Here is a 57671-nt window from a genome sequence, read left to right as displayed (position 1 = left end):
TCGGCGTCGGGGCTGGTGGCCTCGAAGGATTCACGCACCGGCATGTCGCTGTACATCAGGCTGTGCCACAGGCGGCCAGGGAAAGTACGGATCTCGGTGTTGTACTTCTGCACCGCCAGGATGAAGTCGCGACGGGCCACGGCGATGCGGTTCTCGGTGCCTTCAAGCTGGGATTGCAGGGCCAGGAAGTTCTGGTTGGCCTTGAGGTCCGGGTAGCGCTCGGAGACCACCATCAGGCGGCTCAGGGCACCGCTCAACTGGTCCTGGGCCTGCTGGAACTGCTTGAGTTTTTCCGGGTTGTCCAGGGTGCTGGCGTCCACCTGGATCGAGGTGGCCTTGGCCCGCGCCTCGATCACCGCAGTGAGGGTCTGCTCTTCGTGCTTGGCGTAGCCCTTGACGGTTTCCACCAGGTTGGGGATCAGGTCGGCGCGGCGCTGGTACTGGTTCTGCACCTGGCCCCAGTCGGCCTTGACCTGCTCGTCCAGGGTCGGAATGTTGTTGATGCCGCAGCCGCTGAGCAGGCTGGTAAGCAGCAACAAGGCAGCGATGGGCCAGCTCGAACGCAGGCTTTGAGTGATGTTCATGGGTGAGGCTCCTTGCACAACCTGATTGAAATGAAGCTTTTGCCCGCTTTCACACATCCTGTGGGCAAAATCTGCCTGCGCCACTGGAATGCATCGGGCTGATGGGCTAAAAGATGCCCAGCGCGAAAAAGAGTTCAGAAATAAGGCGGTGTGAAAACGTCGCGAGTGAAGGCAAGACAAGGCAAAAACAGGCGAGGAAGCGGAGTGTAGGAGGCTACATGAGCATTCCGAGCCTGTTTTTAACGCCGTATTGCCGAACGCAGCAGTTTTCACACCGCCTGAAGTGTGCGGGAATTATCTGAACAACAATAGTCGCTCCCTAAATTTTGGCTGTTCGACGCGTCACTCATGCGTCGGTCTTGAGCCCTTGAGAACAATATTCATGAAGAAGCTGTGTTTGCTGGGCCTGCTGGTCAGCCTGGCCAGTCACCCTGTATTGGCCGAAACTGCCCCGGTCCCCCTGGAAAACAAAGAAGCCTTTATCAGCGACCTGCTCAAGCGCATGACCCTGGAAGAGAAGATCGGCCAGCTGCGGCTGATCAGCATCGGCCCGGAAATGCCCCGCGAGCTGATCCGCAAGGAAATTGCCGCGGGCAATATCGGCGGCACCTTCAACTCCATCACCCGCCCGGAAAACCGGCCGATGCAGGACGCGGCCATGCGCAGCCGGCTGAAGATCCCGATGTTCTTCGCCTACGACGTGATCCACGGCCACCGGACCATCTTCCCCATCAGCCTGGCCCTGGCCTCCAGCTGGGACATGGATGCCATCGGCCGCTCCGGGCGCATTGCCGCCAAGGAAGCCAGCGCCGACAGCCTGGACATCACTTTTGCACCGATGGTGGATATCTCCCGCGATCCGCGCTGGGGCCGTACCTCCGAAGGCTTTGGCGAAGACACCTACCTGGTCTCGCGCATCGCCAAGGTCATGGTCAAGGCCTACCAGGGCCAGAGCCCGGCCCTGCCGGACAGCATCATGGCCAGCGTCAAGCACTTCGCCCTGTATGGCGCGGTGGAAGGCGGTCGCGACTACAACATCGTCGACATGAGCCCGGTGAAGATGTACCAGGACTACCTGCCGCCCTACCGCGCGGCGATCGACGCCGGCGCCGGCGGGGTGATGGTGGCCCTGAACTCGATCAACGGCGTGCCCGCCACCTCCAACACCTGGCTGATGAACGACCTGCTGCGCAAGGAATGGGGCTTCAAGGGCCTGGCGGTGAGCGACCACGGGGCGATCATCGAACTGATCCGCCATGGCGTCGCCAAGGACGGACGTGAAGCGGCCAAACTGGCGATCAAGGCCGGCATCGACATGAGCATGAACGATTCGCTGTACGGCAAGGAGCTGCCGGGGCTGCTCAAGTCCGGCGAGATCGAACAGAAGGACATCGACAACGCCGTGCGTGAAGTGCTGGCCGCCAAGTACGACATGGGCCTGTTCAAGGACCCGTACGTGCGCATCGGCAAGGCCGAGGACGACCCCGCCGACACCAACGCCGAAAGCCGCCTGCACCGCAGCGACGCCCGGGATATCGCGCGACGCAGCCTGGTGCTGCTGAAGAACCAGAACGACACCCTGCCACTGCAGAAAACCGCCAAGATCGCCCTGGTGGGCCCGCTGGCCAAGGCGCCGATCGACATGATGGGCAGTTGGGCCGCCGCCGGGGTGCCGGCGCAATCGGTGACCCTGTACGACGGCATGCGCAATGTACTGGGAGACAAGGCCCAACTGGTGTACGCCCGGGGTTCCAACATCACCGCCGACAAGAAGGTGGTGGACTACCTGAACTTCCTCAACTTCGATGCCCCGGAAGTGGTGGACGACCCGCGCACGGCGCAGCAGATGATCGACGAAGCGGTGAAGGCCGCCCGGCAATCGGATGTGATCGTCGCCGCGGTGGGTGAATCCCGGGGCATGTCCCACGAATCCTCGAGCCGCACCGACCTGCACATTCCTGCCAGCCAGCGCGACCTGATCAAGGCCCTCAAGGCCACCGGCAAGCCACTGGTGCTGGTGCTGATGAATGGCCGGCCGCTGTCGCTGCTGGAAGAAAACCAGCAGGCCGATGCGATCCTGGAAACCTGGTTCAGCGGCACCGAAGGTGGCAACGCCATCGCCGACGTGCTGTTCGGCGACTACAACCCGTCGGGCAAGCTGCCGATCACCTTCCCCCGCTCCGTGGGGCAGATCCCCACCTACTACAACCACCTGACCATCGGCCGGCCGTTCACCCCGGGCAAGCCGGGCAACTACACCTCGCAGTACTTCGACGACACCACCGGCCCGCTGTTCCCGTTCGGCTATGGCCTGAGCTACACCAGCTTCAGCCTGTCGGACATGGCCCTGTCCTCCACCACCCTGAACAAGAGCGGCAAGCTAGACGCCAGCGTGACGGTAAAGAACACCGGCAAGCGTGACGGCGAAACCGTGGTGCAGCTGTACATCCAGGACGTGGCCGGCTCGATGATCCGCCCGATCAAGGAATTGAAGAACTTCCAGAAAGTCATGCTCAAGGCCGGTGAAGAGAAAGCCATTCACTTCACCATCACCGAGGACGACCTGAAGTTCTACAACGCGCAGCTCAAGTACGCCGCAGAGCCGGGCGACTTCAATGTGCAGATCGGCCTGGATTCCCAGGACGTCAAGCAACAGAGCTTCGAACTGCTCTGAGCCTGCCAGCGGCCGGCGCATGACCTGCGCCGGCCGACTCCGTCTGTAATCCCCACAATCGCTGCAATATCTGTCGCCGCTGACGAGCCTGCGAGGCTGCGCAAAGGTCCGCAGGACCGTGCTTGTCGATCTCCCGCCAAACCTCCATCGGACTCACGACCGCCGCGACCGCTTCGCGATCGTTCGCAGTCTGCGGCAGCGGCGACAGCCAGCCGTGTCAGCCGCGTGAGTCAGCCGCGCCGATCCAGCAGGTTGACCACCAGACGGTCGACCCAACCCCAGATCCGCTGCTTGATCCGCCGCCACAGCGGTCGCTTGCGCCACACCGCCAGGCTGACTTCCTCGCTCTGGGCAAAGTCGGCGTCAAAACTCGCCACCACTGCCTGGGTCAATGCAGGGTCCAGGGCTTCCAGATTGGCTTCCAGGTTGAAGCGCAGGTTCCAGTGGTCGAAGTTGCACGAGCCTACGCTCACCCAGTCGTCCACCAGTGCCATCTTCAGGTGCAGGAAACGCGGCTGGTACTCGAAAATCCGCACCCCGGCCTTGAGCAGGCGCGGGTAGTAGCGGTGCCCGGCATAGCGCACCGCCGGGTGGTCGGTGCGCGGCCCGGTCAGCAGCAGGCGTACGTCGAGGCCTCGGGCCGCAGCCTTGCGCAACGAACGACGCACCGACCAGGTGGGCAGAAAATACGGGGTCGCCAGCCAGATGCGCCGCTGCCCGCTGCTCAGGGCCCGGATCAGCGAATGCAGGATGTCGCGGTGCTGGCGGGCGTCGGCGTAGGCCACCCGGCCCATGCCCTCGCCGGTATCGGGCAGGCGCGGCAGGCGTGGCAGGCCGAAATCGGCACCGGGCTTCCAGGCCCCGCGATACAGGTTGGCGCTCCATTGCCGGTCGAACAGCTGCTGCCAGTCGCTGACCATGGGGCCGGCAATCTCCACCATCACCTCATGCCAGTCGCAGCTGTTGTCCTCGGGCTTCCAGAACTCATCGGTGACCCCGGTGCCGCCCACCACCGCCAGGGCCTGGTCCACCAGCAGCAGCTTGCGATGATCGCGGTACAGGTTGAGAAAGCCCTGGCGCCATTTCAGCCGGTTGTATAAGCGCAGCTCGACACCGGCCTCGGTCAGGCTGCGGCGCAGGGCCTGGGTAAAGGCCAGGCTGCCGTAGTCGTCGAACAGGCAGCGCACCCGCACCCCGCGCTGCGCTGCCTGCACCAGGGCCTGGACCATGGCCTCGGCGCAGGTCCCGGCTTCCACCAGGTACAGCTCCAGTTCCACCTGGTGCTGGGCGCGGGCAATGGCCACCAGCATCCGCGGGAAGAACTGCGGGCCGTCGATCAGCAACTCGAAGCGGTTGCCTTCGCGCCAGGGGAACACCGCTGCGCGCATGTCAGCGCGCCGTGAAGATCAGCACCGCACCCACCGGCACCGAGAAACTGATGGCCGACAACCCGGCCATCTTGCGCAGGCTGTCGAGGCCGGGGGCCAGGTTGAAGTCCTCGGCGTTAAGCACCAGAGGTTCCAGGGTCACCACCTGGAAGCGCCGGTCATCCAGGCGGGTGGCCAGCAGTTCGGCGTTGTAGGTGTGTTCCTCGCCGTGCAGGGCGACGGTGACCGGCAGCAGCAATTCGATCTGTGCGCCGGGGGCCAGGTCGTTGATCGGTCGCAGGTTGATCTGTGCACTGATCCGCGCCTCGGGAAACTGGGCGATCTGGAACAGTTCCTGGCGCATGCGCTCATCGCGCAAGGGAATCCCGCTGCTCACCGACTCCAGTTCGATCTGCAACTGCGCCTGGCCCTTGCCATCGACCTTGCCATGCAGCACCAGAAAGCGCTGGACCTCGGAAACACTGGCGTTCTTGGTGGTGACGAAGGACACGCGGGAAGATTCGTTGTCCAGGTACCAGTTGGCCTGGGCCGGCAGGGCCAGTACCCCGAGCAGGCTGAAAAGAAGGCGGATCGGCGTACGCATGCAAGCTCCCATGAACAGAAGGCGCCACCTTAACCGCCCGCCAGAAGGCTGGCAAACGTCACGGCAGGCGGCGCAGTAGAGCTAGAAGCGGTAGGTATAGTTCAGGTAGAAGCGTTCGGCGCTATGGCTGATGATGCCTGCCGATCCTCTGGAGAGGCTCTGGCGCTGGATGCCGTCGGGCTCGCCGTGGGTACGAAAGCGCCCGTGCAGCCAGGCGACATCGAGCCCATCGAACCAGCCGTCGAAGGCGTAGCGCAGCACGCTCTGAAATTCCCGGCGGGAAAAACCTGCGTAGCCTTTGGCGTGATTGGAGGCAGCGTAGTGCATATCCAACTTCAGCCGCGGCAAGCCGAAGTCGGCGAAATCCATGCCTCCCAGCAGCTTGAACATCTCCTCGTCCTGCAGGCCGAAGTAGTAGAACAGCTTGCCGCTGCTGTTCCAGGTGCCGTTGTCCTGGGCGAAGAAGGTGCGGTCATAGTCGTCACCCCAGACCTTGTTCCAGGTCAGCCCGGCGTAGTAGCGGCTGAACCGGTACTTGAACAGCAGATCCAGATGCCGAGCATCGTGAGAGCGCTCCGCCTCATACAGCCCGCGCACGCCGGAATACTCGAAGCGCTTGCCGACATCCTGTTGGCGCCCCCAGATGGCATACACATCGATGCCGCGCTCGGGGGCCAGTTCGAAACTGTGGGTCAGTTTCACCGAGGACGCGCGCAGGTAGTCCCGGGCCACGCCGTGTTCAAGCTGCAGGTTGCTGCCACCAGGCAACACATGACCCAGGGCATAGAGCCTCAGGTCATCGATCCGCTGCCCTCGATAGTTGCGCAGGTCCTGGCTCCAGCCCGAGTCGTTGCGCGGGCTGAAACCGTCGATGCGGCTGAAGTTCAGGCTCAGCGCGCCACGCTCGTAGCTCAGGTCCTGGCCCAGGGTGGCCGCCGGCAGGATGCGCGAATAGCGATCGTCGCGGTAAAGCTGGTATTGCCGGCTTTTTTTCCCCACTCCGGCGCTGACGGTTCCGGCTTCATCCACCCAGCGCCCACGCAGGTACAGCTCGAGGGGCTTGGCGATGCCATGGGGCTGCTGCACGCTGCGGTCGGCTCGCAGGTTGCTGATGTTGTTGGCGTCTCGCCCTACGTGCAAGGCATCGGCCAGGCCATAGCTGTAGTCGAGACCCAGCACCTCGCGATACCAGCCGGAACTGAAGCTGAACTGGGTGGCCTGTACCCATTCATCCCGGGTCGGACCGAACCCTCCCCCGTCGTTTTCCTTCCAGTAGGACTGGCTGTAACGCAAGGACCTGAGGCTGTCCTCGAAAAAGCCCTCGGCCAAGGCCCCACCAGCCACCAGACAACACAACAGCCCGCTCAGATAACGTTGCTCAGCCCGCATGAGATCACCTGTTCTTATTATTGGAATTGGCGTCATGGCCGCCGAAGGCGGACCAGGCTTCATTCTCGGAGCAGCGGGGCAAAGGGCAATGGGCACTGGTTCCGCAGAATGGAACCCGGTGTCTGAGGAGAGCGTTGTCCGCACAGCACGATCAGGGCAGCCGGAATGCCCGAGCGAGAGGTTTCAGGCGATGTCTTTCTGCACCTGCTCGACGGTTTCCGCCAGTAGCCACAGGTGGCGGTTGCGCACCTGTTCGACACAGGCCAGGTCCCGCGGCCAGTGCAGGGCGATACTGCCGATCACCCGGCCTTCGGCCTGCAGCGGCAAGGCCACGGCGCGGATCAGGAACGGCAGGCGCACCGGGTATTCCCAGTGCCCTTCGGTGCGCTGGCCGAACCCCAGGTGCTGGGATTCCAGGCACTGTTGCCGGGCTTCGGCCGGCACCTGCTCCTGCTCGGCCAGGCGCTCGACTTCTGCACTGGCCAGGGCCCCCAGGCAGGCCTTGCCCATGGCCGAATGAAACAGGCTGGCATGCTGGCCGACAATCCGGCTGTTACTCGGGTAGCGCTTGCGCAATACCTCGGGCACCGCACTTTCCAGGACCTCCAGGCTCTCGCCGTCGAAGCTCGACAGGTCGGTGACCAATCCGGTACGTGCACTCAATTCCAGCAACCAGGGCGCCGCCTGCTCCACCATCTGGCGCTTGAAGCGCTGCCGGCTGTCACCGAACAGGCTCCGGGCGCTCAGGCGGTAGCGCCGGTCACTCAGGCCTCGATAGATCCAGCCCTGTTCCTGCAGGGTCAGCAGCATGCGCGATACCGTGGCCTTGGCCAGGCCCGTCAGGTAGTGCAGCTCCTCCAGGCCCAGGGCCTGGTGCTGGCCGATCAGCTCGACAATGGCCAGGGCCCGCTCCACTGAGCGCACGCTGCCGGTTTCTACCTTGCTGGCCATAGTCCGAGCTCCCTGACTGAGGAAAAGGTTTTACCCAGCAAGATGCGGGCCTGCGGACCTTGGCGACCACACCCCTTTGATTACCGCAGGTTGCCCGGCGGCCGCTGCCGCACCCACTGCGTCAGCTGCTCATGGGCGTAAGCCAATTGCAGCACGGCGTGGTCGGCCTGGGCCGGACCGATGATCTGCAGCCCCATGGGCAAACCGGCCAGGTTGAAACCCACCGGAATGCTGATACTGGGCAAGCCGGCCAGGGTCGGGCCGATCACCACTTCCATCCAGCGGTGGTAAGTGTCCATTTCCTGCCCATCGATCTGCCGCGGCCAGGCTTGCCGTGCATCGAAAGGGAACACTTGGGCGGTGGGCAGCAGCAGGAAATCGTAACGCTCGAACAGGCGCTGCAACGCGCGATACCAGTCGCTGCGGCTCTGGGAAGCGCGATACACATCCGCCGCGCTCAGCTTCGCCGCGCCCTCCACTTCCCAGCACGCTTCCGGCTTGAGCCAGCGGCGCTTGTCCGGGTCGTCGTACAGCGCCCCCAGGGAGCCCTGGACCAGCCAGTGGCGGTGTACCAGCCAGCAATCCCAGAGCTGGGCCAGGGAAAAGTCCGGCTGGCAGCTTTCCACCTCGCAGCCCAGGCTGGCGAAATCCCCGAGGGCCTTTTCGCACAGGCCCAGTACGCCCTGCTCCATGGCCAGGTAGCCGTTGTAGTCCCCCAGCCAGCCCAGGCGCAGGCCCTTCACATTTCGTTGCAGCGCCGCCTCCGGCAGCGCCGATGGGTCCTTCAGCGACAGAGGCGCCCGGGCGTCAAACCCGGCCTGGGTACCCAACAGCCGCGCCACGTCGGCCACCGTGCGCCCCATGGGACCTTCGGTGGCCAACTGCTGCACGAACAGTTCCGGAGTCGGGCCGAACGGCACCCGGCCCTGGGAGGGGCGCATGCCGAACACGTTGTTGAAGGCTGCGGGGTTGCGCAACGAGCCCATCATGTCGCTGCCGTCGGCCACCGGCAGCATGCGCAGGGCCAGAGCCACCGCGGCGCCGCCGCTGCTGCCGCCGGCACACAGGGTGCTGTCGTAGGCGTTGCCCGTGGTGCCGAACAGCTGGTTGTAGGTATGGGAGCCCAGGCCGAACTCGGGCACGTTGCTCTTGCCGACGATGATCGCGCCACTGGCCCGGACCCGCGCTACGCTGATGGCATCCCCCTGGGGCACATGCTCGGCAAACAGCGGCGAACCCATGCTGGTGGTCATCCCGGCGGTGGCCGCCAGGTCCTTGATCGCCTGGGGCATGCCGTGCATCCAGCCCATGGACTGGCCCTGGGCCAACTGCCGGTCTCGCTCGTCAGCCTGCTCCAGCAGGGCCTCGGGGTCCCCCAGCGAGACCAGGGCATTGACCAGTGGATTGCAGCGCTCGATCTGCGCCAGGTAGGCCTGCATCACTTCGCGGCAGGACAGCTCGCGGGCATGGATGGCCCGGGACAGCACCAGGGCATCCAGGTCGACAATCGACGCATTGATCGATGGTTCTGCGGGGTTGATCAAGACTCACCTCCCAGGCTCACGGCATCGGGTTTTTCGTCTCTGACCGCGTCATACATGCAGTAGGTACCCAGCAGGCTGAGGACCGAGGTCAGCAGGACATAGAAGGCTGGTGCCACCGGCGTGGCCATGACCTTGCTCAGCCAGGTCACGATCAACGGCGCAAAGCCACCGAACAGCATGACCGTGACGTTATACGCCACCGACACTCCGGTGGAACGCACCTCGATGGGAAACTGCTCGGCCAGGGCCGTGGGGCCGGGGCCGAAGAAACCGCCGATGGCCCCGCACAGCAGCATCTGCATCGCCAGCAGGCGCTCGATGGACGGCGCCGCAGCGACCCACACATACAAGGGATAGACCATGACAAAAAACGCCAGGGTGAACGCCATCAGCACTGGACGTCGCCCAATGCGATCCGACAAGGCCCCGGCAAAGGGAATCACCAGGGTCATCAGGGCCACGGCGAACATCTGCACCAACAGCACCTGATCCAGGGGCAGGCCGAGGTTGGTGTGGGCAAAGGTCGGCATGTTCACCAGCACCACATAAAAGGACACGGTGCCCCCGCAGCACATGCACATGGACACCAGGATCGCTCGGCGATAGGCCGATACCACCTGCCACAACCCGGGCCCTTTGCCACGCACCTGCTTGCGTGCCTCGACAAAGGCTTGCGGCTCTTCCATGTACTTGCGGATCCACAGCCCCACCGGACCGATCAACAGGCCGATCACGAATGGCAGGCGCCAGCCCCAGAGTTCCAGGGTCTGGGGCGAAAAGAAATGGGTCACCGCCGCCACCATCGCCGCCCCGCTGAATACCGCCAGGCACTGCCCCACCAACTGCCAGGAGCCGTAAAGGCCCTTGCGGTGGGGCGGCGCACTCTCCACCAGGTAGGCCGTGGCGCTGGCGTACTCGCCACCGGTGGCAAAGCCCTGGAGCATGCGTGCTACCACGATCAGCAGCGGCGCTCCGATACCGATGGCCGCATAGTTGGGGGCGAACACGATCATCGCGATGGCCAGGGTCATCAGTTGGATGATCACCAGCATCGCCGCCTTGCGGCCCCTGCGATCGGAATAGATCCCCAGCAGCACACCGCCCACCGGGCGCATGAAGAAACCCACGCCGAAGGTGGCCAGGGCCATCAGCAGCGAGGTGTATTCGTCTTCCGCGGGAAAGAACTGGCGAGCGATGAAGCTGGCGAGAAAGCCGTAGACGATGAAGTCGTACCATTCCAGGGCGTTGCCGACCACGGCGGCAACCACCTGCCGGGTCCTGGAAACAGAGGGAGTCGAGACGCTCATGGGATGTTCCTTGGAGACTTTTGAGCCTTCTGGCGGGCTCGCTAAAGTGCCGGGCGCCTACAACACGCCCGGGGCAGTCAGGGACACAGGAACAGGAAGGGTCAGGACGGTTTGAGCCAGCTTTCCGCCAGGGCGCCCCAATAGGCCGCGCCGGTGAGGAGGATGTCGTCGTTGAAGTCGTAACCCGGGTTATGCACCATCGGCTGGGCCACGCCGTTACCGATGAACAGGTAGCAGCCCGGGCAGCGCTGCAGCATCCAGCCGAAGTCTTCGCTGCCCATCAGCTTCGGCGTATTGCCGTTGACCGCCTCGGCCCCACCAGCTCGACACCGATCTTGCGGGCGAACTCGGTTTCCTCCGGGCTGTTGACCAGCACCGGATAGGCCGGGCGATGCTCGATACTGACCGAGCAACCGAAACTCTCGGCCTGGGTGCGGATAATGGCCTTGACCCGCTCCAGCATCTGCTCGCGCACCGGTGCGTTGAGGGCCCGCAGGCTCAGGCGCAGCAGGGCCTGCTGGGGAATGACGTTGGCCGCCTCGCCCGCTTGCAGGGCACCGACGGTGACCACCGCGGCTTCCTGGGCATCGATGTTGCGCGCTACCACTGTCTGCAAGGCCATGACCATGCTCGCCGCTGCCACCAGCGGGTCTACCGTCAGGTGCGGCATGGAGCCATGGCCGCCGACGCCTTCGACTATCACGTTGAGCAGGTCCTGGGAGGCCATCATCGGCCCCTCGCGAAAGCCCAGGTGCCCGGCCGGCAGCCCCGGCATGTTGTGCAGGCCAAACAGGGCATCACAGGGGAAACGCTCCAGCAGGCCGTCGGCAAGCATGGCCTCGGCGCCACCCTGGCCCTCCTCCGCCGGCTGGAAGATCAGGTTCAGGGTGCCGTCGAACTGCCGGGTGGCCGCCAGGTAACGGGCCGCCCCGAGAAGTAGGGTGGTGTGGCCGTCATGCCCGCAGGCGTGCATGCAACCGCTGTAGCGGCTGCTGTAGGGCGCCCCGGTGTTCTCGATGATCGGCAGGGCGTCCATGTCGGCCCGCAGGCCCAGGGTGCGGGGGCTGCTGCCGTTGCGCAGCACCCCTACGACGCCGGTCCGGCCCACGCCGGTGTGCACTTCATAACCCCACTCTTCAAGGCTGCGGGCCACCAGCGCCGCGGTGCGGTTTTCCTCGAAACCCAGCTCGGGGTGGGCGTGAATGTCCTGGCGGATGGCCCGCAGGTCGCTGGCGACATCGTTGAGCCAGGCAAGAATGTGCTGGTGTCGGGTCATGGCGTATCTCCTCTGGGCCGGGTGGGTTCCCGTTCTTTTTTTCGGAGCGCTGCACGAGGGCCAGGGCGTGCTCGAAGCTCTGCGTCAGATAACCGCGAGCCGGGGCACAGGACAATCAAATGTGGTTCCACTGGATGGAACACAAAGCTGCCGCCATCGTTTCGACCCCGGTCAGGGGTCCAGGCGGCAACCTTCACGGGCACTGCGCCAGACCGCGCTATGGGTGCGCCCCAGCGCGCTGGCGGTGACACGACGGGGCTGCGGCTCATCGAGAAAAGCGCTGGTGGGCAGGTACTGGCGCACGTAGGCGCGGCAGTAGTCGGCAGGTTGTTGCATGACGTAACGGCAGGAGCAGTACTCCTTGGCGGTGTAGGCCCCGAGGATGTCCGGGAAGGCCTGCAACGCCACCCGCTGCTGCCAGCCCCAGCCCAGCAGCAGGAGCAGCCCGAGCGCCAGCAGGCTGAGCAGCGGACGCCGACGGATCAAGGGCCAGGGCTTCATGGCTGCTCCGGCGTGGCGAAGGCGGCCAGCACCCGCTTGAGCAATTCATTATGCTGGTAGCTGCCGTCACGGTCGTCGCCATAGCGCACGATCACCAGGCGCTGCGCCGGCAGCACATACAGCGCCTGGCCCCAGTGTCCCAGCGCGGCGTAAGTATCGGCGGGGGCATCCGGCCAGGGCCGTGGCGCCCCGTCCACCTCGCGGTTGAGCCACCAGTGCCCGCCCGCCACGGCCACGTCCTGGTTGGCCCGATAGCCACGAAAGGGCGTGCGGCAGAATTCGACCCAGGCCTTGGGCAGCAATTGCCGGTCGCGCCAACGGCCATCGCGCTGCATCAGCAGGCCAATGCGAGCCAGATCGCGGGCCGTCAGGTAGAGGTACGAGGAAGCGACGAAAGTGCCGGCTGCATCACGCTCCCACACCGCCTGGGTGATGCCCAGGGGTTCGAACAGGGCACGCCAGGGATAGTCCGCATACTGCCCCTCCCCCACCATGCCCCGCAGGCTGGCCGCCAGCAGGTTGCTGTCGCCGCTGGAATAGCGAAACACCTGGCCCGGCGGGCCGGAGGCGGCCTGTTGCGCGGTGAAGGCGGCCATGTCCCGGTGCCCGCGGGTGTAGAGCATGGCCACCACCGAAGAGTTGAGAGGGGCGTATTCATAGTCTTCCTGCCAATCCAGGCCCGAGGCCCAGTGCAGCAGGTCCGCCAGGGTGATGTCGGGATGGGCCTCGAGCGGCGGGTAGAACTTCGCCGCCGGGTCCTGCAACTGGAACCGCCCCTCGCCAAAGGCCACCCCCAGCAGCACCGCCAGCAGGCTCTTGCTGGCAGACCAGGCGAGATGGGGCGTCTGTGGCCCGGTTGCCCCGGCGTAGCGCTCGTAGAGCAGTCGACCGTCGCGGATCACCAACAAGGCGTCGGTGCGAATGCCCTGGCGGGACTCATCGTCCCGGGGCACAAAGGCGTAATCCTCCAGGGCCTGCAGCGCCGGGCCGCTGGCTGGCGTGCCCTGGCTCCATTGCAGCGCCGGCCACTCCTCGGCCCGGGCCGGCAGGCTGAGTAATAGAAGCAGGGCCAGCAGCAACCAAGCTTTGGGCATGAAGGACACTCGAGAGCCGTCTGGGGCCGAGCCTATTGCGGGCACATGACCGTTTCGCGACAACCTTCGCCGGCAAGCCGGCTCCTACAGGGTTGGCCGAATATTCGATAGGGCGCGAGAACCGCTTCTTGTAGGAGCTGGCTTGCCAGCGAATGCGGTTTCGGAGACTGCACACTCCTCGCGGCAAGCCGGCTCCTACAGGGAGGCCAGGGCCTTGGCCAGGCGCTGTGCGCGAGCGCTGGCGGCGAGGTCCAGCAGGGCCTGGTCGCGGGTCCATTGCTCGCGCCAGAGCTGTGGCCCCTGGGCGAAGGCAATGCCGATCTCGGGTTTCAGCGCCTCGAACTGCACGAACAGGCCCGCAAGCAGAATGTGCCCGCTGCTCAGCGCCGGGTTCTGCCGGCTGGCTTCGGCACAGCCGGCCAGCAAGCCCAGCAGTTGCAACTGCAAGGGCTGCGGCCAGCCGCTGTCCTGCCCCACGCCATACAGCCAGGCCAGCATGGCGCTCAGGACATAGATGTCTTCCAGGGTGCGGAACGGCTTGACGTAGGCATCCCAGCCGTCGCCGGCCAGCAACTCGCAGGCGGCGTTGTCCAGCTCCAGGCAGCCGTGGCTGATCTCCGGCATCAGGGCAATGGCGGGCAGGGTCTGGACCTTGACCCCGGGCTCGCCGGGATAGACCACCGTCAGGCGCAGGGCTGCGCGCTCCCCCGGGGCTTCGCAGCGAGCCGCCACCAGCAGCCAGTCGGCGGCATCGCCGGCGGTGACGAAATCCTTGCGCCCGTGCAGGCGCAGATCCTCCAGGCGGGTCTGCATGTCCGCCGGGCGCAGGCTGCGGCGTTCGGTCGCGCATAAAGCCCCCAGACTGGACGGCGCGCTGGGCCACAACATGCGCAATGCCGCCTGGTAGCCCACCAGGAAGGCCAGCCCCGGGGTGGCCATCAAGCGCCCGCCGCGCACCGCCAGTTCGAAGGGCGTGACGTTGCCCAGGTGCGCCAGCAAAGCCCCGTAGCCCTCGGCCAGGTCGGGGTTGGCGGGCAATCGTTCACGGCTCTCGAGCAGGGCTTGCCAGGGCATTCGAAGGTCCTCAGGGGCTGTCATATAAGCATCACCAAAGCTTCATGGCGATGACACCGGGGCTACATAGCCTGACTTTGCACAACAAAGTCGATTGGCTGCAACCCAAGGCGGGTCAGTAGCCCGCACGGAGATTCACGATGACTCAGATCGCCCGCATCAGCGACACCGGCACTGAACGCCGCCTGCAAGCCGAACGCCTGATCGGCGCGAAGGCTCTGCAAGAAGCCCAGGCCCTGCGTTTCAACGTCTTCAGTGGCGAGTTCAACGCCAAGCTCAAGGGCGCGGAACTGGGTCTGGACATGGATGACTATGACGTTCATTGCAGCCACATCGGTGTGCGCGACCTGAACACCGGGCGCCTGGTGGCCACCACCCGCCTGCTGGACCACCAGGCCGCCAGCAGCCTGGGGCGTTTCTACAGCGAAGAAGAATTCAGCCTGCACGGCCTGGTGCAGCTTAAGGGGCCGATTCTGGAGATCGGCCGCACCTGCGTCGACCCGGCCTACCGCAACGGCGGCACCATCGCCGTGCTCTGGGGCGAACTGGCGGAAGTGCTCAATCAGGGTGGCTACAGCTACCTCATGGGCTGCGCCAGCATTCCCATGCAGGACGGCGGCGTGCAGGCCCAGGCGATCATGCAGCGCCTGCGCGAGCGCTACCTGTGCACCGAGCACCTGCGGGCCGAGCCGAAGAACCCGCTGCCGAGCCTGGACATTCCGTCCAATGTGATCGCCGAGATGCCGCCCCTGCTCAAGGCCTACATGCGCCTGGGCGCGAAGATCTGCGGCGAGCCGTGCTGGGACGAGGATTTCCAGGTCGCCGATGTGTTCATCCTGCTCAAGCGCGACGAGCTGTGCCCGCGCTACGCCCGGCACTTCAAGGCGGCGGTCTGATGCGCCGGCTGCGGGTCTACGGGCGCATCGCCCGAGTGCTGCTGGTGGTGGCGCTGGGCCTGAGCATGGCCAGTATCTTCGGTTTGCTGGAACGCTTGGGGGTCGCCAACTCCATGGTCCGGCGCCAGCGCTGGTCGCGCTTCTTCATGGCACGCTTGAGCAATGCCCTGCCCTTTCAGGTCTCGGTGCATGGCGAGCTGCCCCGCCAACCGATGCTCTGGATCAGCAACCATGTGTCCTGGACCGATATCCCGCTGCTGGGCATGCTGACGCCGCTGTCCTTCCTGTCCAAGGCAGAAGTGCGCACCTGGCCGGTGGCCGGTTGGCTGGCCGCCAAGGCCGGCAGCCTGTTCATCCGCCGCGGCGCCGGTGACAGCCAGTTGATCCGCAAGCAGATGACCCGGCATTTGCAGGAGCAGCACCCACTGCTGCTGTTCCCCGAAGGCACCACCACCGATGGCCGTGGCCTGCGCACCTTCCACGGGCGCTTGCTGGCCAGCGCCATCGATGCCGACGTCTGCCTGCAACCGGTGGCGATCCGTTACCTGCGCGACGGCCAGATCGATACCCTGGCGCCCTTCATCGGCGACGACGATCTGCTCTCGCACCTGATGCGCCTGTTCGCCAATGACCGGGGCCAGGTGGAGATCCACCTGCTCAAGCCGATTGCCTGCCAGGGCCAGGAACGTGCGGCGCTGGCCTTCCAGGCCCAGCAAGCCGTGCAGAAGGCGCTGTTCGGTGATGTCATGCTGCCCGCCGAACCACGCCGCAACGGCGAACTGGTCGCGGCCTGAAACTCTCTGCAGGAGCCGGCTTGCCGGCGAAAAGGCCCTTGAAACCTGCGTCGGTCATGAGAGCACCTTCGCTGGCAAGCCAGCTCCTACAACAGCCATCGTGAGTCAGGGCAATTGGATGTGCTGCGCGGCGAATGCCTGCAATTGCGGGTAGAAAGCGCGGAAGTCTTCGCTCAACGGTTCATACAGCCGTTCCAGCTCGACCATCGCCGCGGTCAGCTCCTCTGGCCGTGACAGGCGCCGAGCAATCCCCCGCAACACCTGCTCCAGCACCGCGAACTCGCGATAGGAACCCAGCCAGTCATCCGCCGCCATGTAAGGCGCAATCTGCGCCAGCCGCGCCGGCAACTGCGGCTCGGCCGCCAGCACCCGGTACACCTCGGCGGTGAACAGCGGCAGGGGCCGGTCGGCGTAATGCTGCCAGTCCCGGGCCAGACAATGGTCGAAGAACACGTCGATGACGATGCCGGCGTAACGCCTTCGCGTCAGGGAGAAACGCGACAGCGCCGCCACCACCAGCGGGTGACTGTCAGTGTAGGTATCGATGCGCCGATGCAGCTGGATCGCCGCCTCGACCTCGGGCGAAAACTGCCCTTGCAGGCGTCCCTTGACGAAATCGCCATACAGGCTGCCGAGTAATTGACCCGGGCGCTGGCCGCCAAGGTGCAGATGTGCGAGATAATTCATGGACGCAGCTTAGCACTGCGACCAACATATCGTTATAACCCGATATACCGATAAGTAATGATTTAAGACCAAAATCATATTGGTATATCGCGAAATAACGATTTAAATTTCGCTTCATCGCGATACAACGTTTCACAAAAAACGAGCACCGCCATGTCCCTCGACCTCGACGAAATAATAAAAGCCCTGGCACATCCGGTTCGCAGGGAAATCCTGCACTGGCTGAAAGACCCGACTGTCGAATTTCCCGATCAGGCTCACAGCAATGAGCACGGCGTCTGCGCCGGGCAGATCGACCAACGCTGCGGCCTGTCGCAGTCGACCGTGTCCGCCCACCTCGCCACCTTGCAACGCGCAGGCCTGATCAGCAGCCGGAAAGTCGGCCAATGGCATTTTTTCAAACGCAACGAGGAAACCATCCAGCAGTTCCTCACGCAAATGAGCCAACAGCTCTGACCTGACAAGGACCCGACAATGCCCCTTTCGCTTCTCATCCTGGCCTTGAGTGCCTTCGCCATCGGTACCACCGAGTTCGTCATCATGGGCCTGCTGCCCGATGTGGCGGCGGACCTCGGGGTGTCGATTCCCGGCGCCGGCTGGCTGGTCACCGGCTACGCCCTTGGGGTGGCCATCGGCGCGCCCTTCATGGCCCTGGCCACTGCCCGCCTGCCCCGCAAGGCAGCCCTGGTGGCGCTGATGGGAATCTTCATTGTCGGCAACCTGCTGTGTGCACTGGCCAGTGATTACAACGTGCTGATGTTTGCCCGGGTGATCACCGCGCTGTGCCACGGTGCCTTCTTTGGTATCGGTTCAGTGGTGGCCGCCGGCCTGGTGCCCGCCAACAAGCGCGCTTCGGCCGTGGCCCTGATGTTCAGGCCAACGTCCTTGGCGTGCCCCTGGGCACCGCCCTGGGCCAGGCAGCGGGCTGGCGCTCGACCTTCTGGGTGGTGACGGTGATCGGCGTAGTGGCGCTGATCGGCCTGCTGCGCTTCCTGCCGGCCAAGCGCGACGAGGAAAAACTCGACATGCGTGCAGAGCTGGCGGCCCTCAAGGGCGCGGGTATCTGGCTGTCCCTGAGCATGACCGCGCTGTTCGCCGCATCGATGTTCACCCTCTTCACCTACGTTGCACCGCTGCTCGGTGATGTCACCGGTGTCTCGCCCAAGGGCGTGACCTGGACCCTGCTGCTGATCGGCCTGGGACTGACCCTGGGCAACATCATCGGCGGCAAACTGGCGGACAAGCGCCTGGGCGCCACCCTGATCGGCGTGTTCGCGGCCATGGCCGTGGTCTCCACCGTACTGACCTGGACCAGCGTGGCGCTGATCCCCACCGAGATCACCCTGTTCCTCTGGGCCACCGCTTCGTTTGCCGCAGTGCCGGCGTTGCAGGTCAACGTAGTGACCTTCGGCAAGGCCGCACCGAACCTGGTTTCGACCCTGAACATCGGCGCCTTCAACATCGGCAATGCCCTGGGTGCCTGGGTCGGCGGCAGCGTCATCGCCCACGGCTTCGGCCTGACCAGCGTGCCGTTGGCAGCTGCGGCCCTGGCAATCCTGGCCCTGCTGGTGACGCTGATTACCTTTCGCCAGGGCGGCAACGCCGAACTGGCTCCTGCAACCCACTGATCCTCTCCCTATCCCTTAAAGAAGGCTGCACTCCATGACGACTCTCTTTGATCCGATCAAACTCGGCGATCTCGAACTGTCCAACCGCATCATCATGGCACCGCTGACCCGCTGCCGCGCCGATGCCGGCCGCGTACCCAACGCGCTGATGGCCGAGTACTACGTACAACGGGCTTCCGCCGGCCTGATCCTCAGCGAGGCCACCTCGGTGACCCCCATGGGCGTGGGCTACCCGGATACCCCCGGCATCTGGTCCAACGACCAGGTGCGTGGCTGGGCCAATGTGACCAAGGCAGTACACGGCGCCGGCGGCAAGATCTTCCTGCAGCTGTGGCACGTCGGACGCATCTCCCACCCGTCCTATCTGAACGGCGAAACCCCGGTGGCACCCAGCGCCCTCCAGCCCAAGGGGCATGTCAGCCTGGTGCGCCCACTGGCCGACTTCCCAACTCCGCGGGCCCTGGAAACCGCTGAGATCGCCGACATCGTCGACGCCTACCGGGTCGGCGCGGAAAATGCCAAGGCCGCCGGTTTCGACGGCGTGGAAATCCACGGCGCCAACGGCTACCTGCTGGACCAGTTCCTGCAAAGCAGCACCAACCAGCGTACCGACCAGTACGGCGGCTCCCTGGAAAACCGTGCCCGCCTGCTGCTGGAAGTCACCGACGCGGCCATCGAGATCTGGGGTGCCGGCCGGGTAGGCGTGCACCTGGCACCACGTGCCGACTCCCATGACATGGGTGATGCCAACCTGGCGGAGACCTTCACCTACGTCGCTCGGGAGCTGGGCAAACGCGGTATCGCCTTTATCTGCTCCCGCGAGAAAGAAGGCGCCGACAGCCTGGGCCCGCAACTCAAAGAAGCCTTCGGCGGCCCCTACATCGCCAACGAACGCTTCACCAAGGACAGCGCCAACGCCTGGCTGGCCGCTGGCAAGGCTGACGCCGTGGCCTTTGGTGTGCCCTTCATCGCCAACCCGGACCTGCCAGCCCGCCTGAAGGCCGATGCGCCGTTGAACGAAGCGCACCCGGAAACCTTCTACGGCAAGGGCCCGGTCGGCTATATCGACTACCCGACTCTGTAAGCCTGCATCGCTCGATAAAAAGCCCCGACTCTCGCGAGCCGGGGCTTTTTCATGGCCTGCACATTCGTTGTAGCCGCTGCCGCAGGCTCGGGCCGCGTACGCACGGTCGCCCCGAAGGGGCGCGATCATCTCAAGTTCGATGAAGGTCCTGCGGACCTTGTCGCGGACTGCGGCAGGGGCTACAGAAAGCCATTCAGCGTTTGCGCTGGGCCCAGGCCACCGCCAGGCCGCTGAGGCAGATGACCGCGATACCGACCAGGGCGTACTGGTCCGGGGTATGGTCGAAGATCAGGTAGCCAAAGAGCCCGGCGAAAAGAATCTGCCCATAGCTGAAAGGCGCCAGCATCGCCGGCGCGGCATGGCGGAACGCCTGGGTCAGCAACATGTGGCCGAGCATGCCGCAGGTGCCCAGGCCGATCATGAACAGCCCATGAACCAACGTCGGCGTGCTCCAGAAGAACGGCAGCAGCGCGCTCATGATCAGGCTGTTGAGGATCCCGGTGAGAAAGTTGCTAGTGGTCGGGCTGTCGACACCACTGAGCTTGCGGGTCAGCAACTGGTAGAAGCCGAAGCACAGCGCCGACCCCAGCGGCAGCAGGATTGCCGGCGTGAACAACGCGCCACCGGGACGCACCACAATCAGCACCCCGACGAACCCCGCCAGCACTGCCAGCCACTGGGCGCGACTGACCCGCTCCCCCAGAAACGGCACCGACAGGGCAGTCACCAGCAAGGGCGCCAGGAAGTTGACCGCGGTCGCTTCTGCTAGGGGTATATAGCGCAGGCCGGTGGTGAACAGCAGGCTGGTGCCGATCAGGCACAGGGCCCGCAGCAATTGCAGCCCGGGGCGCTTGGTGCGCACCACCGCAGAGAAACCACTGCGCGGCACGAAGACCACCAGCATCAACAGGGTGTGCACCACATAGCGGGCCCAGACCACCATGACGATGGGATAAAAAGCCGACAGGTATTTGGATAACGTGTCGTGGCTGGCAAACAGCAGGACCGCCAGGCAGATCAGGGCGATCCCCTTGATGGGGTGTTCCGCGCCGTTGAACGGTGAAGGGCTCACACTCATTCACACACCCGCAACAAAATCCCTACAAAATACGTAGCTCGCTATCTATCAACCTGCAGCAAGCCCGTATATAAAAGCACCCCATTGTGAAGTGCGACCCCGGGTATGAACGTCCCTCGCCTTAAATGTTGACACAACCGGACTCAATTACGCATTTTGTCTTAATGACGGAGGTTGGGGCTCAAGCGCAGCATATCCAGCCCGATGTCGATCCAGCGCTCTGCTTCGGTGTGCAGGGCGAAGCTGTCAGGGGCCAGCAACCACTGGTAGAGAATGCCATCGATGAACGCATGCAACGTGATAGCTGCCCGCGCCGCATCGAGATTCTCGGGCAATTGCCCACGATTCACTGCATTACGCAACGCCAGCTCGATGTGTACGTTGCAGTCCAGGCTGGCAGCGCGACGCTGGCGGCGCAGGTCGCACATTTCGTCGGTGAACTCGCACTTGTGAAACAGGATTTCATTGATGCGTCGGGTTTTCGGGTCCAGGGCAACTTGATGAAACAAATGAATGAGCAGCTTGCGCATGCAGCCCAACGGGTCCATTTCATCTACATTCTCACTGGCCGCGGCCATTTCATCCAAAGGTTCACGCAGGCTGTCGAGCATGGCCTGCACCAGATCGGCCTTGTTGCTGAAGTGCCAATAGATGGCACCTCGCGTGACTCCCGCCAGCGCCGCGATGTCGGCCAGGGTGGTACGCGCCACGCCACGCTCGTAAAAGGCCTTTTCGGCGGCCTCGAGTATCTGGCTGCGAGTTTCTTGAGCTTCCTCTTTGGTACGACGGACCATGGCAGTAAAACCTCGATCAGGATCTTTCAGCGATGCGTGAAGACCTTCTGAATAAATATGGAACGGCATCTCGAGTGCCGTTTGCCCAGCCTACAATTCAACACCTACAGGGGCTTTTGTAACCGGATGGGTACGCCGCAGGGGTATTTACAAACAACCATGAACGTAAGTATATTCCTTAGCAAGCTACTTATCCACTCAGCCAAGCATTTTTACCCTTCCACTTTTCTTGTGCGCATCTTGCGTGCCTGACCCGAGGATTTTCATGCAACTCAAGCCAGCTGTTACCGCTCTGGTCACTGCCGTCGCCCTGGCATCGCTGCTCAGCGGATGTAAAAAGGAAGAGGCGGCGCCTGCCCCTCAAGCCCCTCAGGTCGGCGTCGTTACCCTGCAACCACAAGCCTTTACCTTGACTTCCGAACTCCCGGGCCGGACCACTGCGTTCCGCATCGCCGAAGTTCGCCCACAGGTAAACGGGATCATTCTCAAGCGTCTGTTCAAAGAAGGTGGAGACGTCAAGGAAGGTCAGCAGCTTTATCAGATCGATCCATCGGTCTATGAGGCAACGCTGAAAAGTGCCGAGGCTAATCTGCAATCGACCAAGTCGATTTCTGATCGCTACAAGCAACTGGTCAACGAGCAGGCCGTAAGCCGCCAGGAATACGACACTGCCGTGGCCAACCGCCTGCAGTCGGAAGCCTCGCTGCAAAGCGCCCAGATCAACCTGCGCTACACCAAAGTGCTGTCGCCACTGACCGGCCGAATCGGCCGTTCCTCGGTGACCGAAGGCGCCCTGGTGAGCAATGGCCAGGCCGATGCCATGGCCGTGATCCAGCAGCTGGACCCAATCTACGTCGACGTTACCCAGTCCTCGGTAGAACTGCTGGAACTGCGTCGCGAACTGGAAAGCGGTCGCCTGCAGAAAGTCGGCGACAATGCCGCCAAGGTCAAACTGACCCTGGAAGACGGCAGCCAGTACAAGCTCGACGGCAAGCTGGAATTCTCCGAAGTCTCGGTGGACGAAACCACCGGCTCGGTGACCCTGCGCGCAGTGTTCCCGAACCCTGAGCACACCCTGCTGCCTGGCATGTTCGTCCACGCCCAGCTGCAAGCCGGGGTGAACAGCGCGGCGATCCTGGCTCCCCAGCAAGGCGTGACGCGCGACCTGAAAGGCACCCCGACCGCCCTGGTGGTTGGCCCGGATAACAAGGTCGAGCTGCGTCAACTCAAGGCCAGCCGCACGGTCGGCAGTCAGTGGTTGGTGGAAGATGGGCTGAAAGCCGGCGATCGCCTGATCACCGAAGGCCTGCAGTTCGTCAAGCCGGGCATTGAAGTCAAGGCCAGCGAAGCAACCAACGTTCCAGCGAAGAACCCGGCCCCTGCACAGGCAACTGACAAAGCTGCAGGCGGCAAAGGGGAGTAAACCATGTCGAAATTTTTTATCGACCGTCCGATCTTCGCCTGGGTAATCGCCCTGGTGATCATGTTGGTCGGGGCTCTATCGATCCTCAAATTGCCGATCAACCAGTACCCGAGCATCGCGCCGCCAGCGATCGCCATCTCCGTGACCTACCCAGGCGCTTCCGCACAGACCGTGCAGGACACCGTGGTTCAGGTGATCGAGCAGCAGCTCAACGGTATCGACAACCTGCGTTATGTGTCCTCGGAAAGTAACTCCGACGGCAGCATGACCATCACTGCGACCTTCGAACAGGGCACCAACTCGGACACCGCGCAGGTTCAGGTACAGAACAAGCTCAACCTGGCCACTCCGCTGCTGCCTCAAGAAGTGCAGCAGCAGGGTATCCGCGTGACCAAGGCAGTGAAGAACTTCCTGCTGGTGATCGGCGTGGTTTCCGAGGACGGCAGCATGTCCAAGGACGACCTGTCGAACTACATCGTGTCGAACATGCAGGACCCGATCTCGCGGACCGCGGGCGTCGGTGACTTCCAGGTATTCGGTGCCCAGTACGCGATGCGGATCTGGCTCGACCCGGCCAAGCTGAACAACTACAACCTGACCCCGGTGGACGTGAAGACCGCGGTTGCCGCGCAGAACGTCCAGGTATCGTCCGGCCAGCTCGGCGGCCTGCCTGCCCTGCCCGGCCAGCAACTCAACGCCACCATCATCGGCAAGACCCGCCTGCAGACTGCCGAGCAGTTCAAGGCGATCCTGCTGAAGGTCAACAAGGACGGCTCGCAAGTGCGTCTGGGCGATGTCGCGGACGTCGGCCTGGGTGGCGAGAACTACGCCATCAGCGCCCAGTTCAACGGCAAGCCGGCGTCCGGCCTGGCAGTGAAACTGGCCAACGGCGCCAACGCCCTGGACACCGCCAAGGCCCTGCGCAACACCATCAAGGACCTGGAACCCTTCTTCCCGCAAGGGATGAAGGTGGTGTTCCCGTATGACACCACCCCGGTGGTGACCGAATCCATCAAGGGTGTGGTTGAAACCCTGGTGGAAGCGATCGTCCTGGTGTTCCTGGTGATGTTCCTGTTCCTGCAGAACTTCCGCGCCACGGTGATCACCACCATGACGGTGCCGGTGGTACTGCTGGGTACCTTCGGCATCCTTGCGGCGGCCGGTTTCAGCATCAACACCCTGACCATGTTCGGCATGGTGCTGGCCATCGGCTTGCTGGTGGACGACGCCATCGTCGTGGTGGAGAACGTCGAGCGGGTGATGCACGAGGAAGGGCTGTCGCCCAAGGAGGCGACGAAAAAGTCCATGGGCCAGATCCAGGGAGCCCTGGTGGGTATCGCCCTGGTGCTGTCCGCGGTACTGCTGCCAATGGCCTTCTTCAGCGGCTCCACCGGGGTGATCTACAAGCAGTTCTCGATCACCGTGGTCTCGGCCATGGCCCTGTCGGTGCTGGTTGCCCTGATCTTCACTCCGGCCCTGTGCGCCACCATGCTCAAGGCCGTACCGCAAGGCGAACACGCCACCGAGAAGCGCGGCTTCTTCGGCTGGTTCAACCGCACCTTCGATCGCAGCGTGAAGAGCTACGAACGCGGCGTGGGCAACATGCTGCGCCATAAGGTTCCGTACCTGCTGGCCTACGTGCTGATCGTCCTGGGCATGATCTGGCTGTTCACCCGCATCCCGACCGCGTTCCTGCCGGAAGAAGACCAGGGCGTTCTGTTCGCCCAGGTACAGACTCCGGCCGGCTCCAGTGCCGAGCGGACCCAGGTGGTAGTGGACGAAATGCGCGCCTACCTGCTGGACAAGGAAAAGGACACCGTGGCTTCGGTGTTCACCGTGAACGGCTTCAACTTCGCCGGTCGCGGCCAGAGCTCGGGCATGGCCTTCATCATGCTCAAGCCGTGGGGCGAGCGTTCCGCGGAAAACAACGTGTTCAACCTGGCAGCCCGCGCCCAGCAGCACTTCTTCAGTTTCCGTGACGCGATGGTGTTCGCCTTCGCCCCTCCAGCGGTACTGGAGCTGGGTAACGCCACCGGTTTCGACGTGTTCCTCCAGGACCGCGCCGGTATCGGCCATGAGAAACTGATGGCTGCACGCAACCAGTTCCTCGGCATGGCAGCCCAGAGCAAGGTGCTGTCCCAGGTACGTCCGAACGGCCTGAACGATGAACCGCAGTACCAGTTGACCATCGACGACGAGCGCGCCAGTGCCCTGGGCGTGACCCTCACCGATATCAACAACACCCTGTCGATTGCCCTGGGCAGTAGCTACGTCAACGACTTCATCGACCGTGGTCGGGTGAAGAAGGTGTACATCCAGGGTCAGGCCGGTGCCCGCATGAGCCCCGAAGACCTGAAGAAGTGGTACGTACGCAACAGCGCCGGAACCATGGTGCCGTTCTCCTCCTTCGCCAAGGGCGAGTGGATCTACGGCTCGCCCAAGCTGGCCCGTTACAACGGCGTGGAAGCCATGGAAGTGCTCGGTGCCCCGGCCCCTGGCTACAGTACCGGTGAAGCCATGGCCGAAGTCGAGGCCATTGCCGCGAAGCTGCCGGCGGGTGTCGGTATCTCCTGGACCGGCCTGTCCTACGAGGAACGTCTGTCGGGCTCCCAGGCACCTGCGCTGTACGCCTTGTCCCTGCTGATGGTGTTCCTGTGTCTGGCGGCGCTGTATGAAAGCTGGTCGATTCCGATCGCAGTGATGCTGGTTGTGCCCCTGGGGATCATCGGTGCACTGATGGCAACCAGCATGCGCGGCCTGTCCAACGACGTGTACTTCCAGGTAGGCCTGTTGGTGACCATTGGTCTGGCGGCGAAAAACGCCATTCTGATCGTCGAGTTCGCCAAGGAACTGCACGAGCAGGGCCGCAGCCTGGTAGACGCCGCGGTGGAAGCCTGCCGGATGCGTCTGCGGCCGATCATCATGACCTCCCTGGCCTTCGTCCTCGGGGTCGTGCCACTGGCCATCTCCACGGGCGCCGGCTCGGGTAGCCAGCATGCGATCGGTACCGGGGTGATCGGCGGTATGCTCACCGCGACTATCCTGGCGATCTTCTGGGTGCCATTGTTCTTCGTCACCGTATCGTCCATGGGCCGCAGGAAAGCGGACCTGTCAGAAACTACTGCAACCCCTAATGAGGCTGGCCAATGAGCAAGTCGCTACTCTCCCTGGCAATCACCGCCATCGCGCTAAGTGGTTGCTCGCTGATCCCGGATTACCAGCGCCCGGAAGCGCCGGTGGCGGCGCAGTTCCCCCAAGGCCCAGCCTACTCGCCAAAGGAGGCCGCCAACGTGGCGGCCGCCGAACAGGGCTGGCGGCAGTTCTTCCATGACCCGGCTCTGCAGCAACTGATCCAGACGTCCCTGGAAAACAACCGCGACCTCAGGGTCGCGGCGCTGAACATCGATGCCTACGCCGCGCAGTACCAGATCCAGCGGGCTGACCTGTTCCCTGCGGTTTCGGCCAACGCCAGCGGCAGCCGCCAGCGCACTCCGGCACGCATGTCGCAGACCGGCGAAGCCGGGATCACCAGCCAGTACTCGGCCACCGTGGGCGTCAGTGCCTATGAACTGGACCTGTTCGGCCGCGTTCGCAGCCTGAGCGAGCAGGCCCTGCAGACCTACTTCTCCAGCGAAGAAGCCCGGCGCAGCACCCAGATCAGCCTGGTGGCCAGCGTGGCCAACGCCTACATGACCTGGCAGGCCGACAAGGAACTGCTGAAGCTGACCCAAGACACCCTCGCCGCCTACGAGGAAAGCTACCGGCTGACCTCGCGCAGCAACGAAGTGGGCGTGGCCTCGGCCCTGGACCTGAGCCAGTCGCGGACTTCGGTGGAAAACGCCCGGGTCCAGCTGGCGCGCTACACCCGCCAGGTGGCCCAGGATGAAAACAGCCTGACCCTGCTGCTGGGTGCGGCGATTCCGGCCAATCTGCCGAAGGCCCAGCCGCTGTCGGCTGACCTGCTGAGCGACCTGCCGGCAGGCTTGCCGTCGGAGCTGCTGCAACGGCGTCCGGACATCCTCGAAGCCGAGTACAAGCTGAAAGCGGCCAACGCCAATATCGGCGCGGCGCGAGCAGCGTTCTTCCCGAGCATCAGCCTGACCGCCAATGCCGGTACCTTGAGCCCGGATCTCTCGGGCCTGTTCAAGGGGGGCTCGGGCACCTGGCTGTTCCAGCCGCAGATCAACCTGCCGATCTTCAACGCCGGCAGCCTGCGCGCCAGCCTGGACTACTCGAAAATCCAGAAAGACATCACCGTCGCGCAGTACGAGAAATCCATCCAGACCGCCTTCCAGGAAGTCTCCGATGGCCTGGCGGCACGCCAGACCTACAACCAGCAGTTGCAGGCCCAGCGTGATTTCGTCAACGCCAACCAGGACTACTATCGTCTGGCCGAGCGCCGCTACCGTATCGGGGTCGACAGCAACCTGACCTTCCTCGATGCCCAGCGGTCGCTGTTCAGCGCCCAGCAGGCACTGATCACCGATCGCCTGTCGCAGCTCACCAGCGAGGTCAACCTGTACAAGGCCCTCGGCGGTGGCTGGAGCGAACAGACAGCGAAGAACGAGCCACTGGCGGAAAAAGCCCCGGCGCTGCACCTGTTCTGAAGCGTCACCTGGCCATATGAAAAACCCACCTGACGGTGGGTTTTTTTATATGTACCAACTGGAACATTTGTGTTCGATTACCGCCCAAAAAGTGTTTCGTCCAATTGATTGGCCCTGATCCGCGACGCACCATTCCCGGCACCTGGACACACCAATAACAACAGGTCCGATGCCATGCCCCCACGCCCTGCCCGCTGCGGCTGATACCTCTGGTTCCACCCTGCTCCCCTGAAACCTGTGCCCAGACCCTTTGCGCGGCACTGGCCGGCTGCACCCCTAACAATTAGAGAGACCGACGAATGAAGCCAAGCACCCCGCCGTCCTACCTTCTGCCCAGCCTCCTGGCCCTGGCGCTGAGCAGCACCGCCCTGCCGGCACTGGCCGCAGAGTCGGGCTTTCTCGAAGATGCCCAGGCCAACCTGACCCTGCGCAACTTCTATTTCAACCGCAACTTCACCAACCCGACCAAGGCCCAGGGCAAGGCCGAGGAATGGACCCAGAGCTTCATCCTCGATGCAAAGTCCGGCTTCACCCAGGGCACCGTCGGCTTCGGCATGGACGTGCTGGGCCTCTACTCGCTGAAACTCGACGGCGGCAAGGGCACCGGCGGCACCCAACTGCTGCCCCTGGATCACGACGGCCGCCCGGCGGACAACTTCGGACGCCTGGGAGTAGCTTTCAAGGCGCGACTGTCTCAGACCGAGGTCAAGGTCGGCGAATGGATGCCAGTGCTGCCGATCCTGCGCTCCGACGACGGCCGCTCGCTGCCACAGACCTTTCGCGGCGGCCAGATCACCTCGAAGGAAATTGCCGGCCTGACCCTCTATGGCGGCCAGTTCCGCGCCAACAGCCCGCGTGACGACAGCAGCATGAGTGACATGAGCATGTTCGGCAAAGCGGCCTTCACCTCCGACCGTTTCAACTTCCAGGGCGCCGAATATGCCTTCAACGACAAGCGCACCCAGATCGCCCTGTGGAATGCCCAGCTCAAGGACATCTACAGCCAGCAGTTCGTCAACCTGATCCACAGCCAACCCCTGGGCGACTGGACCCTGGGCGCCAACCTGGGCTTCTTCTATGGCAAGGAAGACGGCAGCGCCCGCGCCGGCGACATGGAGAACCGCACCTGGTCCGGCCTGTTCTCGGCCAAATATGGCGGCAACACCTTCTATGTGGGCCTGCAGAAGCTCACTGGCGACAGCGCCTGGATGCGGGTCAATGGCACCAGCGGCGGCACCCTGGCCAACGACAGCTACAACGCCAGCTACGACAACGCCAAGGAGAAGTCCTGGCAGGTGCGCCATGACTACAACTTCGCCGCGCTGGGCGTTCCCGGCCTGACCCTGATGAACCGCTACATCAGCGGTAGCAACGTGCACACCGCCACCGTCAGCGACGGCAAGGAATGGGGCCGGGAAAGCGAAGTGGCCTACACGGTCCAGAGCGGCACACTGAAGAACCTCAACCTGAAGTGGCGCAACTCCACCATGCGCCGGGACTTCAGCAACAACGAGTTCGACGAGAACCGCCTGATCATCAGCTATCCCCTCAGCCTGCTGTAAGCCCCTTCCAACACGGGGCCGAGCCAAAAGGCCGGCCCCTGCAGCTGTCGGCCTTGAACCGTGGCGCCCAAGGAAAGGTCCGCTGGTCGGGCTTAGTAAAAAAAATCCAATACACAGATAAAGTAAAGGGGTATTCACTTCAGGCGGGCAGTGCTCGCTTCCAGGAAAGGAAACCTATCGATTCAGTTCCGTTATCCATCGGATGTCGTACGTGAAGCTGACGTAGCCTTGGAGGGTCTGCGTTATGAGCAAGCACATCGTCATTGTCGGAGGAGGTGTAGGCGGTACCATCCTGGCCAATCAACTGGTCAGCAAGCTCTACCCGGAGATACTCAGGGACGAGGTCAAAATCACCCTGCTGTCCGAATCGCCGGATCATTTCTACAAGCCCGCCTTCATGTATGTGGCGTTCAACCTGTTCTTCCACGAAGAACTCAAGCGACCCGAACGCTCCCTGCTACGCCCCGAAATAACCTTCCGGGTCGACCCCGTCACCCGCTTCGATTTTGCCGGCCAGAGCCTGCACACTCGCAGCGGCAAACGTCTTGGCTACGATTTCCTGGTGATCGCCACCGGCTGCGTACCGGCACCGGAACGGATCGAGGGGCTCAAGGAAGCCGGCGACCACTTCTACCAATACCAGCCTGCCCGGCAACTGGCGCAGCGCCTGAGCCGGATCGAAAAGGGCCGGGTGTTCATCACCGTGTCGTTTCCGCAAACCCCCAATGTTCCTCATCAATGCGGCATCGCGCCGGTAGAAACGACCCTGATGCTCGATGACTTCCTGCGGCGGCGCGGAGTACGGGATCGGGTCGAGATCATCTACACCTACCCCAGCACCGCGCAGCTACTGCGCAATTGCCTGTTCCTGCAACGCCCGGTCGGCGAGGTGCTGCCGGATATCTTCGAACAGAGGAACATCCGCTTCCAGCGCGGCTTCACCCTGGCCAGGGTCGACCCGGACCGGCGCATCGCCTACTCGGAGGAAGGCGCTGAGCAGCCTTTCGACATTCTCATGGCCACCCCGCCAATCCGGGCCGTGGACGCCGTGCTCGAATCCGGCGCGTCTCAGGCACAGGGCCAGGAGGGCTGGCTGCCGACCCATCACGAGACCCTGCAAGTCTATGGCCTGGAGCGGGTCTATGTGATTGGCGATACCGTCGACCTGCCGATCAGCAAGGCCGGCGGCGCCTGCCACAACCAGGCCCCGGTGATTGCCAACAACATTGCCGGAGAAATCCGCCTGGGCTCTCCCGAGGCGGTTTATGACGGTAGGGTCCAGGCGGTCGCGCAGATGGGCCTCAATGCCGGCATGCCCCTTTGGTACGACTATGCCCACGACGTTCTGCCCACCCCGTCGAGCAAGTTGGGTGGCCTGCTGCGCACCGGATTCAATCGCGGCCTGTACTGGGCCGTAGCCCGCGGAATGCTTTGACCCTGCACAGGGAGGAGACAACGCCATGGACAGCTTTGATCCAAGCATGCCTGGTCCAAGGGCGACCCAGCCTGAAGTCGCCGGCACACCAGGCCTGGAAGCCCTGATGAAAAAGCTCCAGCCGCTGCTGGACAGCGCTCGCCTGGACAACATGGTCGACCTGTTGTCCCTGCTTTGCGATCTGATCGACATGCTCGATCAGGCGATGATCGAAAAACTTGCGCAACAGTTCGAAGAAGCCACCGCTGCCACCTGGATGCTGGGCAATGCACTACGCATGGCCAAGGCCGAAACCTCAGCGCAAGGTACCGCTCCCAGCCTGTACGGGCTGCTCTCGCTGCTGCGTGAGGAGGACACGCGACGTGGCGCAGCCCTGCTCCTCAGAACCCTGAATGTCATTGGACGACAACTTTAAAAAGGATGTTTACATGAGTACCAAGCCTCAGCCGACCACGGCCAGGAACCTCAGCACCCAATGGGATCCCCAGGCCTACCAGCAGTTCGTGCGCCTGCGAGAACGACCGGCGGTCGAGCTACTGGATCATGTCGCCCTGCAGCAACCCCATCACATCTACGACCTGGGTTGCGGAACAGGTATCGCCACTCAACTGCTGGCGCAGCGCTGGCCCTACGCGGAGCTGACAGGCGTGGACAGCTCCTCGGAAATGCTTGCCGAAGCCAGCTGCCTGCCGATCAAGGCGCTGTGGCGCAGGTGCGACCTGCTGCAATGGAAAGCCGAACAGCCTGCAGACCTGTTGTTCGCTGCCGCAGTGCTGCACTTCATGAGTGACCACGAACACCTGCTGCCGCGCCTGTTGAACCAGCTCAACCCCGGCGGCTGCCTGGCGGCGCATATGCCCAATTGGCGCGACGCCCTGTGGTATCAGTTGATACTCGAAAGCCTGGAACAGGCAGGACCGGACGGCAAGCCGCTGGGCACCCCGGAGCTGCGGGCGTTCATGGCCGAGCGCCGGGTACTGTCGCTGGATAGCTACTACCGTTTGCTGGCGCCCCTGACTCGGGAACTGGACATCTGGGAAACCGAACACCTGCAGGTCGTGGAAGGCCAGTCGCCGATCTTCGACTGGGTCAAGGTCTCGGCCTTGCGCCCCGTACTCCTGAGCCTGGACGAGCGGCAACGACAATGCTTCCTCAACCATTACCTGGCACGGGTACATCGCTACTATCCGCCCGAAGGCGATGGCCGGACGCTGTTCCCGTTCAAGCGGGTGTTCATTCTGGCCACCGTCTGAAATCGCGCGGTGCAGCCCCGGCGCCTCAACTGCGGGATTCGATGCCCAGTTCGTCCCACACCGATTCCGCCAGGTGGAAGGTGGCGTTGGCCGCCGGGATTCCGCAGTAGATCGCGCTCTGCATGATCACTTCCTTGATCTCGCTGCGGCTCACCCCATTGTTGGCGGCGGCCCGCAGGTGCAGCTTGAGCTCCTCGTTGCGGTTCATGCCGATCAGCATGGCGATGGTGATCAGGCTGCGGGTGTGTCGCGGCAGGCCCGGGCGGGTCCAGATGTCGCCCCAGGCATGGCGGGTGATCATTTCCTGGAACTCCGAGTTGAACTCGGTCAGGGCATTGAGGCTGCGGTCTACATGGGCATCGCCCAACACCGCGCGGCGAACCTGCATGCCTTCGTCATAACGCTGTTTCTCGTCCACAAAGGGCTCCTTGAATCGACTCTCAGGCCAGCAGAAAATCCACGACCCGGGCGCTGAAAGCGTCGCCGGCCTGGACGTTGGACAAATGCGCAGCATAGAACTCGGCATACTCCGCGCCCGCCACATGCTGCTGGATGAAGTGCCCGCCGGACGGTGGTGTCACAGCGTCTTCAGTGCCGGCAATCACCAGGGTGGGCACCTTGATCGCCCCCAGCTGTTCACGGAAATCCGCGTCCCGCACCGCCGCGCAGTTGGCCGCATAGCCTTGTGGCGAGGTGGCCGCGAGCATGTCGGTGATCAGCTTGGCCTGGTCAGGGTGAGCTTCGGCAAAGTCGCTGGTGAACCAGCGGGCGATGGAGGCATCGCGCAGCGCCACCATGGCCGCCTGGCCGTCACGTAGCACGGTCTCGATCCTAGGGTTCCATACGGACGGGTCGCCGATCTTCGCCGCGGTGTTGCACACCACCAGCTTGTGCAGACGCTCGCCGGCATTGATCCCCAGCCACTGGCCGATCAGCCCGCCCATGGACAGGCCACAGAAATGCGCACGCTGGATATCCAGCGCATCCAGCAGCGCCACCACGTCGCGGCCCAGTTGCTCGATGCTATAGGGACCTTCGGTGACCAGGGAACGGCCGTGGCCACGGGTGTCCATGCGCAGCACCTGGAAGTGCCGGGTGAAGGCCGCCATCTGCTTGTCCCACATGTGCAGGTCGGTGCCCAGGGAGTTGGACAGCACCAGTACCGGCGCGCCCTCGGGCCCTTCGAGTTGATAGTGCAGTTCGCCCTCGGCGAGTTTCACGAATCCCACAGCAGTCTCCTTCAGGCCTTCAAGGCAAAATGTTCAGCCACGGCGCGCTCGACCCAGGCCTGCGCCTGGCCCAGGTAGTGCGCCGGGTCCAATAGACGATCCAGGTCCGCCGCCGACAGCTCGGCGGTAACCTGGGAATCCTCCCCCAATACCCCACGCAGATGGCGTTTCTCGGCCACTGCGCGCTTGCAGCATTGTTCCAGCAGATGGTGGGCGGTTTCCCGCCCCAGGCGCTGGGCCAGGGCAATGCTCACCGCTTCGGCCAGCACCAGGCCCTGGGTCAAGTCGAGGTTGTGCGCCATGCGCGCGCTGTCGACCTCCAGGCCTTCGGCCACCAGTAATGCTTGTTGCAACGCGCCAGACACCAGGCAGCAGATCTCCGGCAGGGTTTCCCATTCGGCGTGCCACAGGCCCAGGCTGCGCTCGTGCTCCTGGGGCATGGCGGCAAACATCGTCGCCAGCAGGCCGGGAACCCGGGTCGCGGCGCTGATCAGCACCGCAGCGCCCACCGGGTTGCGCTTGTGCGGCATGGTGGACGACCCGCCCTTGCCCGGCGCCGAGGGCTCGAAGACCTCCGCCGCCTCGGTCTGCATCAGCAGGCTGATATCCCGCCCCAGCTTGCCCAGGCTGCCGGCCAACAGGCCCAGCACCGAAGCGAACTCCACCAGGCGGTCGCGCTGGGTGTGCCAGGGCTGCTCCGGCAGGGCCAATTGCAGCTCGTCGGCCAGGGCCTGGGCAATCGGCAACGCCTGCTCGCCCAAAGCCGCCAGCGTTCCGGAAGCGCCGCCGAACTGCAGCACCAGCAAACGCGGCTTGAGCTGCTGCAGGCGCTCGCGGCTGCGGGTCAATGCCCCCAGCCAGCCGCCGATCTTCATCCCCAGGGTCACCGGCGTGGCATGTTGCAGCCAGGTGCGGCCGGCCATCGGGGTCGTGGCGTAACGTTGGGCCTGGGCAACAAGGATGTCCCCCAGGCGCTCCAGGTCCTGCTCCAGCAGGAGCATGGCGCGGCGCAGTTGCAGCACCAGCCCGCTGTCCATCACGTCCTGGCTGGTGGCCCCCAGGTGCACAAAGCGCTCGGCCTCGCCATCGCTGCGGGCGATCTGTCGGCCCAGGGCCTTGACCAGGGGAATGGCCGAGTTGCCGGCCGTGGCAATCGCCTCGCCCAGCATCTGGAAGTCATACAGCCCGGCATGGCAGGCGGCCTCGATGGGCGCTACTGCACTGGCCGGGATCACCCCGACGCGGGCCTGGGCCCGGGCCAGGGCGGCTTCGAAATCGAGCATGGCCTGGACCCGCCCCTGATCGCAGAACACCCCGCGCATTTCCCGGGCAGTAAAGTAGGCATCGAACAACTGATTGCTCGCAGTCAGGGTCATAAACAGTCCTTGGCAAACCTGCGCCCGAGCCGGGCGCAGGTACACAGGTCAAAGGTCGTGGTGCAGGTAGGCGGCCTGTTTCGGCAGGCGCAGGCTGAACAGGAAGGCAATCGCCATCATCGCCGTGACATACCAGTAAAAGGTGTTTTCCATGCCCATGTTCTTGAAGTTCAGGGCCACCCATTCCGCCGAGCCACCGAAGATCGCATTGGCCACCGCATAAGCCAAGCCCACCCCGAGTGCGCGCACTTGCGGCGGGAACATCTCGGCCTTCACCAGGCCGCTGATGGAGGTGTAGAAACTGACGATGGCCAGGGCCAGGGTGATCAGCACAAAAGCTAGGAACGGGCTGGTGACGGTCTTCAAGGTCAGCAGGATCGGCACTGTGAACAGCGTACCCAGGGCACCGAACCAGAGCATCGAGTTACGCCGGCCGATCTTGTCCGCCAGCATGCCGAACAGCGGCTGCATGCACATGTAGAGAAACAGCGCGCCGGTCATGATGTAGCTGGCGGTCTTGGCGTGCATGCCCGCGGTGTTCACCAGGTACTTCTGCATGTAGGTGGTGAAGGTGTAGAAAATCAGCGAGCCGCCGGCGGTGTAGCCGAGCACGGTTATAAACGCCGCCGAGTGGTTCTTGAACAGCGCAGCGATGCTGCCGGCGTCCTTGTCCTCACGGATTTCCTTGCTGGTGGTTTCCTTCAGCGAACGGCGCAGCAGCAGCGAGATCACCGCGGCGATGGCACCGATCACGAAGGGAATGCGCCAGCCCCAGGCCTTGAGCTCGGCCTCATCGAGAAACTGCTGGAGGATCACCACCACCAGCACCGCCAGCAGTTGCCCGCCGATCAGGGTCACGTACTGGAAGGAGGCAAAGAAGCCGCGCTGGCCCTTGAGCGCCACCTCACTCATGTAGGTGGCGGTGGTGCCGTACTCGCCGCCCACCGACAGGCCCTGGAACAGGCGCGCCACCAGCAGCAGGAACGGCGCCCAGGCACCGATGCTGGCGTAGGTGGGCAAGAAGGCGATCACCAGGGAACCGGCGCACATCATCAGCACCGAGATCATCATCGAGTTCTTGCGCCCATGACGGTCGGCGACCCGGCCGAACAGCCAGCCGCCGATGGGCCGCATCAGAAAGCCGGCGGCGAACACCCCGGCGGTGTTGAGCAACTGCACCGTCGGATCGTCGGAGGGAAAGAAGGCCGGGGCGAAATAGATGGCGCAAAAGGCATAGACATAGAAGTCGAACCATTCCACCAGGTTGCCGGAGGAGGCGCCGACAATGGCAAAGATCCTTTTGCTGCGTTCCTCTCCGGTGTAGTGACTTGTCGTTGTTGTCATGGTTTTTTCACTCATGGGGGACAGTGTGAGTCTAGACACACTTGGCAACATTCCCGTTCCCTGCGGATAGCGCCCTGCCCGCTTCCGGGCAGAGGTCAATCGACCCTGTCAACCTGTAGCGACTGTAGCCGCTGCCAAGCCACGGCGAGGCTGCGAAAAGGCCCGAAGGGCCTTGCTTGGCGGTCTCAAGCCGAACCTCTGCCGGTCTCAAGCCCGCCGCGCCTGCTACGCAACCCGCGGCAGTGGCCACACAAGGCCGGGTCAGTAGTCGAAGAACACGGTTTCGGCGTCAGTACCCTGGAGGATCACGTTCCACTGGTAGTGACCGTCAGCATCGGCCTTGGCCAGCAAGGTGCCTCGGCGCTCCTCGGGCACGCAGGCCAGCAGCGGATCGCTGGCGTTGGCCGGCTCCCCCTCGAAGTAGATGCGGGTCAGCAGGTGCTTGACCAAACCGCGGGCGAACACCAGTACCACCAGATGCGGGGCCTGGGTCGTGCCTTTCAGGCCCGGCACCGTGCCCGGCTTGATGGTGGTGAAGCGAAAGCGCCCTTCGGCGTCCACCGGCACCCGGCCAAACCCCTGGAAGTTCGGGTCCAGGGGTTTGGCCTGATCGTCTTCGGGGTGGCGGTACTTGCCGGCGGCGTTGGCTTGCCAGACTTCCAGCATCGCGTCGTTGACGAAGTTGCCGTTGCCGTCCACTACCTGGCCGGTGATCGCCACCCGCTCGCCCAGGGTGCCTTCCTCGGTCAGGTCTTCGCGGTTCAGCCAGGTCAGGCCGATGTGGTAGTAGGGGCCGACGGTGTGGGATGTAGTCGCGGTCAGGGTCACGTTATTTCTCCATCGGCGTGGCGTCCCGGCCGCGCAGGACAATGTCCCAACGGTAACCGAGGGCGTAGGAAGGAATGGTTTTCTCCAGGTCGAAGCTGGCGATCAGGCGTTCCTTGGCGCGGGTGTCCGGCACGCAGTTGTAGATCGGGTCATAAGCCAGCAGCGGGTCGCCAGGGAAATACATCTGGGTCACCAGGCGGGTAAGAATGCTTGGCCCGAACAGCGAAAAATGGATATGCGCCGGGCGCCAGGCATTGTGGTGGTTGCCCCAGGGGTAGGCCCCGGGCTTGATGGTCTGGAACTGGTACCAGCCGTCGGCGTCGGTAACGGTGCGCCCGGTGCCGGTGAAGTTCGGGTCCAGGGGCGCATCGTGCAAGTCGCGGTCGTGGTTATAGCGACCGGCCGCGTTGGCCTGCCAGATCTCCACCAGGATGCCCGGCACCGGCAGGCCGTTCTCGTCCAGAACCCGGCCGTGGATGATGATGCGCTCGCCCTGGGGCTGCCCTACGTGCTGGGCCGTCAGGTCGTTGTCCCGTTCCTGGATCGACTCGGCGCCGATGCTCGGGCCGGTGATTTCCGACAGCGAGTGGGGAATGAACACCAGCGGCTTGGACGGCGAGCGGGTGTTGGTCGACTGGTAGGCCGGGTGCAGGTAATCAGGCTGAGTGCCCGCTTGCGGGCGCCGGTAACCGGGCTTGTCACTCATGGTGGTTCCTCGTTCTCTTCTTATATAAGGCAGGCAATCAAACGCGCTCGATAGCCAGCGCCAGCCCTTGGCCGACGCCGACGCACATGGTCGCCAGGCCTTTTTTACCGCCGCTCTTTTCCAGCTGATGCAAAGCCGTCAGCACCAACCGCGCACCGCTCATGCCCAGGGGGTGGCCCAGGGCAATCGCGCCGCCGTTGGGATTGACCTGGGGCGCATCGTCCGCCAGGCCCAGCTCGCGCAGCACCGCCAAGCCCTGGCTGGCGAAGGCTTCGTTGAGTTCGATCACGTCGAAGTCGCTGACCGCCACGCCCAGGCGCTCGATCAGCTTGCGCACTGCCGGCACCGGGCCGATGCCCATGACCCGCGGCGCAACCCCGGCGCTGGCCATGCCCAGTACTCGCGCACGCGGGGTCAGGCCGTGTTTCTTGACGGCTTCGGCCGAGGCCAGGATCAGCGCCGCCGCACCGTCGTTGACCCCGGAGGCATTGCCGGCGGTGACGGTCTTGTCCGGGCCGTTGACCGGCTTGAGCTTGGCCAAGGCTTCCAGGGTGGTGTCGGCACGGGGATGCTCGTCCTGCTCCACCACTGTCTCGCCCTTCTTGTGGGCGATGCGCACCGCAACGATTTCCTCAGCGAAGAAACCGGCGGCCTGGGCCGCCGCGGCACGCTGCTGGCTGCGCAGGGCGAAGGCGTCCTGGTCAGCGCGGGACACTTTGTAGTCATCCGCCACGTTGTCGGCGGTCTGCGGCATGGCATCCACACCGTACTGGGCCTTCATCAGCGGGTTGATGAAACGCCAGCCGATGGTGGTGTCTTCCAGCTTCATGTTGCGCGAAAAGGCGGTATCGGCCTTGCCCATGACAAAGGGCGCGCGGGACATGGACTCGACGCCACCGGCAATCGCCAGCTCCATCTCGCCGCTGGCAATGGCGCGGAAGGCCGTGCCGATGGCGTCCATGCCCGAGGCGCAGAGACGGTTGAGGGTGACGCCGGGCACGCTGTCCGGCAGGCCGGCCAGCAGCAGAGCCATGCGCGCCACGTTGCGGTTGTCCTCGCCGGCCTGGTTGGCGCAGCCGAGGAACACCTCGTCCACGGAGCTCCAGTCCACGCTGGGGTTGCGCTCCATCAAGGCCTTGATCGGCAGCGCCGCCAGGTCGTCAGCGCGCACTGTCGAGAGGCCGCCACCAAAACGGCCGATGGGGGTGCGAATGGCATCGCAGATGAATACGTCGCGCATCAGGCTTCTCCAGGGGCTTGGCCATGGGCCGCGGCGGTGCGCGCTTCCAGGTCACGCAGGGCGGTCAGTTCAACCTCGGTGGGTGCTGCGGTCTCGGCCACCTGGTCGGCGAAGCGGATCGCCCAGCCAGTGGCGGCCACCACCTGCTCGCGGGTCACGCCCGGGTGCAGCGAAGTGACGATGAATTCGTGGGTACCGGCTTCCGGCTCCATGATGCACAGGTCGGTGATGATGCCCACCGGCCCCGCCCCTGGCAGGCCCAGGCGCTTGCGCGAATCGCCGCCTTCGCCGTGGCCGACCGAAGTCACGAAGTCCAGCTTGTCGACGAAGGAGCGCGAGGATTGCTTGAGGATGATCAGCACGCTCTTGGCCGAACCGGCGATCTCCGGAGCACCGCCGGCGCCCGGCAGGCGCACCTTGGGCCGGTGGTAGTCGCCGACCACGGTGGTGTTGATATTGCCGAAACGGTCGACCTGGGCCGCGCCAAGGAAACCCACATCGATGCGCCCGCCCTGCAGCCAGTAGCGGAAGATCTCGCCGGTAGGCACCACGGTGTCGGCGGTTTCCGCCAGTTCGCCGTCACCGATGGACAGTGGCAGGACGCTGGGCTTGGCGCCGATCGGGCCGGACTCGTAGATCAGCACCACGTCCGGTGAGGAGGTCAGGCGTGCCAGGTTGGCGGCCTTGGACGGCAGGCCGATGCCGACGAAGCACACCGAGCCGTTCTGCAAGCGACGGGCCGCGGCCACGGTCATCATTTCATTGGTGGAGTAGGTCATTACTGGGCCTCCGAAGCTGCGGCCAGCTTGGCCTGGAATTCGCTGAAATCGGCACTGCCGTGGATGTATTCGTTGATCCAGGCGGTGAACGCCTCACGGTCGCGGGCGATCGGGTCCCAGGCCTGGTAGAAGCGGTTGTCGCGCTCGGAGTAGCCGTGGGCGTAGGACGGATGGGCGCCACCAGGCACATGGCAGACCGCGCTCAGCGCCCAGGTCGGCAGTACGCAGGCGTTCATCGGCGCGTTCAGGTCGTCGACGATTTCCTCGACGGTGACGATGCAGCGCTTGGCGGCCAGGGCGGCTTCTTTCTGTACCCCGAGAATGCCCCACAGCAGCACGTTGCCCTTGCGGTCGGCCTTCTGCGCGTGGATTACCGTGACGTCCGGGCGCACCGAAGGCACCGCCGCCAGCACTTCACCGGTAAACGGGCAGGTCACGGTCTTGATCAGGGGGTTGACCTTGGGCAGGTCGGAACCGGCGTAGGCCCGCAGGACGGCAAAGGGCAGGCCCGAGGCGCCGGCAACATAGGCGTTGGCCAGGTCGGCGTGGCTGTGTTCCTCGATCTCCAGGGGCTGTGGCCATTGCTTTTCCACGGCGTCGCGCAGGCGGTGCAGGGAGCCCACGCCCGGGTTGCCCCCCCAGGAGAAAATCAGCTTGCGAGCGCAACCGGCACCGATCAACTGGTCGTAGATCAGGTCAGGGGTCATGCGCACCAGGGTCAGGTCTTTCTTGCCCTGGCGGATGATTTCATGACCTGCGGCCGTAGGAATCAGGTGGGTGAAGCCTTCGAGCGCGACGGTGTCGCCGTCGTTGACGAATTGCTTCACCGCGTCGTGCAGCGAAAGGATTTCAGCCATGGATGGGGTCTCCCGATTGTTATTCAGCGACTGGAGAAAAAGGCGCTCTGGGCGCGCCGCAGTGACTGAAGATTAAGCCGGGGCCAAACCCCAAACAATCCGATAATCGACTGAGCGTTCGATTATCGAACAGATTGTTGCAGGGCTATCGATTGCTTTTCCTCAACCCCGCAACAGCCCTGCCGGCCTTCTGGGGCCGCTGCCGCGGGCGAGGATAACGTTCGAAGAACCCTCTGCGCCCTTCAGGAGCAGCGGGTCCTTCGAGCCCGGTCGCAGCCTGCGGCAGCGGCTACAGGGTAGTCCGCGCTCAGGTCGCGTCTGCGTGACTGACCATGCCCTTGATCACCACCGCGGTGGTGGCCAGGGCCGCCGGAATCACCAGGGCAGTCAGCACTTGTTCGAAGTTCCAGCCCAGGCCCAGCAGGGTCGCCCCCATCCACGCGCCGAGAATGGCGCCGAAACGGCCGATGCCAAGCATCCAGGAAACCCCGGTGGCACGCCCCTGGGTCGGGTAGAAGCGCGCGGCCAACGACGGCATTGCCGATTGCGCACCGTTGACGCACATACCGGCGATCAGCACCAGGGTGGCCAACAGGGTGATGTTGCCCAGGCTCTGCCCGACGGCGTAGGCAAAGACCCCAGCCAGCAGGTAGAAACAGCCGATCACCTTGTGCGGGTTGAAACGGTCCATGGCCCAGCCCACGGCCACCGCACTGAGGACGCCGCCAAACTGGAACAGGGCGCCGATAAAGGCCGCCTGTTCCATGCTCGCCCCGCTGTCGCGCATCAGGGTCGGCAGCCAGCTGGTGAGCAGGTAGACAATCACCAGGCCCATGAAATAGGTCAGCCACAGCAACAGGGTGCCGACGCTATAGGTGCCGGAGAAGATCACCGCGAACACGTTGCGCGCCTTCACGGTCTTCTGTTCCGGCACACTGAAGCTGCCAGCCTCGCCGACTATGGCCGGGGCAATCGGCGCCAGGGTCTTGCGCACCTTGTCGGTGCCGCGATTGCGCACCACCAGGTAACGCGCGGACTCCGGCAGCCAGAGCACCAGCACCAGGGCCAGGATCAGCGGCAGGACCCCGCCGATCAGCAGCAGGCTGTGCCAGCCGAAGGCCGGGATCAGCTTGGCGGAAATGAAGCCGCCGCCGGCCATACCCAGGTTGAAACCGCAGAACATGCTGGTCACCAGCAACGACTTGTGGCGTTCGGGGGTGTATTCGGAAAGCAGCGTGGTGGCGTTGGGCATGCCCGCCCCCAGGCCCAGGCCAGTAAGGAAACGCAGGATCAGCAACTGGTCGACGTTGGTGCTGTAGGCCGAAGCCAGGCTGAAGGCACCAAACAGCAGCACCGCCCCCACCAGCACCACCTTGCGGCCGAAACGGTCGGCCAGGGGGCCGGAGCCCAGGGCGCCGAAGACCATGCCGATCAATGCAGCGCTCATGACCGGGCCGAGGCTGGCGCGGTCGATGCCCCAGTCCTGGGACAGCGCCGGGGCGATGAAGCCCATGGCCGCGGTGTCCAGGCCATCGAGGAAGACAATCAGGAAACACAGGATCACCACGCGCCACTGGTAACGGGACAGCGGCTGGGCATTGATGAAGGACTGCACATCAAGGCAGTTCCCTACAGCGGATTGGGGTTGGTTCATTGTTGTTATTTCCACGCTAAAACGCAGGCGAGCACAGGCCGCCAGGGCTGATCAGGTCACTAAAGGGGTGGCGATATCAGGCGATGCGAGCGGGACGGCAGGAACGGTCGCGGCAACGACGCAGGGAAAGCGTGCTCATGAGTGTTGGCCTCTTCTTTATTATTGGGCGGGCCACCAGCGGCGGGCGAAGATGCCAGCTTGCCGCCGATGACGCTGCCGCGACATTAATAAGCCAGGGGAAACAGCGTCAATTCGCCAAAGGCGTATCTGTGCGTTTATCGAACAGCTTAAGCAAACAACTGCGCGCTCAGATCGCGGCTGGCGCTCAGCAAACCGGGGAGAAAGCGCTGCTCCAGCTCGGCACGGCTGACCCGCCCGGCGTGGGTACTGACGTTCAGCGCCGCCAGCACCTGGCCGGAGGCGTCGTACACCGGTACCGCAATGGAGCGCAGGCCCTGCTCCAGTTCCTGATCAACGATGCACCAGCCTTGCTGGCGTACTTGCTGCAGGCACTCCAGCAAGGCTTCCGGGGTGTGCAGGGTGCGGCTGGTCTTGGCTTGCAGGTCCGCATGGTCGAGGTATTCATGCAGTGACGAATCGTCCAGGGCCGCGAGAAGGATGCGCCCCATGGAGGTGCAATAGGCTGGCAAGCGACCGCCGACAGACAGGTCGACCGAGATCAGCCGCTGGGTCGTGGCGGAACGGGCGATGTAGAGAATGTCGTCGCCTTCCAGGGTGGCCATGTTGCACGCCTCGTGCAGTTGCTCGCTCATGCGGTCCAGGTAGGGCTGGGCGGAGACCGCCAGAGGCGTCGACGAAAGATAGGCGTGGCCCAGGGTCAGCACCTTGGGCAGCAATGAATAGGTACGCCCGTCGGTGGTGGCGTAACCCAGCTTGATCAGGGTGTGCAGGCAACGGCGCACCGCAGCCCGGGGGATTTCCGTGCGATGGCTGATCTGGGCGATGGTCAAGTGCCGCTTGCGCTCCTGGAACGCCTGCACCACCGCCAGGCCCCGGGCCAGAGAGGTCATGAAATCCGGGTCACCGGTCAACGCCTGAATCCTCTTTGCCGCAGACGCCACGATCGGCGGGGCCACTGAGGTAAAGGAATTACGCATCTGATCGTTCATTTCAGGCTCTCTGCGACGAAATTCTTCGGTATTACAAGCCGTATTGGCGAAGAAGCACAAGCTGGGGCCGGCAACATTGGGCGATTATCGAACCATCGACCGATAATCGCAATCCGCCAAGCCTGGCACACGCGGCAGTGAGCCCCTGGGTTTATTGCAAAAAACCATAGTAATAATCACCAGTGGAATGCCCGGTTATCCCGAGTCTTTTGCAACCGACCACTTGCATCAAGATGCAGACTCCCCATATAGACTTGTACCAGCGGAGAAAGAATCAGGCTTTCCTCGTGTAGGAAATGATTAGAACTTTTGTGTCACAAAACGCTCACAATAAAGTTGGTCATTTTAAACTTGCCACCCATAGAGTTATTCTTCGCCGAAGCTATACTGCCGGAGTGAGGAATGTGGAGTCAGTTGCCCAATGCTCCTCTCTCGGGTGGCTTGAGACGGTAATCGGTCACCTGCCGCAAGCGCTTGACCCCTAACCAGATTCGGCCAGCCCGCTTGCAACCAACAACACTGTTGCTACGACAGTTGTTTTCATCCGGTGACGTGGCCGCATGCAATTAACGGCACGCTTGAGAGACTCGAAGTCAAGGCCAGACTGGCACTGACTTCAGCTCCGCGTAGATGCCCGCAAGCAATGCGTCGCACCGGACTGGACCTTCACTCAATTAGGTAACACTGTGACGAAAGATGAACTGCGCGCGGAACTTGAGCGCCAGGAGCAACGTTACAAGGAAGTTTACGGCGGCGAGATCACCCGTTATGCCGCCCAGCCGGAACCTGAACGCAAACCTTGGCGCAAACGCGCCAGTATTCTCGATCAGGCCTTCACCCAAGAACTGCAAAAGATGGAAAAAGAGCTCAAGGCCGAACAGCCGTAATGCTGGCAGCCTGACTCATTCAGGGCTTGCTCTACTTGCCCGCCCGATCATCCCGGCGGCCAGGCAGACCATTGATGCTCGTTACCCCGGGCCCATGGCCATCTCGCCCATCCACAGCGAGAGAGGCTACCGGGCAAGCCCTTTGGTTGAAATTTCATACACGCGTTTTAACCCTCTGATTTCCGCGCCCAGGCCATCGGATTGACCGCTCGTGCCCAATAAACTCAATGGCTTGCCGTGCTTGAGGGGTATGTGCGAAAACTCTGCTCCCGGTCAGTTTTTTCGTTGAAGAATGTTACCGGCGAGCACCTTGTGCATTGATTAGCGGGGTTTTCTGGCATAATCGCGCCCCCTTATGACCGGGTCAGAAAACCTTCATGATCGATTTATTCAGCGGACTGGATGCTTGGGTGCTTGTGAGCCTCTTGCTCGCCCTGGCTTTTGTCCTCGCCTACGAGTTCATCAACGGCTTTCATGACACCGCAAATGCGGTTGCCACTGTTATCTACACCAAGGCCATGCCGCCGCACCTGGCCGTGTTCTTCTCCGGTGTGTTCAATTTCCTAGGTGTGCTGCTGGGCGGGGTTGGCGTGGCCTATGCCATCGTCCACCTGCTGCCGGTCGAGCTGCTGATCAACGTCAACACCGGCCACGGCCTGGCCATGGTCTTCTCGTTGCTGGCCGCGGCCATTACCTGGAACCTGGGCACCTGGTATTTCGGCATTCCGGCCTCCAGTTCCCATACCCTGATCGGCTCCATCCTCGGTGTCGGCCTGGCCAATGCCCTGCTCAGCGACATCCCCCTGGGGGATGGTGTGAACTGGCAGAAGGCAATCGACATCGGCGCTTCCCTGGTGTTCTCGCCGATGGCGGGCTTCATTATTGCAGCGCTGGTACTGATCGGCCTGAAATGGTGGCGGCCGATCTCGAAGATGCACAAGACTCCAGAACAGCGCCGCAAGGTCGATGACAAGAAGCACCCGCCGTTCTGGAACCGCCTGGTACTGGTGATCTCGGCCATGGCCGTGAGCTTCGTGCACGGCTCCAACGACGGCCAGAAAGGCATCGGCCTGATCATGCTGGTACTGATCGGTATCGTGCCTGCCCAGTTCGTGATGGACCTCAACAGCACCACCTACCAGATCGAGCGCACCCGCGACGCCACCCTGCACCTGAGCCAGTTCTACGAGCGCAATCACGAGTCCCTGGGTGAGTTCCTGGCCCTGGGCAAAAGCGTGAAAGACGACCTGCCGGGCAAGTTCCGCTGCAATCCGCAGCAAACCGAACCGACCATCGCCGCGCTCCTGAGCAGCCTCAAGGGCGTTTCCGACTACCATTCGTTGTCGCCGGAAAGCCGCATCGAAGTGCGTCGCTACCTGCTTTGCCTGGATGACACCGCGAAAAAGGTCGGCAAGCTGCCAGGCATCTCGGCCCGTGAAAAGGCCGACCTGGACAAGCTGCGCAAAGACCTGACCGCCACCACCGAATACGCACCGTTCTGGGTCATCCTGGCTGTCGCCCTAGCTCTGGGCCTGGGCACCATGATCGGCTGGAAGCGCGTAGTGCAGACCATTGGCGAGAAGATCGGCAAGCAGGGCATGACCTACGCCCAGGGCATGTCGGCACAGATCACCGCCGCCGGCCTGATCGGCCTGGCGAACATCTTCAGCCTGCCGGTTTCCACCACCCACGTACTTTCCTCCGGCGTGGCCGGGACCATGGTCGCCAACAAGAGCGGCCTGCAGAGCGGAACGGTACGGACCATCCTCCTGGCCTGGGTCCTGACCCTGCCGGCGACCGTGGCCCTGTCCGCCGGCCTGTTCTGGGCAGCCTCCAAGATCCTGGGTACCTGATACCCCAGCCGGCAACAAAAAAGGTGCGTCCCTGGGGACGCACCTTTTTTTATGCCTTGAGCTTTCTTGCGGGCAAAAAAAAGGGCAACCGAAGTTGCCCAAAATGCCTTGCGTGCTCGTTGCCCTGGAAAGACTTAAGGCTTCTTGCGCTTATTCGCGTCTTTCCAGATAAAGAATCCAAACCCTGCGAAAAACAGAACCATGAGGCCGACAGTCAGCACTCCGGCGATCACCACATTGTCGAAAAACATGACTGGCCTCCTGCTCTTGCCCTGTTGCGATGGGGCTAAGTTAACCAAACGGGAGGCGGGGGAAATTGACCGGGGTCAATGTCGCCCATGACTGGGCGCGAGGAAGGGGAAATAAGTGACTTGCATCAACAGAAAGCGCCCAGATCAGCGCTTTTTCGGTTTGTTTTTCGGCTTTTTCTTGGCCTTGCCCAAGGGCATGGCGTGTTCGAATGCCTGGCGTACTTCGTTCAGACGCTTTTCATTGAGATCATGCACGCGCTTGGCACGCTCGGCGTTCAGGTCGATCAGCTTGTCGTCTTGATTCATGGCTTGGCTTGCATCACTCGTGGTCAATATCGGCCGCACGCCTTGAAGCAGCGAGCGGCCCTGGCGAATGTGCCAATAATGCGACGTGGCGCCGCACCTGACCAGTGATCAGACCAAGGCGACTGCAATAAAGTCGCTGCCGGGAAGACTTTTTATCCGCACAATGGCCGCCCCTCCCCACAGGAAACCGCATGTGGAAATGCCCAAGCACCTGCCCCCGCTGCTGGCCCTGCGCGCCTTCGAGGCCGTGGCCCGGCACCTGAGTTTCAGCAAGGCGGCCCAGGAACTGTGCGTCAGCCAGAGCGCGGTCAGCCATCAAGTGCACAAACTCGAACAGCACCTGGGCCAGCCGCTGTTTGTACGACGCACCCGGGCCATCGACCTGACCACCGCCGGCGCTAGCTATTACCAACAGATCCAGCCGGCCCTGGAGCAGATCGCCGAAGCCACCCGGACGCTGTTGGCAGCAGAGCCATCGCAGGTTCTGCGCATCGGCCTGCTGGCCTCCTTCGCCACCTTGTGGCTGGCGCCGCGCCTGTCGGACTTCAGCCGCCGCCACCCTCAGATCCAGCTGGAGCTGCAACCGGCCATCAACCTGGCAGATGTGGCCGGTGCCGAGGTCGACCTGGCCATTCGCTATGGCAAGGGCCACTGGCCCAACGTCCAGGCCACGCGCTTTCTCGCCGAGCAACTGTCACCGGTGTGCAGCCCCGAGTTCAAGGCCGGAGCCCTGGCCAACGGCACCTTGCTGATGGCCCGCTCCCACCGGCCCTTTGAATGGGACGACTGGAGCAGGCAGAACGCCGTCGACCTCAGCCCTCACCCCAGCGTCATGCTCCACGACTACAACATCGTGGTGGAAGCGGCGGTGGCCGGCCAGGGCATCGCCATGGGCCGCCGCCAGTTGATCCGGCGCCATCTTGCCCAGGGCAGCCTGGTGGATGCCTTCGACCTCCCGGCTCTGCACAACGATCAGATCGGCTACTGGCTGGTGACCGCCGAAGGTCCGGCGAATCCGGCGGCGCAGTGCTTCGCCCAATGGCTGCTGGAGCAAGGGCGCGACCCATGAAAAATTCAGATACGTCGGATTAGATCTATCCGTTTGTCGCCCCCAGGCTGAACACCGATGCTGCAGGCCTTCCATTCGAGGACTTGCCATGCGCGACTCTCTGCAGCAACGAGTACAACAACTGGGTCTTGAACTGCCGATCCCCGGCCAGCCCATTGCCAACTACGTCAACCATACCCAGAGCCAGAACCTGCTGTTCATCTCCGGGCAAACACCGCATGCAGAGCAGCATCCCCATCTGCTGGGCCGGCTCGGTGACAACCTCAGCATCGAGCAGGGTGCCCAGGCCGCGGAACTGGCGGCCCTGGCCCTGCTGGCGCAACTCTCGGCGGCCCTGGGTGACGACTTGTCGCGGCTGCAACGCATCAGCCGGCTGGGGGTGTTCATTGCCGCCAGCGCCGACTTCAAGGGCCATGGCCAGGTCGCCAATGGCGCCTCCAACCTGCTGGTCAATGCCCTGGGCGAGAAAGGCCGGCATGCCCGCACTTCGGTGGGCGTCGCCAGCCTGCCTGCCGGCGTCGCCGTGGAGGTCGACGGGATTTTCGAGCTCAAGCCGTGATGCCCCTGAGCCCGGACCACATCGCTTGGCTACGGGCGGCCACACCGGGTTGCACCCGGGTCTGTCACTTCAACCATGCCGGGGGGTCCCTGCCCAGCCAGGGCACCCTGGACGCCATGTCCGGGCAACTGCAGCGGGAGGCCCACAGCGGGCCAATGGAAGCGGCCGGCGCCGGCGCCCAGTTGCAGGAGCAGGCGCGACAGACCGCCGCCCGAGTGCTCAACACCTGCCCGCAAGCCATCGCCTTTACCAGCAGTGGTTCGGCGGCCTGGGGCATGGCCTTCAACGCCCTGCCCGCCTGGCAGCCGGGCGACCGGATCCTGGTGGGGCGCCAGGAATGGGCCGGCAACCTGGCCTGCATGGCCCCGGCCGTGGCCGCCGGCGCGCAGCTGGAAGTCATTCCCTGTGACAGCCACGGTGCGGTTTCAGTCCCGGCGCTGGAGTCCATGCTCGACTCCCGGGTGCGCCTCATCGCCTTGACCTGGCTACCGGCCAATGGCGGGCTGATCAACCCGGCCGCAGCCATCGGCCAACTGGCGCGCCAATGGCACATCCCCTACTTCATCGATGCCGGCCAGGCTCTGGGCCAGGTGCCCTGCGACGTGCAGGCGCTGAACTGCGATGTGCTCAAGGGCGCGGGGCGCAAGTACCTGCGCGGCCCGCGAGGCACGGCCCTGCTCTATATAAGGCCCGGCTTCCTCGAGCAGTTGAATCCGCTGCCGCGGGATGTGCTGTCGGCGCCCTGGGACGGCCAGGGCTTCGCTCTGCGCAACGATGCCCGGCGCTTTGAAACCAGTGAAGTGTCGATGGTGCTGCTGGCTGGCCTGGCCAATGCCCTGCAGGAGTTCGAAAGCATCGGCGTGGCCGCCATTGCGCAAAGGATCAGTGCCTTGAGCGAGCCGCTGCGCCAGAAGCTGCAGCGCTTGCCCGGCCTGCAACTCCAGGACCTGGGCAGCCCGGGGCAGCAATCGGGCCTGATCGCCTTCACTCTCGAAGGTTGGGACGGGCTGGCACTCAAGGAGGAACTGGCGCGGCGCGGCATCAATATCGGCGCCAATGGCGTCAACTACACCCCCCTGGACATGCAGGCCCGAGGCCTGGGCAACATTGCCCGGATCGCCTTGAGTTACTTCAATACACAAGAGGAAATCGAGCGCCTGTTGCAGGCCCTCGGGGAACTGGCGGGGAACAAGCGCTCCTAGACCTCGACATCCACCCACAGGCCCTGGCGCGGAGCATCTTCGATCAACGGCACCACCGGCACGGTGTTGTCGGCGTTCAGTTCATCGCCGGGCACTGCCAGGTGCTCTTCGGGGTCGTCCTCGGCCTCACGCTCACGGCGCTGCTTCTGTTGCTGGCGCCGCTGTTCCTCGCGCAGCAGCAGGGCGGACTCCTCGGGGTCGCGCTTTTGCAGGTCGATGGTGCTTTCGTTGGAGCTTTCCTGCACCGGTACCACAGGCGGGATGTCCGGTCGCTGGCGGATCGGATCCTGCTGGGCGGTGATCGGCACGGCACTCAAGGGGAGCATCGGTGGCAGCATATTATTGGTCTCCTGTCGGCAGGCTGTCGGCTGCGGCATGGGCGACTTGAGCCATCGGTCGCAAAACTGTGACCCAGTCGTCAGCCGATAGTGCCCCGCCACCCGACGAATGCACGCCGTACGCTACCTTTTAATCCAGGGGATTGATCAGAGTTCTTTGGACTGGAAGCGTCGTTCCGTTAAGATAGTCGGCTTTTTCAAAGCGGGAGTCAGGCAGCATGGCGCAGCAGTATCAACCGGGGCAACGCTGGATTAGTGACAGCGAAGCCGAGCTGGGTTTAGGCACCGTTCTGGCACAGGACGGTCGCTTGCTGACCGTGCTCTATCCGGCCACTGGCGACACCCGCCAGTATGCGCTACGGAATGCGCCCCTCACTCGCGTGAGGTTCTCTCCGGGTGACAGCATCACCCACTTCGAAGGCTGGAAAATGACCGTACAGGAAGTCGATGATGTCGACGGCCTGCTGGTCTACCACGGCCTCAACGGGCAGAACGAAGCCGTCACCCTGCCGGAAACCCAACTCTCGAACTTCATCCAGTTCCGTCTGGCCAGCGACCGTCTGTTCGCCGGGCAGATCGACCCGCTGGCCTGGTTCTCCCTGCGCTACCACACCCTGGAACACACCAGCCGCCAGCTGCAGTCCTCGCTCTGGGGCCTGGGTGGCGTGCGCGCCCAACCCATCGCCCACCAGTTGCACATTGCCCGTGAAGTCGCCGACCGCATCGCGCCGCGGGTCCTGCTGGCGGACGAAGTGGGCCTGGGCAAGACCATCGAGGCCGGCCTGGTGATCCATCGCCAACTGCTCTCGGGTCGCGCCAGCCGGGTGCTGATCCTGGTACCGGAAAACCTCCAGCACCAGTGGCTGGTAGAGATGCGCCGGCGCTTCAACCTGCAAGTGGCACTGTTCGATGAAGAACGCTTTATCGAAAGCGATGCCAGCAACCCGTTCGAAGACACCCAGCTGGCCCTGGTGGCCCTGGAGTGGCTGGTGGACGACGAGAAAGCCCAGGACGCGCTGTTCGCCGCCGGCTGGGACCTGATGGTGGTGGACGAAGCCCACCACCTGGTGTGGCACGAAGACCAGGTCAGCCCGGAATACGCCCTGGTGGAACAGCTGGCAGAGACCATTCCCGGCGTGCTGCTGTTGACCGCAACCCCGGAACAACTGGGCCAGGACAGCCACTTCGCCCGCCTGCGCCTGCTGGACCCGAACCGTTTCCACGACCTCGCGGCCTTCCGCGCCGAGAGCGAGAACTACCGCCCGGTGGCCGAAGCCGTGCAGGAACTGATGGATAAAGGCCGCCTGTCTCCCGAGGCGCACAAGACCATCCACGGTTTCCTCGGCAACGAAGGCGAAGCCCTGCTGGCCGCGGTCAACGACGGCGACAGCGAAGCCAGCGCACGCCTGGTGCGTGAACTGCTGGACCGTCACGGCACCGGCCGCGTGCTGTTTCGCAACACCCGCGCCGCGGTGCAGGGTTTCCCCGAGCGCAAGCTGCACGCCTACCCGCTGCCATGCCCGGACGAATACCTGGAGCTGCCCCTAGGCGAACACGCCGAGCTGTACCCGGAAGTCAGCTTCCAGGCCCAGCCCGACGTCAGCGATGACGAACAGCGCTGGTGGAAGTTCGACCCGCGGGTCGAGTGGCTGATCGACCAGCTGAAAATGCTCAAGCGCACCAAGGTGCTGGTGATCTGCGCCCACGCAGAAACCGCCATGGACCTGGAGGACGCCCTGCGCGTGCGCTCCGGCATCCCGGCCACGGTATTCCACGAGGGCATGAACATCCTCGAACGTGACCGTGCCGCCGCCTACTTCGCCGATGAAGAGTTCGGCGCCCAGGTGCTGATCTGCTCGGAAATCGGCAGTGAAGGCCGCAACTTCCAGTTCGCCCACCACCTGGTGCTGTTCGACCTGCCGTCGCACCCGGACCTGCTGGAGCAGCGGATCGGCCGTCTCGACCGGATCGGCCAGAAGCACGTGATCGAACTGCACGTGCCGTACCTGGAAACCAGCCCGCAAGAGCGCCTGTTCCAGTGGTACCACGAAGCCCTGAACGCCTTCCTCAACACCTGCCCGACCGGCAACGCCCTGCAGCACCAGTTCGGCCCACGCCTGCTGCCGCTGCTGGAAAATGCCGATGACGGCGAGTGGCAAGCGCTGATCGACGAAGCCCGCGGCGAACGCGAGCGCCTGGAAGCCGAGCTGCACACCGGTCGCGACCGCCTGCTGGAGTTGAATTCCGGTGGTGCCGGCGAAGGCGACGCCCTGGTGGAAGCGATCCTCGAACAGGACGACCAGTTCGCCCTGCCGATCTACATGGAAACCCTGTTCGACGCTTTCGGCATCGACAGCGAGGACCATTCGGAAAACGCCCTGATCCTCAAGCCCAGCGAGAAGATGCTCGACGCCAGCTTCCCCCTGGGCGACGACGAAGGCGTGACCATCACCTACGACCGCAACCAGGCGCTGTCTCGCGAGGACATGCAGTTCATCACCTGGGAACACCCCATGGTGCAGGGCGGCATGGACCTGGTGCTGTCCGGCTCCATGGGCAACACCGCCGTGGCACTGATCAAGAACAAGGCGCTCAAACCCGGCACCGTGCTGCTGGAGCTGCTGTACGTCAGTGAAGTGGTCGCCCCGCGCTCACTGCAACTGGGCCGCTACCTGCCGCCGGCTGCCCTGCGCTGCCTGCTGGACGCCAATGGCAACGACCTGTCGGCGCGGGTCGCCTTCGAGACCCTGAACGACCAGCTGGAAAGCGTGCCCAAGGCCAGCGCCAACAAGTTCATCCAGGCCCAGCGCGATCAATTGGCGCCGAAGATCAACGCCGGCGAAGCCAAGGTCGCACCGCGTCACGCCGAACGCGTGGCCGAGGCGCAACGCCGCCTGGCAGCCGACACCGACGAAGAACTGGCGCGCCTGACCGCGTTGCAGGCGGTCAACCCGACTGTCCGTGACAGCGAGCTGGTGGCCCTGCGTCAACAGCGCGAACAGGGCCTGGCCATGCTGGAAAAAGCCGCCCTGCGCCTGGAAGCGATCCGGGTGCTGGTGGCGGGCTGATAGCCCGGTTGTCAGCACTGAACAAAAGGCCCGCACTGTGCGGGCCTTTTTTTTGCCTGTCGCCTGCCAATGCAGCAACGCGCCCTAGCGGCTCACTGCACCATCGTTGATCGCCGGCAGGCTCACCTCTGCTGGGGCATCAGCGGCATCCCCACAGGCCAGCCCCTCTTTCATCCGCTGGGCGTCACGGACAAAACAGCGCGCTGCCTGGAACAGAAACAGCAGGGTCAGGAACAGGGCCACGGGAATCAGGTACATCGCGTCGTGCAGACCGATGGCCTTGAACTCCTCGGTCATCAGCTCTGCGCCTGCGGCATACATTGCCGAATGGGCGAAGTGGTCGGAGAGCGCCCCCACCACCACCGGCCCCAGGCCGCCCCCAATAGGTACAGGCCGGCGAAGAACAGGGCCATGGCGGTGGCGCGCAAGCGCGGTTCGACCACATCCTGCAGGGCGGTATAGACGCAGGTATAGAAGTTGTAGGCAAACAGCCAGCCGACACTGAATACCGCGACGAACACCCCGACCTCCACCCGCCCGGCATGCAGTGCCCACCCGGTGGCGAGGGTCGAGATGATCAGGCTGCAGGCCGCGAACAACAAACGACCATTGGCTACCCGCTGATGAATCTTGTCGGCGATCCAGCCGCCCAGGGTCAGGCCCACCAGGCCGGTCACCCCGACGATCAGCCCGGTGGCCATGGCGGCTTCCTGCAAGGGCATGAGGAAGTAGCGCTGCAGCATCGGCACCAGGAACGAGTTGCAGGCATAGGTGGCGAAGTTGAACGTCAGCCCGGCCAGAGTCAGCCAGAGAAAGGTCGGTATCGCCAGCACCCGGCGAATGGGCCGGTCAATCCGCACCTGGGCCACTTTCACCGTTTCCGCCGCGCCGCGCTTGGGTTCCTTGATGAAGAACATGAACACCGCCAGCACCAGCCCTGGTACCGCCGCAATGAAGAACGGCGCCCGCCAGCTGTCGAAGGCCTTGACCATGGCACCGATGGTGAAGAACGCCAGCACCAGCCCCAGAGGCAGGCCGAGCATGAAGATACCCATGGCCCGGGCCCGGCGGTGAGCGGGGAACAGGTCGCCGATCAGCGAGTTGGCGGCCGGGGCGTAGCTGGCCTCGCCAATCCCCACGCCCATGCGCACCAGCAAAAAGCTCCAGAAGCTGCCGACCATGCCGTTGACCGCGGTGAGCCCGCTCCACACCGCCAGCCCCCAGCCCATCAGCTTGCTGCGCGAGCCGGTGTCGGCCAGGCGCCCCAGGGGCAAGCCGGCAATGGCATAGACGATGGTGAAGGCGGTGCCGATGATCCCCAGCTGGAAGTCGCTCAGGTGCCATTCCATGCGGATCGGCTCGATGATGATGGCGGGGATGGTGCGATCGAAGAAGTTGAACAGGTTTGCCAAAAACAACAGGAACAGAATGCGCCAGGCATTTGCCGCTTGAGTCGAATTATCCATGGATCGATCTCTTTTATTGTTATTGGGCCAGACGCGAGCGGGCCTGGAAGCTGCAATCTAGTCAGCCGCACCCACGCTGTCTGTAATCATTCGCCAGCCTGATACCAAGGCATCGCAGGCAGGCGCGGGGATGGCACTTGCGGCTCCCCGGAACAAGCCGCCCGAACTTCGCCACAGCCCCCGCTACCCGGGCCTTTCCCAGTCTTTTCAAGGGCTTGGCCAAGGCCGAAAAAATACCTTGCGCCCCCCTTCCCAAGGCCGATGCGAAGCCTAGAATAGCCGCCTTGCCAGCCCCCCTTATCAACCCCTCCCCCATCGAATACGCCAATGTCCGAAGCCAGTCCGTGTCTGAATTGCGGTGCCTGCTGTTCATACTTTCGTGTGTCTTTTTTCTGGGGCGAATGCGCCTCATCCGGCGGGACTGTCCCCGACGAGCTGGTGCAAAGTATCAGCCCCAGCCGGGTGGCAATGCTCGGAACCGACTGCAAATCCCCGCGCTGCATCGCCCTTGAAGGCGAGGTCGGCCAGGGTGTGAGCTGTTCGATCTATGACCAGCGCTCCAGCCCGTGCCGCGAGTTCGAGGCTTCCTGGACCGACGGCCAGCCCAACAGCGACTGCGACGCCGCCCGCGCCGCCTTCGGCCTGGCCCCCCTGGAACCGGCGGACACCGAGCCCTGGTACGAGGAAAGCGCTTAGCACCTTTGGCGATAGGGCCCATAAGCAAATCATTAGCAGCAGCGTGCCACCTCCCATTGCAGCCAGCGGGTGCCTTCTATACTCCAAGCACTCGTTGGCGCGCGGCTCCGCCGACCTCAGATGACTCAGAGATGGGCAGGCTATGGACTGGCTGGGCGTGCATTTCATTACCGAGCTTCCTCAGGCCGGGCAAGTGGTCCTGCATTGCACCCACAACCCGGTTCTGGTGCTTCTGGCCTACCTGGTAGCCTGTGCCGCCAGCTTCGCCACCCTGGACATGGCCGAACGTGTCAGTCATGCCGAACGACCGGCCAGCCAGCGCCTGTGGCGCTGGGTCGGAGCCTGCTGCCTGGCCGGGGGGATCTGGGCCATGCACTTCATCGCCATGCTGGCGTTCGAGGCGCCGCTGCAGATCCACTACGACCTGCCCCTGACCCTGCTGTCGCTCCTGATCGCGCTGGTCGCCGCCTGGCTGGCGATGAACACCCTGAGCCACGCGCACATGCCGCTGTGGCGCTATGGCGTTGCTTCGATCTGGATCGGCCTGGGCATCGCCGCCATGCACTACGTCGGCATGGCGGCCATGCGCAGCAGCGCCAGCCTGTACTACGACCCCTTACTGATGGCGCTGTCGGTGCTGGTGGCGATCGCCTGCAGCCTGGCGGCGCTGCTGCTGTCCCGTCACCTGCGCGAAGGCAGCGGCATGTTCCACCAGTTGCTCAAGTACGCCAGCAGCCTGGTGCTGGGCGCTGCCATCGTGCTCATGCACTTCACCGGCATCTGGGCCATGACCCTGGTGCTGCCCGCCGGCAGCCTGCCCGCCCCCGCCACATCCGACGGGCATCTGCAACTAGGCCTGACCCTGAGCGCGATCGTGCTCTTGATCATCGGCAGCGGCATCAGCGCGGCCCTGGCCGACAAGAAGCTGCAACACAAGGAGCGGGACCTGCGGCGGGTCAATGCCCTGCTTTCGCAACTGGACCAGGCCCGGGTTTCCCTGCAGCAGGTGGCCCACTACGACGCCCTGACCAACCTGATCAACCGCCGCGGCTTCAACCAGCTGTTCGCCGAAAAGCTCATCGAGAAAACCACCTTTGGCGGCATGCTGGCGGTGATGTTCCTCGACATCGACCACTTCAAGCGCATCAATGACAGCCTCGGCCACGATGCCGGGGACGAGTTGCTGAAAGTCATCGCCGGGCACATCAAGAGCTCCACCCGCAGCCATGAAGACGTGGTGGCACGCCTGGGCGGCGACGAGTTCTGCATCCTCATCAATCTGTACGACCGCGAAGAAGCCCGGCAGATGGCCCAGCGCATCATGCAGAAAATGAAGGAGCCGATCGAACTGGGAGGGCGGCGCATGGTGATGACCACCAGCATTGGCATCAGCGTCTTCCCCGATGACGGCAAGACCTGCGAGGAGTTGCTCAAGAACGCCGACCTGGCCCTGTATCAATCCAAGGATTGCGGACGCAACAGCCTGCATTTCTTCAACTCCCACCTCAAGACCCGGGCCACCCTGGAACTGCAACTGGAAGAGGAATTGCGCAACGCCCTGCGCGACGACCAGGGCCTGCTGCTGTATTACCAACCTATCTACGACCTCAAGAGCGGCAGGGTCACCAAGCTCGAAGCCCTGATCCGCTGGCAGCACCCGCAACATGGGCTGCTGACCCCGGATCGCTTCATCTCCATTGCCGAAGCCAACGGCATGATCGCCGAGCTGGACAACTGGGTGCTGCGCAAGGCCTGCTCGGACCTGGCCTACCTGTCGCGCCATGGCTGTGGCGAACTGAAGATCGCGGTCAACTGCTCGGCCCTGAACCTGACCCGCGAAGAGCTCGCCGGGGAGATCGAAAGCGCCCTGCGCCAGGCCCAGGTGGCGCCGCAGCGGCTGGAGCTGGAAGTCACGGAAAACGCCCTGATGGGCAATATTGCCAGCACCCTGGCGCTGCTCAAGCAGATCCGCGGGCTGGGGGTGTCGCTGTCGATCGACGACTTCGGCACCGGCTACTCATCCCTGGCCTATCTCAAGCGCTTGCCCCTGAACACCCTGAAGATCGATCGCTCGTTCATCCAGGACATCCCCAAGTCGACCCAGGACATGGAGATCGTCCAGGCGATCATCATCATGGCCCACACCCTGCACCTGCAGGTGGTCACCGAAGGGGTCGAAACCCCGGAACAGCAAGCGTTTCTCCAGCACCATGGCTGCGACTACCTGCAGGGCTACCTGCTCAGCCATCCGGTGCCGCTGCGGGAGTTGCGCGGGGTGCTGGAGGAGCTCGACCAGCGCCACGCCGCGCCGATCAATCCGCGGGCGCCGGGTCCCGATAAAGGCGAACCAGGGTCGCTGGATCTTTTTCCAGATAGCCCTGCCCACCATGCAGACGCATCAACTGCGCAGCTAATCCGCTGATCGGCGTCGCCGAGCCTTGTTCGCGGGAAAACTTCACCGCTCCATCCAGGTCCTTGAGCAGGGTGCGCACATGCCACTTCACCGGCTCGAACCGGCTTTCAGCCATTTGCGGGGCCAGGATCTGCAAAGGTTTCGAGTCGGCAAAGCCACCGGCCAGGGCCTCGGCGATCAGCCGCGCATCCACCCCCGAGCGCTCGGCCAGGGCCACCACCTCGGCGATCACCAGGGCGTTGCAGGCGACGATCATCTGGTTGCAGGCCTTGGTCACCTGCCCGGCGCCCACCGCCCCCATGTGCGTGACCCGCTGCCCCAGGGTCAGCAGCACTGGCCGCACCCGCTCGACGTCCGTCGCCTCACCGCCAACCATGATGGCCAGGCTGCCGGCCTCGGCGCCCGGGGTACCGCCGGACACCGGCGCATCGACCCAGGCCACGCCGCGGCTTGCGGCCAGTTCGGCGGCCATTTCCCGGGTAGCCGTGGGTTCCAGGCTGGACAGGTCCAGCAGCAGCTGACCGGCCCGGGCGCCCTGGGCGATACCCTGGGGGCCAAACACCACCTCGCGCACCACCTCGGTATTGGCCAGGCACATCAGCATCAGGTCGGCATCGGCGCACAGCTGCGCCGGCGTGGCAACTTGTCGCGCCCCGGCAGCCACCAGGGGCGCGCATTTTTCCGGGTTGCGGTTCCACACCGTCAGCGGATAGCCCGCCGCCAGCAGCCGGCGGCACATCGGCAAGCCCATCAGGCCGATTCCGGCAAAGCCGAGTGAAGGTAACGCTGACATCATATTGCCCTCATTTGATTA

48 protein-coding genes and 3 pseudogenes (1 of these 51 only partly in view) are annotated in these 57671 nt (G+C 63.8%); 21 read left to right on the top strand and 30 right to left on the bottom strand.

Going from position 1 to position 57671, the window contains the following annotated elements:
- Positions 1–584, bottom strand: partial view of a LemA family protein gene (locus tag KI242_RS07140; RefSeq protein ID WP_011059694.1) — the 5' portion only. It extends 25 nt beyond the left edge of the window; 584 of the gene's 609 nt are visible here — the first part of the coding sequence; its start codon is at positions 582–584; the stop codon falls past the left edge of the window.
- 382 nt (positions 585–966) lie between these two features.
- Here KI242_RS07140 and bglX point away from each other — a divergent pair, with 382 nt between their 5' ends.
- Positions 967–3258 carry a beta-glucosidase BglX gene (bglX, locus tag KI242_RS07135; RefSeq protein WP_053156707.1) on the top strand — a complete coding sequence of 764 codons (2292 nt, stop codon included), beginning with the start codon at positions 967–969 and terminating at the stop codon, positions 3256–3258.
- Between the two features lie 230 nt (positions 3259–3488).
- Here the strand turns inward: bglX and KI242_RS07130 are convergent, their stop codons facing one another.
- The 10 genes and pseudogenes from KI242_RS07130 to KI242_RS07085 all read right to left on the bottom strand — a co-directional run bounded on the left by KI242_RS07130 (position 3489) and on the right by KI242_RS07085 (position 14365).
- Positions 3489–4646 carry a phosphatidylserine/phosphatidylglycerophosphate/cardiolipin synthase family protein gene (locus KI242_RS07130; protein ID WP_212806008.1) on the bottom strand — a complete coding sequence of 386 codons (1158 nt, stop codon included), beginning with the start codon at positions 4644–4646 and terminating at the stop codon, positions 3489–3491.
- A 1-nt stretch (position 4647) separates the two neighbouring features.
- Positions 4648–5229: a YceI family protein gene (locus KI242_RS07125; RefSeq protein WP_011059691.1), complete on the bottom strand. Its 582-nt coding sequence runs from the start codon at positions 5227–5229 to the stop codon at positions 4648–4650.
- 81 nt (positions 5230–5310) lie between these two features.
- A complete protein-coding gene (locus tag KI242_RS07120; protein ID WP_212806007.1) occupies positions 5311–6618 on the bottom strand; it encodes an OprD family outer membrane porin in 1308 nt (435 codons plus the stop codon).
- 183 nt (positions 6619–6801) lie between these two features.
- Positions 6802–7569, bottom strand: a complete 768-nt coding sequence (locus KI242_RS07115) for an IclR family transcriptional regulator (protein ID WP_015634445.1) — start codon at positions 7567–7569, stop codon at positions 6802–6804.
- 80 nt (positions 7570–7649) lie between these two features.
- Positions 7650–9113: an amidase gene (locus KI242_RS07110; protein WP_053149446.1), complete on the bottom strand. Its 1464-nt coding sequence runs from the start codon at positions 9111–9113 to the stop codon at positions 7650–7652.
- Positions 9110–10420, bottom strand: a complete 1311-nt coding sequence (locus KI242_RS07105) for an MFS transporter (protein ID WP_041116354.1) — start codon at positions 10418–10420, stop codon at positions 9110–9112. The genes KI242_RS07110 and KI242_RS07105 overlap by 4 nt, the downstream gene beginning before the upstream one ends.
- Positions 10421–10521: 101 nt before the next feature.
- Positions 10522–11696, bottom strand: a pseudogene (locus KI242_RS07100) (M20 aminoacylase family protein).
- Positions 11697–11867: 171 nt separating this feature from the next.
- Positions 11868–12197, bottom strand: coding sequence for a hypothetical protein (locus tag KI242_RS07095; RefSeq protein ID WP_011059685.1), 330 nt, complete (start codon positions 12195–12197; stop codon positions 11868–11870).
- Positions 12194–13291, bottom strand: coding sequence for a serine hydrolase (locus KI242_RS07090; RefSeq protein ID WP_212806006.1), 1098 nt, complete (start codon positions 13289–13291; stop codon positions 12194–12196). Before KI242_RS07090 ends, KI242_RS07095 begins: the two co-directional genes overlap by 4 nt.
- A gap of 195 nt (positions 13292–13486) precedes the next feature.
- Positions 13487–14365, bottom strand: coding sequence for an acyl-CoA dehydrogenase (locus KI242_RS07085; protein ID WP_011059683.1), 879 nt, complete (start codon positions 14363–14365; stop codon positions 13487–13489).
- A gap of 140 nt (positions 14366–14505) precedes the next feature.
- Here KI242_RS07085 and olsB point away from each other — a divergent pair, with 140 nt between their 5' ends.
- Both olsB and KI242_RS07075 read left to right on the top strand, forming a co-directional pair.
- Positions 14506–15261 (top strand): L-ornithine N(alpha)-acyltransferase, encoded by a 756-nt coding sequence (olsB, locus tag KI242_RS07080; protein ID WP_015634439.1) that lies wholly within the window; start codon positions 14506–14508, stop codon positions 15259–15261.
- On the top strand, positions 15261–16055 hold the full coding sequence (locus tag KI242_RS07075; protein ID WP_011059681.1) for a lysophospholipid acyltransferase family protein: 795 nt from the start codon (positions 15261–15263) through the stop codon (positions 16053–16055). Before olsB ends, KI242_RS07075 begins: the two co-directional genes overlap by 1 nt.
- 105 nt (positions 16056–16160) lie before the next feature.
- On the opposite strand, the gene KI242_RS07070 is transcribed toward KI242_RS07075, so the two are convergent.
- Positions 16161–16742, bottom strand: a complete 582-nt coding sequence (locus KI242_RS07070; RefSeq protein WP_015634438.1) for an ACP phosphodiesterase — start codon at positions 16740–16742, stop codon at positions 16161–16163.
- A 153-nt stretch (positions 16743–16895) separates the two neighbouring features.
- On the opposite strand from KI242_RS07070, the gene KI242_RS07065 reads away from it, so the two are divergent.
- The 3 genes and pseudogenes from KI242_RS07065 (at position 16896) to KI242_RS07055 (ending at position 19454) form a co-directional block, all read left to right on the top strand.
- Positions 16896–17198: a metalloregulator ArsR/SmtB family transcription factor gene (locus tag KI242_RS07065; RefSeq protein WP_011059679.1), complete on the top strand. Its 303-nt coding sequence runs from the start codon at positions 16896–16898 to the stop codon at positions 17196–17198.
- Positions 17199–17216: 18 nt separating this feature from the next.
- A pseudogene (locus KI242_RS07060) lies at positions 17217–18370 on the top strand (MFS transporter).
- 34 nt (positions 18371–18404) lie between these two features.
- Complete coding sequence (locus tag KI242_RS07055; protein ID WP_011059677.1) at positions 18405–19454, top strand: alkene reductase; 1050 nt, start codon at positions 18405–18407, stop codon at positions 19452–19454.
- A 193-nt stretch (positions 19455–19647) separates the two neighbouring features.
- Here KI242_RS07055 and KI242_RS07050 read toward each other — a convergent pair whose 3' ends face one another.
- Both KI242_RS07050 and emhR read right to left on the bottom strand, forming a co-directional pair.
- Complete coding sequence (locus KI242_RS07050) at positions 19648–20532, bottom strand: DMT family transporter (RefSeq protein WP_011059676.1); 885 nt, start codon at positions 20530–20532, stop codon at positions 19648–19650.
- A gap of 161 nt (positions 20533–20693) precedes the next feature.
- The gene (gene emhR / locus KI242_RS07045) at positions 20694–21326 is read right to left on the bottom strand and encodes an efflux system transcriptional repressor EmhR (protein ID WP_011059675.1); all 633 of its coding nucleotides are present in this window, start codon (positions 21324–21326) and stop codon (positions 20694–20696) included.
- Positions 21327–21591: 265 nt separating this feature from the next.
- On the opposite strand from emhR, the gene emhA reads away from it, so the two are divergent.
- The 7 genes from emhA to KI242_RS07010 all read left to right on the top strand — a co-directional run bounded on the left by emhA (position 21592) and on the right by KI242_RS07010 (position 31606).
- A complete protein-coding gene (gene emhA / locus KI242_RS07040) occupies positions 21592–22749 on the top strand; it encodes an efflux RND transporter periplasmic adaptor subunit EmhA (RefSeq protein WP_015634435.1) in 1158 nt (385 codons plus the stop codon).
- Positions 22750–22752: 3 nt separating this feature from the next.
- Complete coding sequence (locus KI242_RS07035) at positions 22753–25899, top strand: efflux RND transporter permease subunit (RefSeq protein WP_041751993.1); 3147 nt, start codon at positions 22753–22755, stop codon at positions 25897–25899.
- The gene (locus tag KI242_RS07030; protein WP_011059672.1) at positions 25896–27356 is read left to right on the top strand and encodes an efflux RND transporter outer membrane subunit EmhC; all 1461 of its coding nucleotides are present in this window, start codon (positions 25896–25898) and stop codon (positions 27354–27356) included. The genes KI242_RS07035 and KI242_RS07030 overlap by 4 nt, the downstream gene beginning before the upstream one ends.
- A 299-nt stretch (positions 27357–27655) precedes the next feature.
- Positions 27656–28918 carry an OprD family porin gene (locus KI242_RS07025; protein WP_041116337.1) on the top strand — a complete coding sequence of 421 codons (1263 nt, stop codon included), beginning with the start codon at positions 27656–27658 and terminating at the stop codon, positions 28916–28918.
- A 244-nt stretch (positions 28919–29162) separates the two neighbouring features.
- Entirely contained in the window at positions 29163–30353 is a 1191-nt protein-coding gene (locus KI242_RS07020; RefSeq protein WP_053149431.1) for an FAD/NAD(P)-binding oxidoreductase, read from the top strand.
- Positions 30354–30378: 25 nt separating this feature from the next.
- Complete coding sequence (locus KI242_RS07015; RefSeq protein ID WP_041116334.1) at positions 30379–30768, top strand: DUF1641 domain-containing protein; 390 nt, start codon at positions 30379–30381, stop codon at positions 30766–30768.
- Positions 30769–30781: 13 nt separating this feature from the next.
- Positions 30782–31606: a methyltransferase domain-containing protein gene (locus KI242_RS07010; protein ID WP_015634429.1), complete on the top strand. Its 825-nt coding sequence runs from the start codon at positions 30782–30784 to the stop codon at positions 31604–31606.
- 25 nt (positions 31607–31631) lie between these two features.
- Here the strand turns inward: KI242_RS07010 and pcaC are convergent, their stop codons facing one another.
- From pcaC to pcaR, 11 genes are all read right to left on the bottom strand, one after another.
- Positions 31632–32024, bottom strand: a complete 393-nt coding sequence (gene pcaC, locus KI242_RS07005; RefSeq protein WP_011059667.1) for a 4-carboxymuconolactone decarboxylase — start codon at positions 32022–32024, stop codon at positions 31632–31634.
- A 22-nt stretch (positions 32025–32046) separates the two neighbouring features.
- Positions 32047–32835 carry a 3-oxoadipate enol-lactonase gene (pcaD, locus tag KI242_RS07000; protein ID WP_041116332.1) on the bottom strand — a complete coding sequence of 263 codons (789 nt, stop codon included), beginning with the start codon at positions 32833–32835 and terminating at the stop codon, positions 32047–32049.
- Positions 32836–32846: 11 nt separating this feature from the next.
- Complete coding sequence (locus tag KI242_RS06995; RefSeq protein WP_011059665.1) at positions 32847–34211, bottom strand: 3-carboxy-cis,cis-muconate cycloisomerase; 1365 nt, start codon at positions 34209–34211, stop codon at positions 32847–32849.
- 48 nt (positions 34212–34259) lie between these two features.
- Positions 34260–35570 (bottom strand): MFS family transporter, encoded by a 1311-nt coding sequence (locus tag KI242_RS06990; RefSeq protein ID WP_255313395.1) that lies wholly within the window; start codon positions 35568–35570, stop codon positions 34260–34262.
- Between the two features lie 246 nt (positions 35571–35816).
- The gene (gene pcaG / locus KI242_RS06985; protein WP_053156683.1) at positions 35817–36383 is read right to left on the bottom strand and encodes a protocatechuate 3,4-dioxygenase subunit alpha; all 567 of its coding nucleotides are present in this window, start codon (positions 36381–36383) and stop codon (positions 35817–35819) included.
- Position 36384: 1 nt separating this feature from the next.
- Positions 36385–37089 (bottom strand): protocatechuate 3,4-dioxygenase subunit beta, encoded by a 705-nt coding sequence (gene pcaH / locus KI242_RS06980; protein ID WP_011059662.1) that lies wholly within the window; start codon positions 37087–37089, stop codon positions 36385–36387.
- 37 nt (positions 37090–37126) lie between these two features.
- On the bottom strand, positions 37127–38332 hold the full coding sequence (gene pcaF, locus KI242_RS06975; protein ID WP_170866331.1) for a 3-oxoadipyl-CoA thiolase: 1206 nt from the start codon (positions 38330–38332) through the stop codon (positions 37127–37129).
- On the bottom strand, positions 38329–39108 hold the full coding sequence (locus KI242_RS06970) for a CoA-transferase subunit beta (protein WP_011059660.1): 780 nt from the start codon (positions 39106–39108) through the stop codon (positions 38329–38331). Before KI242_RS06970 ends, pcaF begins: the two co-directional genes overlap by 4 nt.
- Positions 39108–39965 (bottom strand): CoA transferase subunit A, encoded by an 858-nt coding sequence (locus tag KI242_RS06965; protein ID WP_011059659.1) that lies wholly within the window; start codon positions 39963–39965, stop codon positions 39108–39110. The genes KI242_RS06970 and KI242_RS06965 overlap by 1 nt, the downstream gene beginning before the upstream one ends.
- Positions 39966–40272: 307 nt before the next feature.
- On the bottom strand, positions 40273–41619 hold the full coding sequence (locus KI242_RS06960) for an MFS transporter (protein WP_212806005.1): 1347 nt from the start codon (positions 41617–41619) through the stop codon (positions 40273–40275).
- Positions 41620–41906: 287 nt separating this feature from the next.
- Entirely contained in the window at positions 41907–42749 is an 843-nt protein-coding gene (gene pcaR / locus KI242_RS06955) for a pca regulon transcriptional regulator PcaR (RefSeq protein ID WP_011059657.1), read from the bottom strand.
- A 686-nt stretch (positions 42750–43435) separates the two neighbouring features.
- On the opposite strand from pcaR, the gene KI242_RS06950 reads away from it, so the two are divergent.
- A complete protein-coding gene (locus tag KI242_RS06950) occupies positions 43436–43636 on the top strand; it encodes a hypothetical protein (RefSeq protein WP_011059656.1) in 201 nt (66 codons plus the stop codon).
- A 377-nt stretch (positions 43637–44013) separates the two neighbouring features.
- Positions 44014–45489 (top strand): inorganic phosphate transporter, encoded by a 1476-nt coding sequence (locus KI242_RS06945; protein ID WP_011059655.1) that lies wholly within the window; start codon positions 44014–44016, stop codon positions 45487–45489.
- 134 nt (positions 45490–45623) lie between these two features.
- Here the strand turns inward: KI242_RS06945 and ccoM are convergent, their stop codons facing one another.
- Both ccoM and KI242_RS06940 read right to left on the bottom strand, forming a co-directional pair.
- Positions 45624–45740 (bottom strand): cytochrome c oxidase subunit CcoM, encoded by a 117-nt coding sequence (gene ccoM, locus KI242_RS31950; protein WP_015634423.1) that lies wholly within the window; start codon positions 45738–45740, stop codon positions 45624–45626.
- A gap of 144 nt (positions 45741–45884) precedes the next feature.
- Positions 45885–46046 (bottom strand): hypothetical protein, encoded by a 162-nt coding sequence (locus KI242_RS06940; protein ID WP_015634422.1) that lies wholly within the window; start codon positions 46044–46046, stop codon positions 45885–45887.
- A 199-nt stretch (positions 46047–46245) separates the two neighbouring features.
- Between KI242_RS06940 and gcvA the strand changes: the two genes are divergently transcribed.
- The 3 genes from gcvA (at position 46246) to KI242_RS06925 (ending at position 48876) form a co-directional block, all read left to right on the top strand.
- On the top strand, positions 46246–47115 hold the full coding sequence (gene gcvA, locus KI242_RS06935; RefSeq protein ID WP_212806364.1) for a transcriptional regulator GcvA: 870 nt from the start codon (positions 46246–46248) through the stop codon (positions 47113–47115).
- Positions 47116–47203: 88 nt separating this feature from the next.
- Positions 47204–47674, top strand: a complete 471-nt coding sequence (locus KI242_RS06930) for a RidA family protein (protein ID WP_041116323.1) — start codon at positions 47204–47206, stop codon at positions 47672–47674.
- On the top strand, positions 47674–48876 hold the full coding sequence (locus KI242_RS06925) for an aminotransferase class V-fold PLP-dependent enzyme (RefSeq protein WP_212806363.1): 1203 nt from the start codon (positions 47674–47676) through the stop codon (positions 48874–48876). Before KI242_RS06930 ends, KI242_RS06925 begins: the two co-directional genes overlap by 1 nt.
- On the opposite strand, the gene KI242_RS06920 is transcribed toward KI242_RS06925, so the two are convergent.
- Entirely contained in the window at positions 48873–49214 is a 342-nt protein-coding gene (locus KI242_RS06920) for a hypothetical protein (protein ID WP_011059650.1), read from the bottom strand. The two genes, KI242_RS06925 and KI242_RS06920, sit on opposite strands and share 4 nt — an antisense overlap.
- 218 nt (positions 49215–49432) lie before the next feature.
- Here KI242_RS06920 and rapA point away from each other — a divergent pair, with 218 nt between their 5' ends.
- Positions 49433–52282, top strand: a complete 2850-nt coding sequence (gene rapA / locus KI242_RS06915) for an RNA polymerase-associated protein RapA (RefSeq protein ID WP_015634418.1) — start codon at positions 49433–49435, stop codon at positions 52280–52282.
- 84 nt (positions 52283–52366) lie between these two features.
- Here rapA and KI242_RS06910 read toward each other — a convergent pair.
- A pseudogene (locus KI242_RS06910) lies at positions 52367–53748 on the bottom strand (MFS transporter).
- Between the two features lie 327 nt (positions 53749–54075).
- Here KI242_RS06910 and KI242_RS06905 point away from each other — a divergent pair.
- Positions 54076–54444, top strand: coding sequence for a YkgJ family cysteine cluster protein (locus KI242_RS06905; protein WP_015634416.1), 369 nt, complete (start codon positions 54076–54078; stop codon positions 54442–54444).
- Between the two features lie 142 nt (positions 54445–54586).
- Positions 54587–56866 (top strand): EAL domain-containing protein, encoded by a 2280-nt coding sequence (locus tag KI242_RS06900; protein WP_053156675.1) that lies wholly within the window; start codon positions 54587–54589, stop codon positions 56864–56866.
- On the opposite strand, the gene KI242_RS06895 is transcribed toward KI242_RS06900, so the two are convergent.
- Positions 56757–57653, bottom strand: coding sequence for an NAD(P)-dependent oxidoreductase (locus KI242_RS06895; protein WP_011059645.1), 897 nt, complete (start codon positions 57651–57653; stop codon positions 56757–56759). The genes KI242_RS06900 and KI242_RS06895 overlap by 110 nt on opposite strands.
- Between the last annotated feature and the right edge of the window lie 18 nt (positions 57654–57671).

Origin of the sequence: Pseudomonas sp. Eqa60, assembly GCF_018326405.1 — a bacterium.
GTDB lineage: Bacteria > Pseudomonadota > Gammaproteobacteria > Pseudomonadales > Pseudomonadaceae > Aquipseudomonas > Aquipseudomonas protegens.
The sequence above is the reverse complement of the archived record's forward strand: the minus strand, read 5'-3'. Positions and strand labels throughout refer to the sequence as shown.

Bases quoted from the DNA above. Each gene is read 5' to 3' on its own strand.
- bglX (WP_053156707.1), top strand. From the start codon at position 967: ATGAAGAAGCTGTGTTTGCTGGGCCTGCTGGTCAGCCTGGCCAGTCAC.
- KI242_RS07130 (WP_212806008.1), bottom strand. From the start codon at position 4,646: ATGCGCGCAGCGGTGTTCCCCTGGCGCGAAGGCAACCGCTTCGAGTTG.
- KI242_RS07125 (WP_011059691.1), bottom strand. From the start codon at position 5,229: ATGCGTACGCCGATCCGCCTTCTTTTCAGCCTGCTCGGGGTACTGGCC.
- KI242_RS07120 (WP_212806007.1), bottom strand. From the start codon at position 6,618: ATGCGGGCTGAGCAACGTTATCTGAGCGGGCTGTTGTGTTGTCTGGTG.
- KI242_RS07115 (WP_015634445.1), bottom strand. From the start codon at position 7,569: ATGGCCAGCAAGGTAGAAACCGGCAGCGTGCGCTCAGTGGAGCGGGCC.
- KI242_RS07105 (WP_041116354.1), bottom strand. From the start codon at position 10,420: ATGAGCGTCTCGACTCCCTCTGTTTCCAGGACCCGGCAGGTGGTTGCC.
- KI242_RS07095 (WP_011059685.1), bottom strand. From the start codon at position 12,197: ATGAAGCCCTGGCCCTTGATCCGTCGGCGTCCGCTGCTCAGCCTGCTG.
- KI242_RS07090 (WP_212806006.1), bottom strand. From the start codon at position 13,291: ATGCCCAAAGCTTGGTTGCTGCTGGCCCTGCTTCTATTACTCAGCCTG.
- KI242_RS07085 (WP_011059683.1), bottom strand. From the start codon at position 14,365: ATGCCCTGGCAAGCCCTGCTCGAGAGCCGTGAACGATTGCCCGCCAAC.
- olsB (WP_015634439.1), top strand. From the start codon at position 14,506: ATGACTCAGATCGCCCGCATCAGCGACACCGGCACTGAACGCCGCCTG.
- KI242_RS07075 (WP_011059681.1), top strand. From the start codon at position 15,261: ATGCGCCGGCTGCGGGTCTACGGGCGCATCGCCCGAGTGCTGCTGGTG.
- KI242_RS07070 (WP_015634438.1), bottom strand. From the start codon at position 16,742: ATGAATTATCTCGCACATCTGCACCTTGGCGGCCAGCGCCCGGGTCAA.
- KI242_RS07065 (WP_011059679.1), top strand. From the start codon at position 16,896: ATGTCCCTCGACCTCGACGAAATAATAAAAGCCCTGGCACATCCGGTT.
- KI242_RS07055 (WP_011059677.1), top strand. From the start codon at position 18,405: ATGACGACTCTCTTTGATCCGATCAAACTCGGCGATCTCGAACTGTCC.
- KI242_RS07050 (WP_011059676.1), bottom strand. From the start codon at position 20,532: ATGAGTGTGAGCCCTTCACCGTTCAACGGCGCGGAACACCCCATCAAG.
- emhR (WP_011059675.1), bottom strand. From the start codon at position 21,326: ATGGTCCGTCGTACCAAAGAGGAAGCTCAAGAAACTCGCAGCCAGATA.
- emhA (WP_015634435.1), top strand. From the start codon at position 21,592: ATGCAACTCAAGCCAGCTGTTACCGCTCTGGTCACTGCCGTCGCCCTG.
- KI242_RS07035 (WP_041751993.1), top strand. From the start codon at position 22,753: ATGTCGAAATTTTTTATCGACCGTCCGATCTTCGCCTGGGTAATCGCC.
- KI242_RS07030 (WP_011059672.1), top strand. From the start codon at position 25,896: ATGAGCAAGTCGCTACTCTCCCTGGCAATCACCGCCATCGCGCTAAGT.
- KI242_RS07025 (WP_041116337.1), top strand. From the start codon at position 27,656: ATGAAGCCAAGCACCCCGCCGTCCTACCTTCTGCCCAGCCTCCTGGCC.
- KI242_RS07020 (WP_053149431.1), top strand. From the start codon at position 29,163: ATGAGCAAGCACATCGTCATTGTCGGAGGAGGTGTAGGCGGTACCATC.
- KI242_RS07015 (WP_041116334.1), top strand. From the start codon at position 30,379: ATGGACAGCTTTGATCCAAGCATGCCTGGTCCAAGGGCGACCCAGCCT.
- KI242_RS07010 (WP_015634429.1), top strand. From the start codon at position 30,782: ATGAGTACCAAGCCTCAGCCGACCACGGCCAGGAACCTCAGCACCCAA.
- KI242_RS06995 (WP_011059665.1), bottom strand. From the start codon at position 34,211: ATGACCCTGACTGCGAGCAATCAGTTGTTCGATGCCTACTTTACTGCC.
- KI242_RS06990 (WP_255313395.1), bottom strand. From the start codon at position 35,570: ATGAGTGAAAAAACCATGACAACAACGACAAGTCACTACACCGGAGAG.
- pcaH (WP_011059662.1), bottom strand. From the start codon at position 37,089: ATGAGTGACAAGCCCGGTTACCGGCGCCCGCAAGCGGGCACTCAGCCT.
- KI242_RS06970 (WP_011059660.1), bottom strand. From the start codon at position 39,108: ATGACCTACTCCACCAATGAAATGATGACCGTGGCCGCGGCCCGTCGC.
- KI242_RS06965 (WP_011059659.1), bottom strand. From the start codon at position 39,965: ATGGCTGAAATCCTTTCGCTGCACGACGCGGTGAAGCAATTCGTCAAC.
- KI242_RS06960 (WP_212806005.1), bottom strand. From the start codon at position 41,619: ATGAACCAACCCCAATCCGCTGTAGGGAACTGCCTTGATGTGCAGTCC.
- pcaR (WP_011059657.1), bottom strand. From the start codon at position 42,749: ATGAACGATCAGATGCGTAATTCCTTTACCTCAGTGGCCCCGCCGATC.
- KI242_RS06945 (WP_011059655.1), top strand. From the start codon at position 44,014: ATGATCGATTTATTCAGCGGACTGGATGCTTGGGTGCTTGTGAGCCTC.
- ccoM (WP_015634423.1), bottom strand. From the start codon at position 45,740: ATGTTTTTCGACAATGTGGTGATCGCCGGAGTGCTGACTGTCGGCCTC.
- KI242_RS06940 (WP_015634422.1), bottom strand. From the start codon at position 46,046: ATGAATCAAGACGACAAGCTGATCGACCTGAACGCCGAGCGTGCCAAG.
- gcvA (WP_212806364.1), top strand. From the start codon at position 46,246: ATGCCCAAGCACCTGCCCCCGCTGCTGGCCCTGCGCGCCTTCGAGGCC.
- KI242_RS06930 (WP_041116323.1), top strand. From the start codon at position 47,204: ATGCGCGACTCTCTGCAGCAACGAGTACAACAACTGGGTCTTGAACTG.
- KI242_RS06925 (WP_212806363.1), top strand. From the start codon at position 47,674: ATGCCCCTGAGCCCGGACCACATCGCTTGGCTACGGGCGGCCACACCG.
- KI242_RS06920 (WP_011059650.1), bottom strand. From the start codon at position 49,214: ATGCTGCCACCGATGCTCCCCTTGAGTGCCGTGCCGATCACCGCCCAG.
- rapA (WP_015634418.1), top strand. From the start codon at position 49,433: ATGGCGCAGCAGTATCAACCGGGGCAACGCTGGATTAGTGACAGCGAA.
- KI242_RS06905 (WP_015634416.1), top strand. From the start codon at position 54,076: ATGTCCGAAGCCAGTCCGTGTCTGAATTGCGGTGCCTGCTGTTCATAC.
- KI242_RS06900 (WP_053156675.1), top strand. From the start codon at position 54,587: ATGGACTGGCTGGGCGTGCATTTCATTACCGAGCTTCCTCAGGCCGGG.
- KI242_RS06895 (WP_011059645.1), bottom strand. From the start codon at position 57,653: ATGATGTCAGCGTTACCTTCACTCGGCTTTGCCGGAATCGGCCTGATG.